This is a genomic window from Paenibacillus liaoningensis (genome assembly GCF_059609455.1).
Window position 1 is genome coordinate 288,358 of record NZ_JCAALU010000009.1, and the last position, 40,678, is coordinate 329,035.

Below are 40,678 nucleotides of genomic sequence, written 5' to 3' on the forward strand. Positions count from 1 at the left end.
TGCGCCCTTTAAGCCTTTTGCGTCCAGATAGCTCGTGTAGCTGCTTGGAATGTGGCTAATGCTTCCTGCTGTCGCTACGTCGTCAGGGTCATAACCGACCGTTGCATCGAGTACGATGGCTGCATCCGTTACGGTGCGGGTCATAGGTCCGCCTACGTCCTGCGACAGGGCGAGCGGAATGATGCCGTCGCGGCTGGAGAGGCCGATTGTTGGGCGAATGCCGACCAGACTGTTATAGGTCGATGGGATGCGGATGGAGCCGCCTGTATCGGTGCCCATGCCGATGACGCCGAAGTTTGCTGCAATGGCAGCGCCTGTGCCGCCGCTGGAGCCGCCGGGGTAGTGGTCAAGCGCATAAGGGTTCAAGGTTTGGCCGCCTAAGGAGCTGCTCGTTGTAATGCCGAATGCAAACTCATGCAAGTTGGCTTTGGCTAAAATAATGGCGCCAGCTGCCTTAAGCTTGGCAACCTGATCGGCATCCTCAGAAGGAATGGAATCCTTTAGGCACAGACAGCCTGCCGTCGTAGGCATATCATTCGTGTCATAGTTGTCCTTCACGATGACGGGAATGCCGTGCAGCGGGCCGCGAATGCCAGAGGCTGCGCGTTCTTTATCCAGCTCCTCGGCCATTTCGAGCGCCTTTGGATTGATCGTCAAAATCGCGTTCAGCTTAATGCCTTGGTCATCGTATTTCTCGATGCGATCCAAATATTGCTGAACCAGCTCTTTGTAGGTGAGCTTGCCTTGGGCGACAGCCTGCTGAATGCTGGCAATCGTCGCTTCCGGCAGCAGGAATGGCATGCTGTAATTATAAATGCGATAGGCAAGTGCATAGGCGCCCGCATAAGTCAGCGATTGGTTTGGTGCAAAATGGGATTGGTTCACGCCAAGCATCAGCTTCGCTTCCATAACTGCTCCTACTGATGAAGCATAGGATGCTTTATCCGGCACATCTTTATATGGCTCGGCAGCTGGGGACAAATGCAGTCCCTTTGCAATCATAACTGCAGCATCCTTGCGAGTGATGGTCGCCCCTTTCGCCGCAGCTGTAAACGTAGCGTCTCCGCCTGCGAGCTTGGCGCTTTGATCAAACAGTTTTTTTAGCTCCGCAGCTGGGATGAGCTTATCAGGGGAAATGCTGGCATCCCCCAGCTTAAGCTCTATCGCTTTCGTAGCTTCTCCTTGATAGACAGCTGCTGCCGCAGCAGCGGTAGAGGCTGTTAGAGGCCCTGTGAGCAGCAATGCGCCGGCAAGCAAAGCAGCACTGTGTTTTTTCCATGATGAAAGAAGATTTGGCATCTTTAAACTCCCTCTCTAATATGTAATGTAACCTAACATTAATAAAAGAGTATAGTAGGGGGCGTAGAGAGCGCAAGTCTTGAAAACCATCCAAGTAAGCGATTGAATAAGTATATTTCTAACTATATCGACGATTTAATCTCGTTATCTCATTATGTTAATAATAATGACATTATTTATAACTAAGAACCTATTCGCGTTATGTCTATGTTACATTTGCCGGGCATGAAATGAACACTAGCTAATGCCGTCTTCAAGCAGCGGCCCTGTCGGTGTGCCCGATCCATTTGGTGTACTCGGTGCGTTTGGAGCCGGATCGAGTTGTGGTGCTGGTGCTTGATCGGTGCCCCCTGCTTTCCCCGTGCCAATATGAATGACAGTAGGCTGGGCACGGTAAGTGTCGCGCGAAATGCGTTCCTTAATTGGAGGTTTGCCATTTTCCAGCGTCACTCTGAATGTGTCGACGACATAGCCGTTTCGTCCTGGAGCAATCACCTTGCGTGTGCCAGCTGGCAGCGCAGGGTCTTGAAGCTGCTGCACCTCTGGAGACAAAGTGCCGACGGTAACCGATTCAATGCGGTATTGGACATCCTCGGACATTTTTCCGAACAGTTTGATTGTCAGCTTGCGGCCCGCAGATGTTGCGCGAATGACGATGTACTTGTCCGTTGAATTGCGAAATCGAAAGTTTATGGCGCCGTCGGCATAGGTAGCGTCTTGTCCAACGGGCAAATAAGAGACGGGCAGCGAGTGGTTGCGTCTTTCGACAATTTCAAGGCCTGCGCGCAGTGCGGCGTTGTAAAGTGTGCTGGACACTTGGCAGATGCCGCCGCCGATACCGGGAACAAGCTTGCCGTTCAAGATGACGGGAGCTTCCCGAAAGCCGTATTTTTCCTCAACCCTGCGAATGACTTTGCTGTAATCAAAAATTTCGCCCGGAGCCAGCAGCCAGTTGTCGAGAGCCGCCGCCGTTGAGGCGACATTATAGGCGCGGCCCTCGGCGCTTGCAGCAAAGTCGGTCGTGAATGACATCAGTTTGCGCTCAACCCCTTGCGCCTTAAGCTGCTCGAGCGTGACGGAAGGAGACAGGGTAAGGATAGGAAGCTCAGTGTTATATGCCGCTTGCTCCGCAGGGGATTTAGCATCGGCGGCGAGCCAAAGCCAGCTCTTCACGTCAGCGGATAGTCGGCTCATTTCAATACGGTATGCTTCTGCTTCCGGCTCATAAAAAATTTCATCCTGGTCCGTAATAATACGAGCAGCGTCCTTGGGCTCATTTTGCTCCAGCCAGCCCCACTGCTGGCGAATAAGCTTTTCGAACAAAGCTTGATCAAACGTCTGCGCAAGCTCAAAGTTTCGCGGAAAATGATAGCGGTATTTCACTGCTTCCCATAACTCTCCTTTGCCAAGCTGCTGCAAAGCCCTGCGCACCTCGGAGGTATCGGCCTTGTAGCCAAACGCTTCGGCCTTCCACGTGCGCCTGTCCGAGCCGGCATTGCCGGTAGCGACCGTCAGTTCACGCGCTCCAAGCGCCTGCTCATAGTCATTCAGCAGTTTAATCGCTTCTGGAATAGGCAGCCCGCCAATATTCAGCCCTCCCGCCGTTACGCCTGCCGGCACGGTGCGCTGCTCGGCATAATACGTGAGTCCACCTGAGCTGACGGACGCTGCAAGCAGCAGGGCAAATACAAAAATGCTGATGAGATGCAATTTTTTCAATGGGACAATCCCCCTTCCTTCGGGTCAAGCAAAAATGACTTCGTCGTCCTTCTGGGACGAGCGAAGAGCTTTGCCCTAGAATTCTAAGCGGATAAAAGATGAAACTTTTAAATTCTTAGAATTCAAGGTGAAACGGCTTTCGCCGTCCTTTGGCGGCGCAGCTCGTTTCACTCCGAGAAATATAAGCCCATTTATAAGTGCGTAACTTATAAATTCTTATATTTCAAAAGTGACTCTGTTATGTATATGCAAGCAGCTAGAATGAATATGAGAATTGTGAAAAATGAGGAAAGAAACCGTCGAAAAGAAAGGATTTACCACGTCATTGTCGAATTACTAATGCTGACTAAAAACAGGATGTGATAACGTGATTGAAATGCAAGACATTTGGAAGACTTACGTCGACGGTACTCATGCACTGCGAGGGGTGTCCGTACGCATAGATCGCAATGAATTTGTGTATTTGGTAGGGCCTTCCGGGGCAGGGAAATCAACCTTCATGAAGCTGATCTATCGCGAGGAAGTGCCTACGAAAGGGCAGCTTTCTGTAAATGGTTTTAATATAGGCAAGCTGAAGCCGCGCAAAATTCCATTTGTACGGCGGAACATAGGCGTTATTTTTCAAGATTTTAGATTGCTTCCGAAGCTGACCGTGTTTGAAAATGTCGCTTTTGCGATGGAGGTTATCGAAGCTCCCAAGCGGATTATCAAAAAAAGGACGATGGAGGTTCTCGATCTCGTCGGCCTCAAGCATAAGCATGCCAGCCTGCCGGCCCAGCTTTCAGGGGGAGAGCAGCAGCGTGTGTCGATTGCCCGGGCAATAGTGAATAACCCGTCGGTTATTGTAGCGGACGAGCCTACCGGCAATTTGGACCCGGAGACGTCCATGGAAATTATGGCTTTGCTGGAGGAAATCAACTTTCGCGGCTCGACCATCGTCATGGCGACGCATAACCGCGATATTGTAAACAGCTTGCGCAAGCGTGTCATCGCAATCGAGAATGGCTTGGTCGTTCGGGATGAGGCAAGAGGGGAGTACGGTTATGAAATTTAGAACCCTGCTCCGCCACCTTAGAGAAGGCTGTAAAAATATTATTCGCAACGGCTGGATGTCGTTTGCTTCCATCAGCTCGATTTTTATTTCGTTGTTTTTGCTCGGGGCTTTTATGCTGCTGGCGCTGAATGTCAACAATTTTGCCTCCTCGGTGGAGAGCAAGGTGGAAATTCGCGTATTTCTGCAGCTGGATATAGACAAGGCGAAGATGGATGAGGTCGAGAATAAAATCCGCCTCATTCCTGAGGTGAAGAAGGTTACGCTGGTTACGAAGGAACAGGGGCTCGAGGAGCTTCGTAAAAACTTGAGCGACGAAGGCTTGCTTGACGGTTATGACGATGCGAGTAATCCGCTCCCGGACTCTTTTACCGTAGAAGTATTCAATCCCCAGTCTGTCAGCAATGCAGCTGCGCAGATCGAAGCACTTAACACAGGCGATGAAACAGCGCCTATTACGAGCGTGAAATATGGGGAAGGCAAAATCGAAACGCTGTTCAAAATTACGAATGCGGTACGTACCATTGGCCTCGTGATCGTGCTTGCGCTTACTGTAACCGCTATGTTCCTCATTTCCAACACGATTAAAGTGACGATTGTTGCTAGACGCCGGGAAATTGGCATTATGAAATTGGTAGGCGCGACGAATGCGTTTATCCGCTGGCCGTTTTTTATTGAAGGTGCGCTTATTGGCATGATTGCTTCGATATTGACCACAGTTGTGCTGCTCATCAGCTACGCACAATTTGTTACATTGACGCAGGAGGGACTGGGGCTGATGATGCTTAGTCTCGTATCGGTTCAGGAAGTAGGACTTCAAATTAGCGGTGTATTGATTGGACTTGGCACCTTGATCGGCATATGGGGCAGTACGATATCCATTCGAAAATATTTGAAAGTGTAGGTGGAAGCGTCGGTGAAGAGAAGAAATCTAATCGTTCTTATGGTGATAATGACGGTATTGCTTGTACAGCCACTGAGCAGCAGTGCCGCATCGCTGGACAGCATTAATAAGCAGCTTTCGGATGCCAAGAAGGCCATTGACAAGGCGCAGAAGGAAGCTGATGCAACAGAGCAGCAAAAGACGGAAGTATCGACACTCAAATCTGATGTACAAGCTTCTATCAAAGCCGTATTGGCACAGCTGGATGCTGTTGTAGTCAATATGAATAATACGCAAGCAAAGGTTGATCAAACGGAGTCGGAGCTGCAACAGGCAGGCGCGGAGCTGGTAGAAGCGGAAGGCCGTGTCAAAACACGCGACATTCTGATTCAGCAGCGTCTGCGGCTTATGTACGAGAACGGCTCGGTGTCGTATCTTGACGTCTTGCTGAATGCAAGCAGCTTTTCCGATTTTATCGACCGCTTCGATTCGCTCCAGCTGATTTTAAGCCAAGATCGCAGCATTTTAGAGCAAAACAAGGTTGATCAGGCTTTGGTTGAGGAGAAAAAAGCGGAGGTCGAGCACAAGCTTGAAGAAGTCAAAACGATGTACACCAAGCTGCAAAACTACCAAAGCGATCTAGCGAAAAAAGAAGCCGAGAAAAACAAGCTCGTTGCTGAATATGATCATCAGCTTGAGGATCTCGAAGATATAAGCGCAGAGCAGGAAGCGCTAATGATTGAATTTGCACAGAAGGTATCCGAGCTGGAAGCCGAGAAGGTGGCGAAGCTGGAAGCGGAAAGAATCGCGAGGGAAAAAGCTGCTGCAGCTGCGGCGGCGGCTGCGGGTAAGGGCAATGGCAGCAGCGGAGGCGGAAGCGGCGGTACGGTCTATACGGGCGGTAAGCTGGGCATGCCTATTTTTGACTCTTATCGTGTCAGCTCGGGCTATGGCTATCGGATTCACCCGATTACGGGTGCCAAGAAGCTCCATACCGGCATCGATTTTGCAGCTCCGCAGGGAACGGCTATTCATGCAGCGGAAAGCGGCGTTGTTATTATGGCGCAGCGCTGGAGCGGTTATGGCAATGCCGTCATTATCGACCATGGCGGCGGCATGTGGACGCTGTATGGCCATATTCGCGAAGGCGGCATTAAAGTAAGCAAAGGCGACAGTGTTACAAAAGGCCAAAAAATTGCCGAGGTTGGCAGTACGGGCAATTCCACCGGACCGCATTTGCATTTTGAGGTGCGTATTAACGGGACAACAACCGATCCAAGCAGCTATTTAAAATAGGACGATCAGCAACAAGCGGCAGCCTTCGGGCTGCCCTTGTTCGAAATACAAGCAATTATACATGACTTTATAATAAGTCAGCTTCTATTTCTGCTTCTGCGTGAAACGAGCGTTGCCGTCAAAGGATGGCAGCGCCGTTTACGCTTGAAATATAAGCATTTATAAGTTACCCACTTATAATGGGCTTATATTTCAACGCGAAACGGAAGCTTGGCCGCCAGAGGACGGCGACAGCCGTTTACGCTTGAAATATAGAGAAAGGATATTCTAACGCTATCCATTCTCTATATTTCTCGGAATGAAAAATATGGAATGAGCAGGTCGCTGGTCGGACGCAAATAAATGGACAGAACTTGTCATATACTAGGGCGTGTCCTCCAAGCGGGAAGGCATGAACCGAAGTAGGTTCTATTTAATGCTGTGGTCAAACGAGAAGGTGGTGTCCTGAATATGCAGTTTAGAGGCCGTACAGTCATTGCTTTTGTAATGATTACGATGCTCGCTTCTGTTCTGGTCACGCTTGTAGTGGCTCGCGATCTTGTCGTGAGCAGCTACCAGGCGTCAGGCTCCGCTCCGGCAGCTGCCGAAACTAGCGGGCAACATGATCTGAATGAAGCCGAGATTGACAAAATGAATGCGGTGCTTGATTTGATTGAAACCAAATATGTGAAGAAGACGGATCGTGAAGAGCTGGTAGACGGCGCAGTCAAAGGCATGCTGGAATCGCTGGATGATCCTTACTCCGTTTATATGGAGAAGACGTCAGCGCAGCATTTTTCCGAATCCATCGAAGGATCTTTCACAGGTATTGGTGCGGAAGTGACGCTGCAAAACGGCAAGCTCGTCGTCGTATCCCCGATCAAAGGCTCTCCTGCCGAACGGGCGGGACTGCTGGCGAAGGATGTCGTCATTTCGGTCAATGGAGAGAAGCTGGAGGGTCTTGGGCTGAATGAGGCCGTAGACAAAATTCGTGGCCCGAAAGGGACGAAGGCCAAGCTGCAGATCCAGCGGGTGGGCACAAGCGAATCGATCCAGCTGATTTTAATACGGGATGATATTGATGTGGAAACCGTATATGCCCATTTGTCCGATGACCGGATTGGCGTCATTGAAATCCGTCAGTTTTCGCTCAATACGGCCGAACGCTTCAAGGAAGAGCTTGCCCGTCTGGAGCAGGAAGCGAAGCAGCAGGCAGCAGGGCAGGCTCAGGTACAGTCTGGTGCCCAGGTCAGCGAAGGAGCAGGCGATAAGGGACGGCAAGGGCTTAAGGGCCTCGTAATTGACGTCCGCAATAACCCTGGCGGCGTATTGCCGGTCGTTGTAGAAATTGCCGAGCAGTTTATTGCGAAGGGCAGTGCGATTGTTCAGGTGGAGGATCGCGACGGCAAGCGGGAGAAGACATTGTCCAAGGGCAGCCGCAAAGCTTATCCGGTCGCCGTAGTCATGAACAAAGGCAGCGCCAGCGCCTCGGAAATATTGGCTGGTGCGCTGGGCGAGGAAGCCGGTGCGATACTGGTCGGCGAGACGACGTTCGGCAAAGGAACGGTACAGGTGAGCTACAATAAAGCGCTGGGCGATGGCAGTCTTGTGAAAATGACGATTGCCAAGTGGCTGACGCCAGAAGGCATCTGGATTCATGAGAAGGGCGTTGAGCCGACCGTGGCCGTAGCCCCGCCTTCGCTTTACACCGTTGCGCGGCTGACGATAACCGAAACGCTGAAGCGCGATATGAACAATGAGCAAATTCGCAGTGCGCAAATTATGCTTAAAGGGCTTGGGTATGAGCCGAAGCGCGATGATGGTTATTTCAATGAGGAAACCGTGCAAGCCGTTAAGCAATTTCAGCGAAACTCAAGTCTTCCGGTGACGGGAGAACTGGACAAGTCAACAGCCGCAGCATTGGAGAAGGCGGTTATTGCATGGATTAAAGACAAGAACAACGATGTGCAGCTTCGGGAAGCGATTGAACGGGTAGGCAGGAAATAACGCCTCGTTGTCGAATCCATTACAAGGTTGACTCTGTCTTCGGAGTCAGCCTTTTCTTTTGAATCGGCAGCAGGTGTGAGACGGGAAAATGCCGCAAAGGCGGCTTGAGGAATAAGTTGGTAAAAATGAAGGAGTGTATGCGGTGAATCAGGCTCTTGCTTTGTTGCAGCAATTCCAGCTGGCGTTGCTTCAACTGCTGGTACAACCTTTTTATTATGTGGCTATTTTATTTATTTTGCTCCAATACACAAAGCAGATTAAGCTTGAACGGCAATTGTTCGCCGTCAAGCTGCATATATGGCCCCGGCTGCTTGGCCGGGCAATCGTCACAGGCTTGCTGGTAGGACTAGCTGTATCCCTTGTAGGCGCGTTTATTGGCGTTGCAGTTACCCAGCAATCAGTGATGTGGTTATGGGGCGTCTCAGCGCTGCTCATGCTGTTTCGCATCCGTTATTTATGCTTCGCTTATGCTGCCGGCGTACTTGGCCTGCTGCAGTGGATCGTTGGGTTTACGCCGCTGGCTTCGGGCGAAGGCATAGCCAGTCAAGCTGCAGCTTCTCTCGCCGCCATGGATATGACGGGGTTGTTCATGCTGGTAGCTCTGCTGCACTTGGCAGAGGCGCTGCTTGTGCGAAATCAGGGCGGCAAGCTGGCGACGCCACTGTTCCTCTCGGGCAAGAGAGGGAAAATTGTCGGCGGCTACATGCTGCAAAGCTTTTGGCCGGTGCCTTTGCTGCTGCTCGTTCCTGTTGGTGGAGGTGCAGGCACTGGCGCTGCAACAGCAGCCTTGCCGTGGACGCCGCTGCTCGGCGCAGACTGGTCGCAGGGCTGGACGATTGCCGCGCTGCCGATGATTATCGGCTTTAGCGAATTGACACGCTCGATGCTGCCTGAGGAGAAGGCCAGACACGCCGCGAAAGGCTTGCTGCTTTACAGCGTCGCACTCGCAGCAGCAGCTTTGCTGGCTTGGTGGCTGCCCGTGCTGCTGCCAATTGCCGCGCTCTGCTCGCTGCTGCTCCATGAAGCGATCATTTGGCGCAGCCGCAGGCTGGAAAATGCCAGCAGCCCGCTATTCGTCCATGACCAGCGCGGCTTGCGCTTGCTAGGCATTTTGCCGCAAACGCCGGCTGAGGCCCTGGGGCTTCAAGCTGGAGAAATTATTTCCAAGGTTAATGGTGTTCGCGTGCATTCGAAGGCTGATCTGCATGCCGCGCTGCATCTCAACTCGGCTTTCTGCAAGCTGGAAGTGCTGAACTATGCGGGTGAAGTAAAGTTTGTGCAGCGCGCGCGTTATGAAAATGAGCATCATCAGCTCGGAGTTATTTTGGCGCCAGACGAGGATGCAAATTTCTATGCGGCCTCAGGCCCTGCCTCGCTGATTGACTTGTTGAAGCACAAGCGTACGGCGCATCGCCGGGGTTCATCTAAAGTGTCGGCTTCTGAAAATAATGCTACGTCTGGCGAAAAAACGCCAGTATAGCACAAGCTTCAGTACTACCGTTCTAAATGGCTTTTGTCTAGGCTTGCTTGACAGGCTAATAGCAAATATTGTTCCAAAAGCGTGGTGACAGATTTTTCGATTCTGTCCCTACGCTTTTTATTTGGCCTCATGTAGGGAAATTTAGCTGGTTGCATCGGAGAATGCTTAGAGCTATAATAAACGGGAACACATATTCTTATAAAAGAGTAGATTTGCCTGAATGAAATGGAATTACTTGTAACAGCATGAACAAATTGAGGCTTGCTGCTTCTTTTGCACGATATTGACTATAATGATAGATAGCTGAGGAACGAAGAAGGAGTGGATGGCTGAAGTGAGTAATCTTGCACCGCAAGCCCGTAACTTTGAGATTAAGTCCGACTATACGCCGCAAGGCGACCAGCCGCGTGCTATTAAGCAGCTGGTTGAAGGCGTTGAAGCAGGACAGAGATTTCAAACGCTGCTTGGGGCGACTGGAACGGGAAAGACCTATACGATTGCCAATATGATTGCGCAGGTGAATCGGCCTACGCTCGTTATTGCGCATAACAAGACGCTCGCAGCGCAGCTGTGCAGCGAATTTAAGTCTTTTTTCCCCGATAATGCAGTTGAGTATTTCGTCAGCTATTACGATTATTTTCAGCCGGAAGCTTATATTCCTTCAACCGATACGTATATTGAGAAGGATTCGAGCATCAATGAAGAGATTGATAAGCTGCGCCACTCTTCGACCAGCTCGCTGTTCGAACGCAGAGACGTTATTGTTGTAGCCAGCGTTTCCTGTATCTATGGCTTAGGTTCGCCGAAGGAGTACGGCAGCATGCTGCTGTCGCTGCGCGTAGGGATGGAGAAGCCCCGCGATGCGATTTTGCATAAGCTGGTCGATATTCAATATCAGCGCAACGATATTAACTTTATTCGCGGGACATTCCGTGTCCGCGGCGATATTATAGAGATTTTTCCCGTTGCCAATAATGAGCGGGCGATTAGAATTGAACTGTTCGGCGACGAGATTGAACGGATTACGGAAATTGACGTATTGACCGGCGAGATCGTGGGCGAGCGTGAGCATGTAGCGATTTTTCCAGCGTCTCACTTTGTAACTCATGAGGAGACGATGAAGCTTGCGCTCGTTAATATTGAGCGAGAGCTGGAGGAGCGGCTTGCTGAGCTTAAGGAAGCGGGAAAGCTGCTGGAGGCGCAGCGGCTTGAGCAGCGTACGCGCTATGATATTGAGATGATGAGCGAGATGGGTTTTTGCTCAGGCATCGAGAACTATTCGGGTCCATTGACGTTCCGGGAACGGGGAGCAACGCCTTATACGCTCTTCGATTATTTTCCGGATGACATGCTCATTGTGATTGATGAGTCGCATGTATCGCTGCCGCAGATTCGCGCCATGTACAATGGCGACCGGGCTAGGAAGGAAATGCTCGTCAATCACGGTTTCCGGCTGCCATCGGCGATGGACAATCGGCCGCTTAAGTTTGAGGAGTTTGAGGCGAAGGCTAAGCAGACGATTTATGTCTCTGCTACACCGGGGCCTTTTGAACTGGAGCAATGCCCGACAATGGTAGAGCAAATTATTCGCCCTACCGGCCTGCTTGATCCGATCATTGAGCTTCGGCCAACGAAGGGGCAGATCGATGATTTGCTGGGCGAAATTCGCGATCGGGTAGCGAAGGATGAACGGGTATTGGTGACGACGCTGACGAAGAAGATGGCGGAGGATCTAACCGATTATTTTAAGGAAATTGGCGTGAAGGTGCGTTATTTGCACTCGGATATTAAGACGCTGGAGCGGATTGCGATATTGCGCGATCTAAGGCTTGGCGTGTTCCACGTGCTGGTGGGCATTAACCTGCTTCGGGAAGGACTTGATTTGCCCGAAGTATCGCTGGTAGCGATTTTGGATGCGGATAAGGAAGGCTTCCTGCGCTCAGACCGCTCGCTCATTCAAACGATTGGACGCGCGGCACGCAACAGCGAAGGCCGGGTTATCATGTACGGCGATAAGGTGACGGATTCTATGGGCCGTGCGATGAAGGAAACGGAACGTCGGCGGACGATTCAAGAAGCTTTTAACGAGAAGCATGGCATTACGCCGCAGACGATTCGCAAGAAAGTATTGGAAGTGATTGAAGCGACCAAGGTTGCCGAGCAGAAGGCCGATTATTTGGCGGATGCCGGATCTGGCAAGATGTCGAAGAAAGACCGTCAGTCGATGATTAATAGATTGGAAGTTGAAATGAAGGATGCGGCGAAAAACCTGCAATTTGAGCGGGCAGCCGAGCTTCGGGACGCGTTGCTGGAACTGCGTGCAGGATTGTAGAAGCGAAGCAAGAGGATGGATAGGATAGAGGAGGAAATAAGATTGGGTAGCGACAAAATTGTAGTCAAAGGCGCTCGTGCACACAATTTGAAAAATATTGATGTCACCATTCCGCGCGACAAGTTTGTTGTATTAACGGGATTGAGCGGCTCAGGCAAATCGTCCCTTGCATTTGATACGATTTACGCCGAAGGACAGCGCCGTTATGTGGAGTCCTTATCTGCCTATGCCAGACAGTTTCTCGGCCAGATGGAGAAGCCCGATGTGGATTCCATTGAAGGCTTGTCTCCGGCCATTTCGATTGACCAGAAGACGACTAGCCGCAATCCTCGTTCGACTGTAGGTACGGTAACGGAAATTTACGATTATCTACGCTTGCTGTTCGCGCGGATTGGCAAGCCGCATTGTCCGGAGCATGGGATCGAGATTACTTCGCAGACCGTAGGACAAATGGTTGACCGTATTATGGAATATCCCGAGAAGACGAAGCTGCAAATTTTGGCTCCACTCGTATCCGGCCGCAAGGGCGAGCATACGAAGCTGTTTGCCGATATTCAGAAGCAGGGCTTTGTCCGTGTTCGTGTAAATGGCGAGCTGCGCGAGCTCAGTGAGAAGATCGAGCTGGAGAAAAATAAAAAACATAGCATTGAGGTCGTTGTCGACCGCATCGTTGTGAAGGCAGACGTCCACAGCCGCTTGGCTGATTCAATAGAAACGGCGCTTAAATTAGCTGATGGCCGGGTGCTCGTTGACGTAATGGAGAAAGAAGAGCTGTTGTTCAGCTCAAACCTGGCTTGTCCAGTATGCGGCTTTAGCGTAGAGGAGCTCGCGCCGCGGATGTTTTCGTTCAACAGCCCGTTCGGTGCTTGTCCGGATTGCGACGGTTTAGGCGCGAAGATGATCGTCGATCCAGATTTGCTCGTTCCCGATACGAGCAAATCCATTAAAGATGCAGCATTTCTTGCCTGGGCCGGAAGCACATCCAATTATTATCCGCAGTTTTTAAGCTCGGTTTGCGAGCATTATGACATTCCACAGGATGTGCCCGTTTCTGAGCTCAGCGACGAGCAAATGAATAAGCTGCTTTATGGTACGGGCGGAGAACGCGTTCGCTTCCTATATGAAAACGATTTTGGTCATCGTAAAGAGGCTTATGTGCCGTTTGAAGGTATCGTTAACAATTTGGAGCGGCGCTACCGCGAGACGGCGTCTGATTCCATGCGGGAATATATCGAAGCTTATATGAGTGCCAAGCCATGTGGCGGCTGCAAAGGCCAGCGGCTGCGCAAGGAAACACTAGCTGTAACGATTGCCTCCCAGAACATCGCTCACGTCACTTCACTTTCTATTGGCGATTCGCAGCGTTTCTTCGAAGGATTGGTATTAACGGAGAAGGAACAAACGATTGCCAATCTGATTTTGAAGGAGATCAACAGCCGGCTGGGCTTCCTTGTCAATGTCGGGCTTGAATATTTGGCAATGAACCGTGCGGCTGGGACGTTGTCCGGCGGTGAAGCGCAGCGAATTCGATTGGCAACGCAGATCGGTTCGAGCCTGATGGGCGTTCTCTATATTTTGGATGAGCCGAGTATCGGACTTCATCAGCGGGACAATGATCGGCTGATTGAGACGCTTGTGCACATGCGGGATATCGGCAATACCCTTATTGTTGTAGAGCATGATGAGGATACGATGCTGGCGGCTGACTACATTATCGACATTGGCCCTGGTGCGGGCATTCATGGCGGTACCGTTATCGCCGAAGGAACACCAGCGGAGATTATGCACAATGAGCATTCGTTGACAGGCCAATATTTGAGCGGGCGCAAGTTTATTGAGGTACCGCTGGAGCGCCGCGCTGCGGGCGATAAGTGGCTGGAAGTTCGCGGTGCGAAGGAAAATAATTTGCGCGGGGTCAATGTGAAAATTCCGCTTGGCATTTTTACGGCGGTTACTGGCGTATCTGGTTCGGGCAAATCGACCTTCGTCAATGAAATCGTATATAAGACGCTTGCTCGTGATTTGAACCGAGCGAGAACACGTCCAGGACAATATAAGGAAATGCGCGGTATCGAGCATTTGGAGAAGGTCATCGACATTGACCAATCGCCGATTGGCAGAACGCCGCGCTCGAACCCCGCTACGTATACAGGCATGTTTGATGACGTTCGCGACCTTTATGCCTCGACTAATGAGTCCAAGGTACGGGGCTATAAGAAGGGCAGATTCAGCTTTAATGTGAAGGGCGGCCGCTGCGAGGCTTGCCGTGGAGATGGCATTATCAAGATTGAAATGCATTTCCTGCCTGACGTGTACGTTCCTTGTGAAATTTGCAAAGGCAAGCGTTACAATCGCGAAACGCTGGAAGTGAAATATAAAGGCAAGAGCATTGCTGATGTTCTCGAAATGACGATTGAGGATGGCTGCAAGTTTTTTGAAAATATTCCGAGAATCCAGCGCAAATTGCAGACGCTGCTTGATGTAGGCTTAGGCTATATGCGCCTGGGACAACCTGCAACTACATTGTCTGGCGGTGAAGCACAGCGTGTTAAGCTGGCTTCCGAGCTGTATCGCCGGAGTACGGGCAAAACGATGTACATTTTGGATGAGCCGACGACAGGCTTGCATGCTGATGATATTGACCGTCTGCTAATGGTGTTGCACCGCCTTGTTGATTCGGGTGAATCGGTACTCGTCATTGAGCATAATCTGGATGTTATTAAGACAGCTGATTATTTGATCGATTTGGGCCCGGAAGGCGGAAGCGGCGGCGGAATGATCGTGGCAACGGGAACGCCTGAGGAAGTGGCCAAGGTAGACAAGTCCTATACAGGAAAATACCTGAAGCCTATTATGGAGCGTGACCGGGAACGGACTATTCAGCGGCGCGAGACGGAATCTTCCGTTGCTGCAGCATCTAATTAAGCTTAGTATTATGAGGCTAGCCAACCGATGGGGGCTAGCCTTTTTTCTATGTTTGATTTTTCCTCTAGCTACATTTCATGACGGCCGCAGGTTATAAGGTTGGACAAAGCTGGACACCGTATAAGGAGATAGCAGCAAAGCCTCCTGCTAGCGGTTAGTCAGGATGCGGCGTACTTCATGGACAAACGTGACAAAGTTGTTACGAAAACAGATTCGGACTTGCGTCAGACGCATGGAAAAGATAACATATAGGTTAGGATAGGATGAGTATGGCCAAATGGATTTTTTAAAATATAGGAAAGGATATGATGTTTCCATCCTTTCTCTATATTTCTCGGAATGAAACGCGCCGCGCCGTCAGAGGACGACGAAAGCCGTTTCACCTTGGTTTGGAAGACTGGTCCTAAAGCAAGTGGAATGGAGCAAAAGCTTAACTGTGGGAGGGGTCATTCAAATGTTTTTGGCAGAAGAAGCAGCACAAACGACCAGCAACATTAACACGTTTGACTGGTTCATGCTTGCGTTTACAATTTTGTTATTGATCGGCTTTGTCCGGTTGGTCAAAGAGCGCAAGAAGAACATTTTTGCGATTGGTTTCACAGCTGTATCTTTGGGATTGTTTTTGTTTATTGATTACATCATGATCGCCAAAGTATGGTTGGCATAAGGAAAAACAAAAAAAGTTCGTCCAAGTTGAATCCAACCTGGGCGGACTTTTTTTGTTGCCTACTTGACAATATACCAGTGATCCGATAGGATTTAAATCAAAACTGACTGACGAGTCAATCAATGGAGGCGATGCTTTATCGGAACCGTAGATCGGAATACGGCGAACAATGCGGAGCGCAAACACCAGATTATGGAGTCCGCACTGAAGCGTTTTGCCCTTTATGGTTACCATTCGACGAAAGTTTCGGATATTGTAGCGGATGCAGGGGTTGCACAAGGCACTTTCTATTGGTATTTCAAAAGCAAAGAAGCGATAGCTATAGAAATTGTACAGGATGGTCGGGAGCGGCTGCTAACGGTTATTGGACAAGGCTACCGTAAAAATGCTGGTTCGGTGCAGGACATGGTTTCGGCCTCCGAGCATTTGCTGACTGAGCTGTTCCATTTTGCTAAGGAAAATCGTTATTTAATGAGCATGCTGCTGGATGGCACGGGATTCAGCGAAGTCGTTAGACAAGAAATAACGGTTACTCAAATGGCGATGGAACAATCTTTTGTACTCAATATTGAACGTGCCACTGAGCTGGGCATGCTGCCGGCTACCATTGATGCCAAGCTGCGAGCAGCATTTCTGATGAGCCTTATTGAAGGCGTATTGTCTCGTTGGCTGTTTCGCAGCACGCCGGAAAGCGATGCTATCGCGGTGAAATCTGCGGAATTGCTGGCTGCAGAAACGGCGCGCTTTGAATTTTTCGGATTATTAGGCATTTAGCTGCATTTCCCTGAGAAAGCCGGACACATTAATAAGCAACAATATAAATATTAGAGAAGCTATGAAGGAGAGAGTGGAAGATGAGGATTCAAATGAAAAAAACAACATTATGGATGATGACAGCTATTTTGCTGCTAACGGTTATTGTGGCGGGCTGCGGTTCGAAGAACAGCAACAGCGGCAATGCGGGTTCGGCATCGCCAACAGCGGAAGCAGGAGCAACTGCTTCTTCTAATTTGCTGGAGCAGGTGAAACAGGCTGGTGTACTTAAGGTGGGGTTAATGGGAACCTATGCCCCGTATAACTTTTTGAACGAAAACAAGGAAATGGATGGCTTCGACGCGGATATTGCCAAAGAAATTGCGAAGCGCCTTGGCGTTAAAGCCGAGTTTGTCGCACAGGAGTTTTCCGGCATGATTGCCGGTCTGCAGGCGAAGAAATTTGATGTCGTCATTAGCCAAATGACGATTACTGACGAGCGCAAGGAGCAGATGGATTTTACCGAACCGTATATTACGAACTCTGTCAAAATTATCGTTGCCGAGAAAAACGATACAATTACGAAGCTGGCTGATTTTAAAGGCAAAAACATTGGCGTAGGCCTTGGTACGAACGACGAAACGTATCTTCGCAAAACGGTGCTGCCTGAAGTCGGCAACTTCACCATCAAAACCTATGACGATGTCATTACGTCGCTGCAGGATTTGAATGCAGGCCGTATCGATGCGACGATCAACAATATGTATGCTCTGAAGCCGATCGTCGAGAAAAATGGCTTTAAAATCAAAGCGGTTGGCGATCCAATCAAATCGGACAATGCAGGCATTGCAGTGCGCAAAGACAATCCTGAATTCCGCGACGCGCTGAATGAAGCTTTGAAGGCGATGAAAGCAGACGGCACGTATAAAACTATTTTTGTAAAATGGTTCGGCGAGGAGCCAGCGGCTGAATAAGCCCGGCTCTCGTCAACATTTTTCGCTCATATGAAGGGAACCTTCACGATATGAATCTCGTTTTTGAAAATTTCTTTTTCCTGCTTAAGGGCGCTTATTATACGCTGCTGCTGACGATGATGTCGATGTTTTTTGGCCTTATTATCGGCGGAGTAGTAGCGATTGCCCGTTTGAAAGGCAACAAACCGGTTCAATGGCTGGCTCGGGGGTACGTCTCGATTATTCGGGGCACCCCGGTGCTTATCCAAATTTTTGTCGTTTATTATGGGCTGGTTGATTACGGCATTGTATTCGGGCCGCTTACGGCGGCAACACTAGCGCTAAGCATTAATGTGGGTGCGTATTTATCGGAGACGTTCCGCGGGGCGATTGTGTCCATTCCAAAAGGACAGATGGAGGCCGCTTATGCAACGGGCATGACCTCATGGCAGGCGCTGTACCGGATCGTGCTTCCGCAGGCGGCAAGGGTGGCTATTCCGCCAATGGGCAATACGTTTATCGGAATGCTCAAGGAGACCTCGCTCGTTTCATTTATTACTGTAACCGAGCTGCTGCGCCAGGCGAATTTGCTTATCGCGCAGTATTACGTCAATATGCCGTTTTATATCGGAATTGGAGTCATGTATTGGGTGATGAGCACCGCTTTTTCAGCTATTTTGGAAGCTATTGAGAAGCGCTTGTCCAAAGCTTATTAAAAATATAAGAAATGATAAGTTTCACTCTTATAATGGGCTTATATTTCATCGCGAAACGGAAGCTTTTCCGCCAGAGTACGGCGACAGCCGTTTACGCTTGGGTTGGGGCGTGAGAAATACAATGATTACGACAGAAAAATTAACGAAGTCCTTTCAAGGCACCGAGGTGCTGAAGGGGATTAATCTTCAAGTCAACGCTGGGGAGATCATTGTGCTGCTCGGGCCAAGCGGTTCGGGAAAAAGCACACTGCTTCGCTGCCTGAATGGGCTGGAGACGCTGAGCGGAGGCAGTATTGAGATGAACGGTGTTCACCTGAATACACAAATGAAGCCACGCGAGCGCACGCAGAATGTCCGAACCATTCGCCGCCATAGCGGGATGGTCTTTCAGCAGTTTAACTTGTACCCGCACAAAACGGCGCTAGGCAACGTCATTGAATCACTGCTCATCGTGAAAAAGCTGCCCAAAAGCGAAGCCATCGCTATCGGCAAAAAAATGCTGGAGCGCGTCGGGTTGGAAGGCAAGCTGGATGAATATCCGTCCAGGCTGTCTGGCGGGCAGCAGCAGCGGGTAGCGATTGCCCGGGCGCTCGCGATGGAGCCGGACGTTTTATTGTTTGACGAGCCGACATCGGCGCTTGATCCGGAATTGGTCGGCGAGGTGCTCGATGTCATGCAGCAGCTGGCGCGCGAAGGGATGACGATGCTGGTGGTGACGCATGAAATGGCTTTCGCTCGCCATGTCGCGAACCGGGTTGTGTTTATGGATGACGGGCAAATTGTCGAGGAGGCTGCGCCGGAGATATTTTTCGACCATCCAGCTACCGAACGGGCCCGACGATTTCTAAATAAGCTGGGCCAGCACAGAGGGGTGCAGCAAGAGCAGCAATAACGAACAACAGAACATTATAAAATAAGTTTCACATAACGAAGCGACCTAGGCAATACACGAACTTCAGAGTTAAAGTAGGAGGCATGGCCTTCGATTCTTACGAAAGAAAGAGGGTACACCGCAATGAAGGTTACAACAACATGGACAGGCAAACGTGCATTTACATCTGTAGGGCCATCTGGCTACAGCGTTGGAATGGATGCAACCGCAGCATATGGCGGCGACGGACAAGGAGCTACACCGATGGAGCTGCTGCTGGCGGGCCTCGCGGGCTGCATCGGCATCGATATTACGATGATTATGGATGCGTTCCTCGGTTCAATCACCAGCATCGAGATTGATGCGGAAGGCACGCGCAAAGAGGAGATGCCGAAAGGCTTTACGGCTATCGATCTGATTTTCAAAGTAAACGGCGATGTGCCGGATTACCGGATTTGGAAAGCGATTGAGCTCGGCAAGGAAAAATATTGCGCCGTCTCGGATTCGCTGAAAGCGGACATTCGTTACCGATTAGTGCTCAACGGAGTAGAAATGACGCGGGGATAAGCTAATCTCAGCGAACACAAAAAAAGAGTCGTGATCCGATGCTGCCGTGGACGGTTCGGGTTACGGCTCTTTTCTTATACAGAGAGGCTATTTAGCTAGAGATGCAACGAAAATTCTCATGGAAATAAACAGGGATAGTGAGAGGATTAGGATCAATCCAAGCAGCAAACAGCATACTAAAAGCAGTGGGTTCATCATGACAAGGGCTTCTAAGGATAGCTTCCCAGAATTAATAAGAAACGCGCCTCCTGACGAGGATAGGATAACGATTAGCATCACAATAGAGCTGCCATTGGTTCCATTATAGTAAATGGAGGGGATCAGCAGGGACAGGTAAATAGACCCGATGGACAGCGCTGCGAATAAGGTCAGTATATGAACCGAAAAGGATAGATCGCTAAATAAGAAATAATAAAGTACATTAAACAATAATAGACCTAACAATACGGTGGTTATAATCGAAAAGCTCACAATATATCGGCTTCCAACGATTTGTTTCTTGGATAGCGGTGAAGCTGCAACAAAGGTGTGCCATCCCGCTTTCTCATCCTCTTGGAATACAGGTATGGCGAGAGTGCAGAAATAGATTGGGATAAATACGTTCAAAGCAATTACGCCAGTGGAGCCAAGTAAGTAAATGGCCAAAATAGCCAAAATACATAAAAGGATAAAGGGAATGATTTTCACTTTGCTTTTCAGCACCAATAAATCTTTAATTATTAAGCCTTTCAATGGAGTTCTCTCCTTTTATATATGATCTCATCATGTCTTCAAGGCTCCCATTCTGGGTGGCGTTTGAAATTTTTTCAGAAAAAACCACGTTTCCTTTGTGTAAAAAGATTAATTTATTCGCTATACGTTCAACATCCGAGAGGATGTGTGAGGATAGGAGGACGCTACTGTTATTTGCGGTGACATAGTCATTCAGAACATCTAAAATTTCAATCCTCATTATAGGGTCCAGCCCGCTTGTAGCTTCATCTAAAAGCAATAATTTAGGATGATGTGACAAGGCGACAGAAAAATTCAGCTTCACCTTCATTCCCTTGGAAAACTGATTTATTTTTGTGTTTACGGGTAAATGGAACATTTCCAAATAATTATAGTAAGCCTGTTGATTCCATTGCTCATAGATACTGGACATCACGTAGTTAAATTGTTTGGGTGTTAACAATCCATGTAAATAATTTTCATCGAAAACAACGCCCAGCCTATTTTTAATGTACGATTCATGACCTTCATAATTTTTTCCGAATACTAAGATTTCCCCTTTTTCGGGAGTCAGCAGATTAAGCAGCAATTTCATTAGCGTTGTTTTTCCTGCTCCATTTTCTCCAATCAAGCCCATGATATCCCCAGTCAGCAATTCCAGATTTACATTCTTTAAAGAGAAATCTGAATAGCTCTTGTTAAGCCCGTTCACCATTAGTATTTTTTCCAATCCCAGCCCTCCACATGTTGTACAATAAATTATTAAGTCAATTAATTTTCTGCTATAAGTCCTTATATGTAAGCTGAATTCTGGTCTGCTCAGTAGACTGGTAAGTTTATGACCACTCTTGCTTAAGGTAAGGACCTAATCCCTTTTTAGTTCCATTTTATTTATCCATTTACTGAGATGGTAATTATAATCAATTCGACAAACAGACCTGAAAATCCTTATTTTCAGACAAAGAAATCTCCCCTGAATAGAGGAGACCTAAATAGTAATCTTTTTCCTTGGCTGTTTTGGGAAGGTAGTACTGGTATAATGAATGACTTGATCTGATTGAAGCTGATACTTAGGAGTAGGTTAGGCCGTTTTCTAAAACTGCAACATCGATGATACCCGCGAATTGGCCCTGTTCATTCGTAATAACGATACAATCGCTGCGCAGCTCGGGGTGACGATCAATAGCTTTATTTTTCAATGAGGAGATGCTGCCCAGATTAAAGTCTGTGTCAGTGGATGAGGCGACGGTGGAGAGAAAGCGGGTATTCATGAGCTTGGTGATGTCCGTCTGGTAATAGCCAAGGAAGCTGCTAGATAATTGGAGAAAAAAACGGTCGCGCATTACGAGCCCAACAGGCTCTGCCAGCGAATTGCAGACAACTGCGCAAGGTGCTTCCGGGTAGCTGCGAAAAAGCTGGAGCGCTTCATAGCAGCTTTGGCTTGTACTGACCTGAGGGACGAACGAAGAAGAAGCAGAAGTATAGCCAGTCATGCGGATCACCTATCCTCTGTTTTAGTGGGGGGTGCACTTATAGAGTACGTTAGCAGGATTAACGCGGAGAGTGTTATTTATTAGCGGAATGTAAAGATTACAAGCCCTCGTCCACAGTCTTATTGCAAAAAAACGGCCACATCCTCATCGGATGCAGCCGCCCTCCTTCAATCTATACCCACCACATTTCGCCTAGTGGTTCTTTAATCAGCACTTGCTGCAGGTTTTGCACCGCTTTCGTGAAGCCTTCATCAACGGACATCAGGCCGTCCTCATGCTCAATGCTCACGACATAGTCGTAGCCGACTAGACGAAGCGCGCTAATAATATCTGCCCATACTTTCAGGTCATGCCCGAAGCCGACGGTGCGGAATTGCCAAGCGCGATCCAGCATCAGCGAATACGATTGCATATCCGTTACGCCGTGATGGTTGACGTTGATTGGATCAATCGTCGTATCCTTCGCGTGGAAATGGTGAATCGCGCCAGCGCGACCCAAAATTTGCACTGCTTGAACCGGATCAATCCCTTGCCACCACATGTGGCTCGGATCCAAGTTGGCGCCGATAACCGGGCCAACCGCTTCACGCAGGCGAAGCAGCGTTGCCGGGCTGTGAACGGAGAAGCCGCCGTGCAGCTCAAGTCCGATTTTCACACCATGCTCGACAGCAAGCGCTCCGATTTCAGTCCAATAAGGGATAACTTTGTGCTCCCACTGCCAAGCCAAAATTTCTTGAAAATCATTTGGCCAAGGTGCAACCGGCCAGTTCGGATATTTAGCATCCTCGTGGTCGCCTGGGCAGCCGGAAAATGTATTGACGACAGGAACGCCCAAACGTCCTGCGAGTTCGATCGTTTTGCGAATGGTCGCATCATCTGCAGCAGCAAGATGCTTCTGCGGGTGCAGCGGATTGCCGTGGCAGCTCAGGGCGCTGATAATCAGGCCGCGTGATTCTACCGCATGCTTAAACGCTTTCAACTTTTCCTCATCAGCAAGCAGGACATCAGGATCACAGTGGGCTGTGCCAGGGTAACCGCCAGTGCCGATTTCAATAGCATCCAGTCCTTTGGCAGCTATGTAATCGAGCGCTTCTTCAAATGACTTCTGTGCGAAAAGCACGCTGAATACTCCTAATTTCATGTGCAATCATTCCTCCTATTTATAAGAAAAGCTAATTCTCATTATACCATTGCCCGATTGCCGATATCTAATGAAAAGTGCAAATTTGACATAATCGCATATAAACAAAACAAAAGGTTACCAAAAGCCTTCTCGTTCGTACAAGTTATAGATAAGGCTTGACAGTTTTTTCTGAGCATAAGCTATAATTTTGAATAGAAACTGCCGAAAACTATGGAGAAGCCCAACAAGAGCGGGAGGAAGTAAGCGATGGCAAGTGTCATGTTAGTGGATGATGATCCAGATATACGCGAGCTTATGCACGCGCAGCTTAGCAGTGAGGGATTTCAGACGATTCAGGCAAGCCATGGCAAAGAGGCCATTCGGCTGCTGAGAAAGCAAAAAGCAGACTTAGTTGTGCTTGATGTCATGATGCCCGTCATGGATGGCTGGGAGCTATGTAAATTTGTAAAGGAAGAATACCCAAATATCCCTGTGCTGATGGTAACAGCAAAGCGTGAAATTAATCAGAAAATCAAAGCGTTTGGCCTGGGAACTGATGATTATATGGTGAAGCCTTTCGAGCCCTATGAGCTAGTGCTGCGTGTTCGGGCATTGTTGAAACGCTACCGAATTGAAGCGTCAATGCGGCTGCAGTTGGGCGATTTTGTGCTGGATCGGCATACGTTTGAGGTGATGCAGGGGCAGGCACGGGTGGCGCTGCCGCTGAAGGAATTTGAGCTGCTGTTCAAGCTGGCGGGCAACCCGGGTAAAATTTTCACGCGCAACGAGCTGATCAGCCAAATTTGGGGTCCGCAGTTTTTCGGCGATGAGCGGACAGTGGATGTACATATTAAGCGATTGCGCGAACGTTTTGCAGAAATGGATGCGCCGTTTACGATTGTAACTAAGCGTGGGCTTGGCTATAGGCTTGAAATGGTGGATGCATGCTAAGAACGTTATATGTCAGGGTTATTATTAGTTTTATAACGGCGGTGCTGGTCGGTCTGGTCAGCGCCTTCTTTATTACGATTACGCTGTTTAAGGACCAGGTGATCACGGAAGTGAAGAAGGAGGTTTTAGGATACGGACAATCTATCGCGACTATATATGAGCAATATGGCATAGACGAAGGGAAGCGGATTGTAACGATATTGCAGCCTACTCCGTCCTATACATTCATGGTTATGGATGAGAAGGGCTGGTTGAATGAGGAGGGGAAGCTATTTGCAGAATACGGTATTACTCCTGGAGACAGCATTTCAAAATCTGTCATAGGCGGCGAGCCGTTCGTGAATATTGGATTTGGCTTCACTGCAGGGAGTGGCCTTGTGCTCGGGATGCCATTTACATGGGATCATAAATCTTACGGACTGTTCGTGCACCAGCAGTCGAGCCAGGTGGCTATTTTCAACCAGATGCTGTTCGTAGCGCTTGCTGTTGTGCTTGGGGTAGGCGGCCTGTGTATTTTTGTGGCAGCCATCTATTTGGTGCGTCCGCTTAAGGAAATGAAGCAGGCGGTGGAACGAATGGCGAGTGGGCGTTTCGACATTCAGCTAAAGTCAGGCAAGCGTACGGATGAGCTAGGGCAGCTGGCACAAAGCTTTAGCGGCATGGCAAAGGAGATCCAGCAGATGGATGAACTGCGTGGGCAGTTTGTCAGCAGCGTCTCGCATGAAATCCAATCGCCGCTGACGTCAATTGCCGGATTTTCACGGATGCTTATGCTGGATGCGGTGGAGGATCCCGAGCAGAAGCAGCGTTATTTGCAAATTATTTATACAGAAAGCCAGCGTCTGTCGCGTCTTAGTGATAATTTGCTAAAACTGGCGGAACTGGATTCAGCCGTGCCTGCTTTTGATCCGGTGACCTACGATCTTGATGAGCAGCTGCGGCAAGTTATTGTCGCCTGCGAACCGCTGTGGTCGGAAAAGTCGCTTGAAATGATATTGGAGCTGCCCCATGTGAAAATTAATGCCGATGAGGATCAGCTGAGCCAGGTATGGATCAATGTCATCGGCAACGCGATCAAATTTGCTCCGGAAGGCGGTTATATTCGAATTGAGATGAGCCTTGATACAGACTCCGTTAAAGTATCCGTATCGGATAATGGCAGCGGGTTTCCTGACGAAGACGGCTATAGGTTGTTTGAACGATTTTATAAGGCAGACAAATCCCGCAGCAAAAAGCTGGGTGGCAGCGGTCTTGGCCTATCCATCGCCCAAAAAATCGTCAATTTGCATCAAGGCGTCATCCGTATTACGAACCGGGCGGAAGGCGGGGCACGCGTAGATGTGACGCTGCCGAGCATGGCAGCCAAGAAGCGGATTCCCTGACAGGCTGAAGGCGCCGCCCGCTTCCTCTCAGATGATGGGCTAACGATAAGATCATCCCTTGAACGCCTATCATTTCACTTCTGCGAAGGCGAACGCTGCAAAAAAAATGGTCGCTTGCATCATTTTTTTTGCATGGTTCACGTTATGTTCATACAGAAAGTTTAACGTTGAGGTATACACGCGAGTAGGAGGGGTTCTGGTTGAATGGTTTAATCCGCTTTTCGATGAATAAAGTGGCTGCAATGGTTATATTGATTGCCCTGCTTGTAGGAGGGGGGCTATACGCAACGGCGACTCTGAAAATGGAGACGATCCCCGATATCTCTTTTCCAGTTGTCATGATTCAAACGACATATCCGGCACCGCCAATGGATGTGATGGATGAGGTGACGAAGCCGATTGAGGATAAAATCGCGAACATACAAGGGCTGGATACACTCAGCTCCACGTCTAGCGATAATGTTTCCAGCATCGTTGTCCAGTTCAAGCAAGGCTACGATGTAAAGGAGAAAAAGACGGAGCTGGAAAGCATGCTGCAGGAAGTAGTGCTTCCGGGTGGCGCGAGTACGCCAAAAGTTCTGACCTTCGGCTTTTCCTCCCAGCCTGCTTATTACTTAACGCTTTATGCCGGGGAGGGCATGTCGCAAACCGAGCTTAACAAGCTTTATGAGGATAGCATCGAGCCATCGCTGGAAGGCGTTAATGGCATTGACCATGTCAATTCGATCGGGGTCAGTTCAACCTCGCTTGATATTTTACTGGATGCAGATGCTTTATCCGTCTTCAACTTGTCTGCGATAGAGGTTACGAATGCCATTCAATCTGCTCTGACGGATGGTGCAGTCGGTTCTGTAGAGCTGGACGGCAAATCGCAGATGGCGCGGGTGACTGGCGATTTGAACAGCATTTACGGCCTCCGCAATTTGGAGTTTGCGACGAGTACAGGCCAAACGGTGCTGCTTCAGGATTTGGGAGATGTCCAGGCTGTAAACGAATCAAAGTTTATTGCCCGCTTCAACGATCAGCCTGCGCTGGGCATTCGTCTCTACAAGATGAGCGAAGCCAATGCGGTTGATTTCTCCAATGAAGTCAACGCGGTGCTTACCGATTGGGAGACCAAGCAGCCAGCGATTACATTCCAAAAAATCTACGATGGCGCCGATGAGGTTAGAAAATCGATCAGCGGCATTTTGAAGGAAGGCTTAATCGGGGTTGCGCTTGCCTCGCTTATGATTCTGCTGTTCCTTCGCAATATTCGGATGACGATGATCGTTCTCGTCTCGATTCCGCTCTCGATTTTAATCACCTTGATTATGATGTCGAGCATGAATATTACGCTGAACATAATGACGCTTGGCGGCATGTTCATCGCCATTGGGCGAATTGTGGACGATAGTATCGTCGTCATTGAGAACATATACAGCAATCTGGAAAAAGCGCAGGAGCGCGGCGAATCCGTCATCATTATGGCGACCCGCCAAGTTTCCATGGCGATTACGTCCTCGACGCTCGTTACGGCAGGCGTGTTCCTGCCGCTCGCTGTCGTTGGCGGCATCGTTGGACAGATGTTCCGGCCGTTCGCGCTGACTGTATCTTGTGCCCTGCTTGCTTCACTGCTCGTGGCACTAACGGTCATTCCAATGATGACAAAGCTGCTCGTACTTCGCAGCCGCAAGCAGATTAAGCAGAATGAGCATGCGCATGACGGCAAAGTAACGCGTCTATATGAGCGTATTCTAGTATGGTGCTTGTCTAATCGGATCAAAACCTTGCTGATGTCGCTTGTTATGCTTATCGTGACAATGGCGATTACGATACCGAATTTGGCGGTTAACTTTCTGCCTTCTAGCGGTCCGGAGAAGCTTGTGTTCTTCCAGGTGAAATACCCATATGAAACGTCGCTGGAAAGCAATGACATGCAGTCACAAGAGATTGAGAAGATGCTGCTGGATGCCAAAGACAGCCAAGGCGGCAGCCTGTTCACCTTCGTGGAGTCCTTGGTCGGATATGCAGACAGTGACGATACCGTTCCTTATACAACCTCGCTTACCGCTGAGATCAGCGAAGCAGAGGATGCGACGCTAGTCTTGAACAACTATGTAGAAATAATTAAAAACCAGCTGCCCCAAGGCACAGAAGTAACGGGCCAGATGGCAAGCGGCGGTGGAGGCCTTAGCGGCGGAACCTTCTCTTATGTGCTGAAAGGTGACGATCAGCAGCTGCTTGAGCAGGGGGCTGCGCTCATCAAGGATAAAATGAAAGAGTTCCCTGAGCTTACCAAAATCACCGATACGCTTAGCGACGCCAAAACGGAAATCAGCATTTCCGTTTCCCAGACGAAGGCTAGAGAGCTTGGACTTAATCCTGCTGGGGTCAGAGATTCCGTACGGATGTGGCTTGCAGAGCAGCGTCTCGGAGATGTTCGCTTTGATAATGTTTTGTATTCCACGGTGGTTAAGCTTCGCGATGAAGATAAAGGCTCGCTTGAGAAGCTTGGCAGAATGCCGATTTTATCGCCAACGGCAGGCATCGTTTATTTGCAAGAGGTTGCTAAAGTAGAGGAAGTACAGGCTCCTGCTGCTTTGAGCCGGGAATCGCGCTCGCAAGTCGTGAAAATGTCGGCTACCATCGATGCAGCGAACCAGACCGAGGTCAGCACAAGAGTGGCGGCAGCGCTGGATGCGATTGAGCTTCCAACGGGTGTATCTACCGAGATACAAGGCGTGTCGGAAGACATCGCCGAAAGCTTCACGCAGCTGTTTATGGCTATGGCTGTATCTATCGCTATCGTTTATTTTATACTCGTTCTGTGCTTCGGCAATGCCAGCACGCCATTTGCAATTCTATTCTCGCTTCCGCTCGCCATTATTGGCGGTTTGCTCGGCCTGCTGGTTACGAATGAATCGATTAATATTACATCGCTCATCGGGTTTATGATGCTGATCGGCATCGTCGTGACCAACGCGATCGTATTGCTCGACCGAGCGCAGCAGCTGCGGCATGAAGGCTTCTCCGTCCGCCATGCACTGGTTGAAGCGGGCAGAGTCCGGTTGCGTCCGATTATTATGACGGCAGGCGCAACGATAGTAGCGATGATACCGCTGGCAATGGGCGCTGGTGAAGGCGTACTTATTTCTAAAGGACTTGCGGTCGTTGTTATCGGCGGCTTGATCACTTCTACACTGCTCACGCTTGTGGTTGTACCCGTCGTATATGAGATGCTTGAAGCGATTACGGGCAAACTGTTCCGCAAAGGGAAAGGCCAATCTGCACCAGTAGATTTCAATAAGCCTGCTAATTTGGAAGGTTAACCATTTAGCACATAAATGATTAAGAGGGTTAACAATATAGAGGGGAGCTGGAACATATGTTTTTTCGTTTGATCAAGCAGGAGCGGCGAAGCAAAGCCGCACTCGCAACCGTGTTTGCGGTGGCTTTAATGGCTGCCGGATGCTCGAGCGCGGCACCTGCTGCAGAGGAGACAGTAGTAGAGCAGCAAGTGACAGTCATTAAAACTGAGGCGGCAGCCAAGCACAGCATGGGAAATCCGCGCGAGCAGGTCGCTGAGGTAAGCGCCTCGGTACGTCTGGATATCCCGACAATGGCTTCTGGCAAAATCGCCCGCGTGCTGAAGAACAATGGCGACACGGTTAAAAAAGGAGAAGCCATCATTCGATTGGAGTCGAATCTCGCAGAGCTGGACCGCAAGCGCGCGGAAACCAGCTTGACGGCAGCAGAGCAATCATTGGTAAAGGCTAAGCAGGATATAGCTTCAAGCCGTTCCACTTTGCTGAATAATATTGCTAGCCTGGAGACGCAGTACATTCAAGCTAGTGCCGGTGACGATCAAAATTTGATTGATGCCGCACGCCGCAATCTGGAGTCGGCCAAGCAGCAGCTTTCCGATCTGGATAATGGCAGCTCGCTTTCCGGCTTGCAGTCCCAAATCGATGCGGCGAGATTAGCCGTCGAGCAGGCGGATATTCAGCTGGACAGCTATCAAATTACCGCTCCAGCGGACGGTACGATTACTGATTTTTCCGTGAGCGAGGGCATGACGATTAATGCAGGTACGGTAGTAGCTGTGGTGCAAAATGTGAAGCAAATCTCAATTAAAACCGAGCTGAGCGAACCAGCTGCCGAGCTTGCACGAGGCAAGAAAGAGCTCGTTTACTACAATGCCGATAACCCTTCGGTGAAGAAAAAGGCGAAAGTGGTCTACCTCGCTTCGGTACCTAATGCCAAAACGAGAATGTACGCGCTTGAGCTTACAACGGAAAATACGGATGGCTCGCTAAAACCAGGCGGACGCGTTCAAGTGGAGCTGACAACCGTTGCAGAGGAAGAGGTTATTGCCGTTCCTTCGCTGAGCATTGTGCGTGAAGGCAGCGAAACTTTCGTCATGCTGTCCAATGCGGGTACAGCCGAGAAGCGGGCAGTTAAACTGGGCCGCGTCAATGGCGTCTATCAGGAAGTATTGGAAGGATTGAAAGCAGGCGAGACCGTTGTCGTCTCCGGCCAGCATACGCTGAGCGACGGGCAGAAGATTGAGAACGAAGAGGCTGCGAAGCAGTCAGAGAGCAAGTAAATATTTTAATAAGCCGTAATTTAAAATAGTTATTCATCCCGTATTTGGAGTCTTGCTCCTCATAATGCGGGATGTTTTGCTATAAAAGCATATTGTTCAGGGGGATACAAAATGCGTATAAATATGTCAATCAAAATACTATTAAGTTTGATTATGATATTTTCCTCGGTGCCGGCACTAGGCATGGCGGAAGCTCCGGCAACGGAGAAACAAAGATTAAGGCATATGATTGATTTTGATTATTGGGTTTTTGGTGACTCGGTTAATTTAACAACTTATAAAATAAGCTACGATACAGGCTTGGTTAAACGTGCGGATTATAGGTTTACTGATGAATCTTTACTTCCGCAAGTAGGTGATGGGTATTTACACAACGGAATAGCCAGTGTTGTAGAGAATACTCCTTCAGGTCTTAAAGGTTATGGTTTGGTTGATTTGATAAATAAATCAAAGCAAAGGGTAGTAATCATTTATGAGTTTGATTATGCAATGCTTACTTTAAGGAAGATCAACGAGTTTTCATTGAAACAAGATCAAGAAGCTTATTTGAATTCAGGTATTGGTTTATACTCCATTAAGTCAAAAGGTTCGAATTCGAAATATTACTCATTAGCCGATAATCAACCTGTTTTTACGGGAGGAGTCATGATAGGAGGCTATCAGGTTGGGAATACCGACTATAGCGTGAATCCTCTTCCTGAAGGCAGAGATTATATGGTTTATTGTTCGGATTCGAAGCTTAATGATTGTCATCAAATACTATTTGGTGGGGAAAAGGGCAAGAAAATAAAAGTTATAGCAAATAAGGCCAAGTATCATGCTACTGAAAAAATACGTTCTCGTACATTTACAGCAGGAGATGCAAAAGTAACGCTGGAAGAAAATCGAAAGTTCAGCCCCCCTAAATGGAAAGTAACAGCCGTTAAAAACGGTCAAACTAACGTTTTCTTTGAAGGTTACGCATCCGATATTAAGGCATTCGCTTCGCCTCATGAAAAAAATCTGCTTTTAACGGTGGAAACCAACAAAGGAAAAAAGGTGGAGTCCTCAGTTGTTTATATGATTAGCCTGGATAAATTCCAATTGGTTAAAAAATATAAATCGCCTTATAACAAAGAAATGACGGGGGTAACTTGGGTTTCCGACAATCTATATGTTAGTGAATACAGTCTAGGTATAATTTCTGATTATCCAATGTACTTCACCAGTTTTTCAAGTCTTTCGAGTATAAAAGCTAAATATGATCCTTATTTAGATGAATTTATGTATTCGGGCTGGACAACTTTTAGTTATGACGATTTTTTCATAGTCGCTGTTCCTGTAGTAATTAAAGCAGGTAGTACTGTGCTTGAGTCGAAAGACCAAAATGCTTTTTATTTGAATGAGAAGTATTATGTCCCCTTGAAAGAGTTTTCCGAAGCCTTCCATATTGATTATTCTGTGGGCAAAGAAAATATAACCTTTTCTAGAAATGAACGTCGTGCATCACTCTTAATGAAGGATAGTGATGTAATTAAAAGAGGTAATAATATTTTTCTTCCATTAGGGACATGGAATGAATATCTTGGTTTAGTGGTGACTGAAACAAAAGGACCTTCTTATACCCAATTTTTAAATAAAATGAATATGGAGGTTACCCTAGTAGATAAAGAAATAGAAAAAGGCGATGGTATGAGTGAAGATGTAAATCTTATTGAAGAGAACGTCCGTATGCTGAAGCGTGACTATCCTGAAGCTCCCTTTGAAGAATCAGATGAAGTGGAAATTAGTCGTTATAGAGCTAAAGTAACGTTAGAGCATAATAAACGATTAAACATTGAGGGCTACAATTTTCATTATAAGGATCAAATAATAATGATTGAAGTATATACTACTGACTTGAAAAAGCTTCTCGCGAAAATTCCTGTAGATGTGGGTTGGGGAAAAATTGATATGCATATACCGGCTCAGTTTATTGAAGATAGTGCTACGATTGTCATACCGTATAAAGAGAATCAATATGAAGCCAAAACCGTTCACTATCAACCATTCGATAAGGAAGTATTCTAAAAAGCATCGTTTCTTAAAAAAATCATAAAATAGCGCTTTTGCAGCATTTTGCTTATGATTCTATTATTTTGTCAACAATGTATGGTGGAATAGCTGGCGGCGGTTTGTTACACTAGTAGCAACAGATTGCTAACTATTGAGGAGAATGTGCGGTACTATGAAAGCAAATATAACGCGTCAAGATGTAGAGTTGCTTGCTCCGGCAGGCGACTGGGAATGTATGCGGGCGGCGGTTGCGAACGGTGCGGATGCTGTCTTTTTTGGTGTGGAAAAATTCAATGCGCGTGCGAGAGCGAATAATTTCCGCAGCGAGGAGCTGCCTGAGATTATGGCCTTTTTGCACAGCTATGGCGTGCAGGGCTTTTTGACTTTTAATATTCTAGTGTTTGAGGACGAGCTTCGCGATGCTCAGACGCTCATTGAAATGTGTATAGATGCAGGTGTGGATGCGGTTATCGTGCAGGATTTGGGACTAGTGAAGCTCATTCGCGAGCTTTCCCCGGATTTTCCGATTCATGGCTCGACGCAGATGACGATTACTTCTCCGGAAGCGGTGGAATTTACGAAGCCGTTTAATATGGAGCGCGTCGTTCTCGGCCGCGAAAATAACTTAAAGCAAATCAAAACGATCGGCGAACAAGCGAAGCTTCCGATGGAAGTATTCGTGCATGGCGCATTATGCGTATCGTATTCCGGTCAGTGTCTAACGTCGGAAATGTGGGGCGGACGCTCGGCGAACCGCGGCGAATGCGCGCAGGCGTGCCGTCTGCCTTATGATCTGATGGTCGATGGCAAGCATCAGCCGATGGGCGATATTTCGTATTTGCTGTCACCGAAGGATTTGGCGGCGATCGATCTCGTGCCTGAGCTGATTGAAGCAGGCGTCGTTTCCTTCAAAATCGAAGGACGTCTCAAAAGCCCGGAATACGTAGCCAATGTGGTCAGCAAATACCGCAAGGCGATTGATAAATATTTTGACGGCGACCTGTCCAAGCCATCGGTAGAGGAAGTTCGCGAATTGCAGCAAAGCTTCTCGCGCGGCTTCACACATGGCTTCCTGTCGGGCACGAACAATAAAATGCTCGTCGAAGGCACGTTCCCAAAAAGCCGGGGTGTCTTCATTGGCCGTGTCGAGCGGATTCTCCGCGATGCGGTAACGGTGCGTCTGGAAGCTCCGCTTAAGCGTGGCGATGGCATCGTCTTCGACGCTGGCGATCCGACGAAGAAGGAAGAGGGCGGCCGCGTCTACGACATTCGCCGCCAAGGCGTGAAGATTGAAGGCGAAGCGCAGGAAGGCACGCTGCTGGAGCTCGTTCCAGGGCGCAGCGATGTTGATTTGCGCAAGGTGCATGTGGGCGACCGCGTCTGGAAGACGAATGACCCGGCGCTGGATAAGCGTCTGCGTGCGACCTATGAGACGGAAAAGCCCTACCGCGTTTTCCCGCTTCATGTTTCGGTAACAGGCAAGCTTGGCGAGCCGCTGCGGACGATATGGACAGATATGCAAAAAGGAACGACGGTAGAAGTAGTATCCGAACTGATGCTGGAGCAGGCGCAAAAGCGTCCGATGGATGCCGAGCTGCTTAATGATCAACTGGGCCGTCTAGGCGGAACGGTTTATCAGCTCGATCATTTGGAAGTTCTGCTTGAGGGCGAACTTATTGTGCCCGTGCGCGAGCTTAACCGGATGCGCCGCGAAGCGGTGGAGCATTTGGCTGGAGAACGTCCGAAGCCGCCCGTCTATGTGAAAAATAACATCGACCCGCTGGCCTATACCGCGGATCAAGAAGCTGTTCCAGCAGCTGTCTCCGGCTATTCGCACGAAGGCGATCTTGCGCCGCGCCTGACGGCTCTATGCCGCGGCTTGCCGCAAGTCGAAGCGGCAATCGCCGCCGATGTCGATATGATTTATGCTGATTTTGAATTTATTAAGCAGTTTCCGGCAGCTGTAGAGCTGGCGCGTGCGGCTGGCAAGCCGATCGCCCTGGCAACCCCGCGCATTCATATGCCGGGTGAAAACGGCTACCATGCTAACATTTTGAAGCTTAAGCCAGATGCTGTGCTTGTCCGTAATACGGGTGCGCTTTATTATTATTTGCGCGCTAAGGCCGAAAACCCAGATCAGCCATTCCCTAAGCTGATTGGCGACTTCTCGCTTAATGTGGCTAATCACAAGACAGTGAAGCTTTTTGAAGAAGTTGGCCTCGATATGATTACGCCGTCTTACGACCTGAACATTCAGCAAATGATGGACATGCTGAACAAGGCTAATACAGCGAAGCTGGAAGTCGTAATCCAGCAGCATTTGCCAATGTTCCATACGGAGCACTGCGTCTATTGCACCTTCATGAGTGAAGGCACCAACTTCACGAACTGTGGACGCCCATGTGAAGATTCGCGCGCTTCCTTGCAGGATCGTATTGGCATGTCCCATCCGGTTCGCGTAGACGAAGGCTGCCGCAATACGGTGTACAATGCGATTGAGCAATCAGGCGCTGAATATATTAAGCAATTTTTGGAGCTGGGCATTCCATCGTTCCGCGTCGAGTTTTTGGAAGAAACGCCGGAGCGGGTGACGGAAGTATTGTCCCTTTACCGCGATGCGCTCGATGGCCGTATTACGGGCACTAAAGTATGGCGTACGCTGAAAGCAACGAACCAAATCGGCGTAACGCGCGGACAATTGGTGAAGTAAGAAAGCAGCAAGAGGGGGGAGCCGGCATTGCGGGAAACGCAGTGCCGGCTCTTTTTTGAAGGAGATGACCAGATCACTCTCAAGGGCGAATTTTGAGCTTATCGAAGTTGTTTGACACCGCCATGCGGCTCGCTTAGCATAGGAAGAAGCAGGCTGCAATTTAGAGCCGTATTTACTGAAATAACTGAAGCGCTCATAACGACAAGAGACTGCGACGAAAGAAAGTACCGCTAATTTGTTGGCAAAACTCCCAAAACCGTGGAGATTTTGTCAACAAAAGCGGTACTAATTTCCTCGTAGCTCCTAAGTGAGTCGCATAACGGATAGGGATAAGCGGGGTAATGTTGAGGATGGACGTACAATGGTATGCAGGTTGGAGACATGTATTTAAGCTGGACCCGGAGCGCAGCATCTCGGATGAGGAGCTGGATGCAATTTGCATGTCGGGTACAGACGCTGTATTAGTAGGAGGCTCTAGTGGCGTAACATTTGAAAATACAGTAGATTTAATGGCGCGCATTCGCCGTTATGCGGTAGATTGCGCGCTGGAGGTATCGACGATGGATGCGGCGGTTCCCGGCTTTGATGGCTATTTCGTGCCGCTCGTATTGAACACGAGCCAGGCAGAGTGGATTAATGGCCGCCAGACAGAAGGGCTGCAAGCATTCGGCTCTTTCATTCCTTGGGAGGAAACGGCGGCGCAAGGTTATATTATATTGAATGAAGAAGCGACCGCGGCCAAGCTGACAGGCGCGAATGCCGACTTGGACGAGGAGCAGCTGCTTGCGCATGTGCAAATGGCAGACCGGCTCATGCGCCTACCCGTCATTTATATCGAATACAGCGGACGTTACGGCGACATGGCACTCGTTCACAAAGCGTATGATACGATCGCGCAGGCCCAGCTATTTTATGGTGGGGGCATCGACAGCGCAGAGAAGGCGAGCGAGGCGGCATCGGCTTGCGATACCGTCGTCGTCGGCAATATTATTTATGCAGATTTGGAGGCAGCACTGGCTACTGTGCCTGCCGTTCACAACACGATTCGCAAGCATACAAGAAACGAAGCCTAGCTTTTATAAAAACAACCGTCTATTTAGGGATTTATTTGCATCGGTAAATTGACACTTCACGGCCCGTTGTCTACACTGTTGATAGGCGAACAAATGCGAACAAAGGAGAACGACCATGTTTAATTTTATAAGCATCGACGAGGCGGTACAGAAGCTTAACCCACCGCAGCGCGAAGCGGTAAAAGCAACCGATGGGCCGCTATTGATTATGGCGGGAGCGGGCAGCGGCAAAACCCGCGTATTAACCCATCGGATAGCTTATTTAATTGAGAAGAAGCGCGTAGCGCCTTGGAGCATTTTGGCGATTACCTTTACGAATAAGGCATCGCGTGAAATGCGTGACAGAGTTAGCGCACTGATTGGCCCGTCGGGCAACGATATTTGGGTATCAACGTTCCACTCGATGTGCGTGCGGATTTTGCGCAAGGACATTGACCGGATTGGCTTTACTTCGAATTTTACGATTTTGGATTCAGGCGATCAGCTGTCGGTTATTCGCAATTGCATGAAGGATCTGAATATCGACACGAAGAAATTCGAGCCGAAGGCTGTTCAAGCGTCCATTAGCGCCGCGAAGAATGAGCTGCTAACGCCGGAGCGGTATGAGCAGAAGGCGGGGGACTATTTTCAGGATATCGTCATTAAGGTGTATAAGTCCTATCAGAAGCGGCTCAAAAGCAACAACTCGCTCGATTTCGACGATTTGATTATGAAGACGATTCAACTGTTCCAGGAAGTGCCGGAGGTGCTGGATTTTTACCAGAACAAATTCCGTTACCTCCATGTCGATGAGTATCAGGATACGAACCGTGCGCAATATATGCTGTGCCGCATGCTCGCAGACAAGCATCACAATATTTGCGTCGTCGGCGATAGCGACCAGTCGATTTACCGTTGGCGCGGAGCGGACATTACGAATATTTTGAATTTCGAGGGCGATTATCCCGAAGCGCAGACGATTATGCTGGAGCAGAACTATCGTTCTACGGCCAATATTTTGAATGCGGCGAATGCGGTCATCAGCCTCAACACCGGACGCAAGCCGAAGAACCTTTGGACCGACCAAGGTGCCGGAGACGAAATTACGGTGTATCAGGCGGATTCTGAGCATGACGAGGGTTATTTTGTAACAGGCGAAATTCGCAAAAATAAAAATAGCGGACGCAAATTTGCAGATCACGCCATTTTGTATCGGACCAACGCTCAGTCGCGGGTCATAGAGGAAATTTTGATCAAGTCGGATATTCCTTATCAAATCGTTGGCGGCATCAAGTTCTACGATCGCAAAGAGATTAAAGATTTGCTCGCTTATTTGCGGCTGATTTCCAACCCGGATGACGATATTAGCCTTGCACGCGTCATTAATGTGCCGAAGCGCGGCATTGGCGATACGACGGTAGGCAAGCTGGCCGAGGAGGCAGCGCGGAGCGGCACTTCGATTTTCAACGTTTTGGGCAATTTACAGGGGCTGGATATCAATGCCCGTACGCAAGCGCTGCTTGGAGAGTTCTATATAATGATCAGCAACCTTGCCGGCATGGTTGAATATTTGTCGGTGACGGAGCTGACGGAGAAGGTGCTGGAGATGACCCAGTACAAGCTGGAGCTTCAGCGCGAGAAAACATTGGAATCGACGGCACGGGTCGAAAATATTGACGAGTTCCTGTCCGTTACGATGGACTTTGAGAATCGCAACGAAGACAAGACGCTCGTATCCTTCCTGACCGATCTCGCTCTCATTGCGGATATTGATTCCATGGATAAACAGGATGAGCAGGGCAATGCTGCCCCAAGTGACGCTGTTGTACTGATGACGATGCATAGCGCCAAAGGCTTGGAGTTCCCAGTTGTCTTTATTATTGGCATGGAGGAGAGCATCTTCCCGCACAGCCGCGCCTTAAGCGACAATGATGAGCTGGAGGAGGAGCGCCGACTTGCCTATGTAGGCATAACCCGGGCAGAGAAGCAGCTGTTTATGACTTCGGCCCGGATGCGCACCTTATTCGGACGGACCGCATCGAATATGCCTTCACGCTTTCTGGATGAAGTGCCGAGCGAGCTCAAAAAGGATGCTTCCGCTTCGGGCGGTTTTGGCCGCAGTGGAGGAGGCAGCAGGTACGGCGCTGGAAGCTCGACTGGCTTCGGCTCAGGCGGACGTACGGCTCCTTCGCGTCCGGCGGCAAATGGCGGGCTTGGCTCTGGCGGCCGATCTCTTGGCACGAGCACAAGCAGCGGCGTTCGAGTAAGCACGCCGCAAGCAGCCGGTGCAGGTGCAGCGGGCGCAGCTGGTGATGCAGGCGCGAAGCAGTTCGCTGCCGGCGACCGGGTAGCCCACGGCAAATGGGGCGAAGGCGTTATCGTTTCCGTGAAAGGAACAGGCAATGATATGGAGCTTCAGATCGCTTTTCCCGCTCCGACAGGGGTGAAACGCCTGCTTGCAGGCTTTGCGCCAATAACGAAAGTTTAGCTCATTATTGAAAGGGGACATTTGCTGTGGAAATGAACCAAGCGGAAACAGCTGCAGCTTCGCCTGCCCAAACCGAACGAATGATTACGCTAATTGATGAAATTACCGCACATAACTACCAGTATTACACGCTGGATCAGCCGTCCATTGACGATGCTGATTATGACAAGCTTTATGATGAGCTGGTCGCATTGGAGAAGGAGACGGGAACCGTGCTTCCTGATTCGCCAACGCAGCGTGTTGGGGGAGAACTGCTTAAGGGCTTTGAGCCGCATCGTCACCGGGCCAAGCTGTGGAGCTTGGACAAGGCGCAAAACATTGAAGGGCTGCATGCCTGGAACCAGCGGATGCTGCGGGCGGTAAACGATTATAATACGAAAAATCCAGATGTTGATCCGCTCCCAGACCCAAGCTATGTTATTGAGCTGAAGTTCGATGGATTGACGCTGAACTTGACCTATGAGGATGGACAACTGATTCAGGCGGCTACGCGGGGCAATGGAGCGATAGGCGAAGGGATTCTGGCACAGGTGAAGACGATTCGTTCTGTCCCGCTCACGATTCCTTATCGGGAGGGTTTGATTGAGGTGCAAGGCGAGGGTATTATGCAGCTGTCGGTGCTGGAGAAGTACAATCAGACGGCTGCTGAGCCGCTCAAAAACGCGCGCAATGCAGCTGCTGGCGCCCTGCGCAACTTAAATCCGAAGACGACGGCTGAGCGGAAGCTGAGCGCTTTTTTCTACAATATAGGCTATTCGGAAGAGCTGGCATTCACCACCCATCAGGAAATGCAGCAGTTTTTGCGGGACAACCGGTTTAAAGTAAATCCGTATGCAGTCTACTTTGATACGATTGAAGAGGTGGCGGCGGAACTGGAGCGTTTGGCAGAGGGCCGTACCGATCTCGATTATTTAATAGATGGAGCTGTGGTCAAGCTCACGGATATCCGCACTCGTGAAGCGCTCGGCTATACAGACAAGTTTCCGCGCTGGGCGGTTGCATTTAAGTTCGAAGCGGAAGAAGCGGCAACTATATTGCAATCCGTTTCTTGGGAAGTTGGCCGTACTGGCAAAATAACGCCTGTCGCACGCGTCGAAGCCGTTGAGCTTGCCGGAGTGACGGTGCAAAACTGCACGCTCAACAATATAGGCGATATTGAACGGAAAAATCTTAAGTTTGCGCTTGGTACGTTCGTAACCATTCGCCGCTCCAACGATGTCATACCGGAAATACTCGGCAAAACCGATGAAATAGATGGCCAGGAAATCGTCTTTCCAGAGCAGTGTCCTTCTTGTGGCACGGAGCTTGAGCAGCGCGGCGCGCATTTGTTTTGCAACAACCGCTTAGGCTGTGGTCCGCAAATGATCGGTCGTATTACGCATTTTGCCTCGCGCGATGCGATGGATATTGATACATTCAGCGTTATGACGGCTGAACAGCTGTTTACAGAGTGCAAGGTGCATGACCCTGCTGATCTGTATGCGCTGGAGTATGACGATCTGATTAAGCTTGAACGGTTCGGCGAGCGGAAGGCGCGCAAGCTGCTTGATGCGTTCGAGAAGTCCAAGAGCAGGGATTTGACGGCATTTCTATATGCGCTCGGCATTCCGAATACAGGGAAGTCCACCACGCGGACGCTAGCAGATCATTATGGCAGCCTGGATGCTGTTATGGCCGCTTCGGCGGAAGAGCTGGTGGAGCTGCCTGATATCGGAGGTATTGTAGCGGAGAGTATTGTAAGCTTCTTTGCCGATCCGGTAATGGCTGACAGCATCGCCCGTATGCGGGCTGCAGGTGTAAGCGCGGAAGCGGAGCATAAAGCCGTTGTACGGGAAGATAGTGTATTCAGCGGCAAAACGGTGGTCATTACAGGGACATTATCCGGCATGAGCCGCGACGAAGCTGCAAAGAAGCTCGAAGCATGCGGAGCGAAAGTATCCGGCAGCGTGTCGAAGAAGACGGATTATGTCATTGCGGGCGAAAATGCAGGCAGCAAGCTCACGAAAGCGAAGGAGCTCGGTGTTACCGTTATTGAAGATGAAGCCGAATTGCAGCGTTTATTAGAAGGAAACGAAGCGTAATAGACCGAAAAGTGCCGCCACGCCTGGGTTTTGGGACGTGCGCGGCGCTTTTTATCGTTATAAGGGCTAAGGATTTAAAGGTGGATTAATAAAAAATGAAAAGTTTTTTGCGAAAGTAGTTGCATTTCGAAAATGGACATGGTATATTACTTCTTGTCGCTTCGGAGACATCGCGTTACACAGCAGAAATATTGAGAAATAAACAATAAAATAAGCTGTTGACACTGTCGAAGAATGGTGATAACATATACAACTGTCACTACAAAATGTGACAAACAAGTTCCTTGAAAACTGAACAAATGGATCACGTCAAAATCCAAACAATGTTTTAAATAGCTAGTTAAGTAATGAGCAAGTCAAACAACACCTAAATGGAGAGTTTGATCCTGGCTCAGGACGAACGCTGGCGGCGTGCCTAATACATGCAAGTCGAGCGGACTTGATGGAGTGCTTGCGCTCCTGATAGTTAGCGGCGGACGGGTGAGTAACACGTAGGTAACCTGCCCGTAAGACTGGGATAACATTCGGAAACGAATGCTAATACCGGATACACAACTTGGTCGCATG

The 40,678-nt window shown here is 49.2% G+C and carries 28 protein-coding genes and 1 rRNA gene (1 of these 29 cut by a window edge); 23 read left to right on the top strand and 6 right to left on the bottom strand.

What is annotated here, in order from left to right:
* Both AC6B99_RS15690 and AC6B99_RS15695 read right to left on the bottom strand, forming a co-directional pair.
* Positions 1-1,299, bottom strand: the 5' portion of a protein-coding gene (locus AC6B99_RS15690; protein ID WP_496663698.1) for an amidase family protein. It extends 654 nt beyond the left edge of the window; the window shows 1,299 of its 1,953 coding nt (coding positions 1-1,299); it begins with the start codon at positions 1,297-1,299; the stop codon falls past the left edge of the window.
* A gap of 237 nt (positions 1,300-1,536) precedes the next feature.
* Entirely contained in the window at positions 1,537-3,018 is a 1,482-nt protein-coding gene (locus tag AC6B99_RS15695; RefSeq protein WP_496663699.1) for a VanW family protein, read from the bottom strand.
* 367 nt (positions 3,019-3,385) lie between these two features.
* Between AC6B99_RS15695 and ftsE the strand changes: the two genes are divergently transcribed.
* The 13 genes from ftsE to AC6B99_RS15760 all read left to right on the top strand — a co-directional run bounded on the left by ftsE (position 3,386) and on the right by AC6B99_RS15760 (position 19,498).
* Positions 3,386-4,072, top strand: coding sequence for a cell division ATP-binding protein FtsE (gene ftsE, locus AC6B99_RS15700; RefSeq protein WP_046229739.1), 687 nt, complete (start codon positions 3,386-3,388; stop codon positions 4,070-4,072).
* Positions 4,062-4,973 (top strand): permease-like cell division protein FtsX, encoded by a 912-nt coding sequence (gene ftsX / locus AC6B99_RS15705; protein WP_496663700.1) that lies wholly within the window; start codon positions 4,062-4,064, stop codon positions 4,971-4,973. The genes ftsE and ftsX overlap by 11 nt, the downstream gene beginning before the upstream one ends.
* Before the next feature lie 12 nt (positions 4,974-4,985).
* Positions 4,986-6,248, top strand: coding sequence for a murein hydrolase activator EnvC family protein (locus tag AC6B99_RS15710; RefSeq protein ID WP_063892575.1), 1,263 nt, complete (start codon positions 4,986-4,988; stop codon positions 6,246-6,248).
* A gap of 450 nt (positions 6,249-6,698) precedes the next feature.
* On the top strand, positions 6,699-8,234 hold the full coding sequence (locus AC6B99_RS15715; RefSeq protein ID WP_056036967.1) for a S41 family peptidase: 1,536 nt from the start codon (positions 6,699-6,701) through the stop codon (positions 8,232-8,234).
* Between the two features lie 142 nt (positions 8,235-8,376).
* Positions 8,377-9,714, top strand: a complete 1,338-nt coding sequence (locus tag AC6B99_RS15720) for a PDZ domain-containing protein (protein ID WP_496663701.1) — start codon at positions 8,377-8,379, stop codon at positions 9,712-9,714.
* A 334-nt stretch (positions 9,715-10,048) separates the two neighbouring features.
* Complete coding sequence (gene uvrB / locus AC6B99_RS15725; RefSeq protein WP_056037112.1) at positions 10,049-12,046, top strand: excinuclease ABC subunit UvrB; 1,998 nt, start codon at positions 10,049-10,051, stop codon at positions 12,044-12,046.
* Between the two features lie 42 nt (positions 12,047-12,088).
* Positions 12,089-14,971, top strand: coding sequence for an excinuclease ABC subunit UvrA (uvrA, locus tag AC6B99_RS15730; protein ID WP_056036969.1), 2,883 nt, complete (start codon positions 12,089-12,091; stop codon positions 14,969-14,971).
* Between the two features lie 454 nt (positions 14,972-15,425).
* Positions 15,426-15,638, top strand: a complete 213-nt coding sequence (locus AC6B99_RS15735) for a hypothetical protein (RefSeq protein ID WP_056036971.1) — start codon at positions 15,426-15,428, stop codon at positions 15,636-15,638.
* 192 nt (positions 15,639-15,830) lie between these two features.
* Positions 15,831-16,412 carry a TetR/AcrR family transcriptional regulator gene (locus AC6B99_RS15740; RefSeq protein WP_496663702.1) on the top strand — a complete coding sequence of 194 codons (582 nt, stop codon included), beginning with the start codon at positions 15,831-15,833 and terminating at the stop codon, positions 16,410-16,412.
* 80 nt (positions 16,413-16,492) lie between these two features.
* Positions 16,493-17,365, top strand: a complete 873-nt coding sequence (locus AC6B99_RS15745) for a transporter substrate-binding domain-containing protein (protein ID WP_494860772.1) — start codon at positions 16,493-16,495, stop codon at positions 17,363-17,365.
* A 50-nt stretch (positions 17,366-17,415) separates the two neighbouring features.
* Entirely contained in the window at positions 17,416-18,060 is a 645-nt protein-coding gene (locus AC6B99_RS15750; protein WP_056036976.1) for an amino acid ABC transporter permease, read from the top strand.
* A 121-nt stretch (positions 18,061-18,181) separates the two neighbouring features.
* Positions 18,182-18,952, top strand: a complete 771-nt coding sequence (locus AC6B99_RS15755; protein ID WP_494882409.1) for an ATP-binding cassette domain-containing protein — start codon at positions 18,182-18,184, stop codon at positions 18,950-18,952.
* Between the two features lie 123 nt (positions 18,953-19,075).
* Complete coding sequence (locus AC6B99_RS15760; protein WP_046229750.1) at positions 19,076-19,498, top strand: OsmC family protein; 423 nt, start codon at positions 19,076-19,078, stop codon at positions 19,496-19,498.
* An 87-nt stretch (positions 19,499-19,585) separates the two neighbouring features.
* On the opposite strand, the gene AC6B99_RS15765 is transcribed toward AC6B99_RS15760, so the two are convergent.
* The 4 genes from AC6B99_RS15765 to AC6B99_RS15780 all read right to left on the bottom strand — a co-directional run bounded on the left by AC6B99_RS15765 (position 19,586) and on the right by AC6B99_RS15780 (position 22,843).
* The gene (locus AC6B99_RS15765; RefSeq protein ID WP_496663703.1) at positions 19,586-20,230 is read right to left on the bottom strand and encodes an ABC-2 transporter permease; all 645 of its coding nucleotides are present in this window, start codon (positions 20,228-20,230) and stop codon (positions 19,586-19,588) included.
* A complete protein-coding gene (locus AC6B99_RS15770; RefSeq protein ID WP_496663704.1) occupies positions 20,211-20,939 on the bottom strand; it encodes an ABC transporter ATP-binding protein in 729 nt (242 codons plus the stop codon). Before AC6B99_RS15770 ends, AC6B99_RS15765 begins: the two co-directional genes overlap by 20 nt.
* A 340-nt stretch (positions 20,940-21,279) precedes the next feature.
* The gene (locus AC6B99_RS15775) at positions 21,280-21,702 is read right to left on the bottom strand and encodes a CBS domain-containing protein (RefSeq protein WP_056036988.1); all 423 of its coding nucleotides are present in this window, start codon (positions 21,700-21,702) and stop codon (positions 21,280-21,282) included.
* A 172-nt stretch (positions 21,703-21,874) separates the two neighbouring features.
* Positions 21,875-22,843: a sugar phosphate isomerase/epimerase family protein gene (locus AC6B99_RS15780; protein WP_056036991.1), complete on the bottom strand. Its 969-nt coding sequence runs from the start codon at positions 22,841-22,843 to the stop codon at positions 21,875-21,877.
* A 249-nt stretch (positions 22,844-23,092) separates the two neighbouring features.
* Between AC6B99_RS15780 and AC6B99_RS15785 the strand changes: the two genes are divergently transcribed.
* From AC6B99_RS15785 to AC6B99_RS15830, 10 genes are all read left to right on the top strand, one after another.
* Positions 23,093-23,776 (top strand): response regulator transcription factor, encoded by a 684-nt coding sequence (locus AC6B99_RS15785; protein WP_056036993.1) that lies wholly within the window; start codon positions 23,093-23,095, stop codon positions 23,774-23,776.
* The gene (locus AC6B99_RS15790; RefSeq protein ID WP_496663705.1) at positions 23,770-25,158 is read left to right on the top strand and encodes a HAMP domain-containing sensor histidine kinase; all 1,389 of its coding nucleotides are present in this window, start codon (positions 23,770-23,772) and stop codon (positions 25,156-25,158) included. The genes AC6B99_RS15785 and AC6B99_RS15790 overlap by 7 nt, the downstream gene beginning before the upstream one ends.
* Before the next feature lie 200 nt (positions 25,159-25,358).
* Positions 25,359-28,469: an efflux RND transporter permease subunit gene (locus AC6B99_RS15795; RefSeq protein ID WP_494882247.1), complete on the top strand. Its 3,111-nt coding sequence runs from the start codon at positions 25,359-25,361 to the stop codon at positions 28,467-28,469.
* Between the two features lie 56 nt (positions 28,470-28,525).
* Positions 28,526-29,746 carry an efflux RND transporter periplasmic adaptor subunit gene (locus tag AC6B99_RS15800; RefSeq protein ID WP_494882245.1) on the top strand — a complete coding sequence of 407 codons (1,221 nt, stop codon included), beginning with the start codon at positions 28,526-28,528 and terminating at the stop codon, positions 29,744-29,746.
* Positions 29,747-29,857: 111 nt separating this feature from the next.
* A complete protein-coding gene (locus tag AC6B99_RS15805; RefSeq protein ID WP_494882243.1) occupies positions 29,858-31,795 on the top strand; it encodes a hypothetical protein in 1,938 nt (645 codons plus the stop codon).
* Positions 31,796-31,952: 157 nt separating this feature from the next.
* A complete protein-coding gene (locus tag AC6B99_RS15810) occupies positions 31,953-34,490 on the top strand; it encodes a U32 family peptidase (RefSeq protein ID WP_494882241.1) in 2,538 nt (845 codons plus the stop codon).
* Between the two features lie 350 nt (positions 34,491-34,840).
* Complete coding sequence (gene pcrB / locus AC6B99_RS15815) at positions 34,841-35,563, top strand: heptaprenylglyceryl phosphate synthase (protein ID WP_099518277.1); 723 nt, start codon at positions 34,841-34,843, stop codon at positions 35,561-35,563.
* A 115-nt stretch (positions 35,564-35,678) separates the two neighbouring features.
* Positions 35,679-38,030 (top strand): DNA helicase PcrA, encoded by a 2,352-nt coding sequence (gene pcrA, locus AC6B99_RS15820; protein ID WP_494882239.1) that lies wholly within the window; start codon positions 35,679-35,681, stop codon positions 38,028-38,030.
* A 32-nt stretch (positions 38,031-38,062) separates the two neighbouring features.
* On the top strand, positions 38,063-40,111 hold the full coding sequence (gene ligA / locus AC6B99_RS15825; protein WP_494861506.1) for an NAD-dependent DNA ligase LigA: 2,049 nt from the start codon (positions 38,063-38,065) through the stop codon (positions 40,109-40,111).
* 368 nt (positions 40,112-40,479) lie between these two features.
* A 16S ribosomal RNA gene (locus AC6B99_RS15830) occupies positions 40,480-40,678 on the top strand; the annotation flags it as partial.

Coding starts and splice junctions, on each gene's coding strand:
- ftsX (WP_496663700.1), top strand. CDS start 4,062: ATGAAATTTAGAACCCTGCTCCGCCACCTTAGAGAAGGCTGTAAAAAT.
- AC6B99_RS15715 (WP_056036967.1), top strand. CDS start 6,699: ATGCAGTTTAGAGGCCGTACAGTCATTGCTTTTGTAATGATTACGATG.
- AC6B99_RS15735 (WP_056036971.1), top strand. CDS start 15,426: ATGTTTTTGGCAGAAGAAGCAGCACAAACGACCAGCAACATTAACACG.
- AC6B99_RS15740 (WP_496663702.1), top strand. CDS start 15,831: ATGGAGTCCGCACTGAAGCGTTTTGCCCTTTATGGTTACCATTCGACG.
- AC6B99_RS15745 (WP_494860772.1), top strand. CDS start 16,493: ATGAGGATTCAAATGAAAAAAACAACATTATGGATGATGACAGCTATT.
- AC6B99_RS15750 (WP_056036976.1), top strand. CDS start 17,416: ATGAATCTCGTTTTTGAAAATTTCTTTTTCCTGCTTAAGGGCGCTTAT.
- AC6B99_RS15755 (WP_494882409.1), top strand. CDS start 18,182: ATGATTACGACAGAAAAATTAACGAAGTCCTTTCAAGGCACCGAGGTG.
- AC6B99_RS15760 (WP_046229750.1), top strand. CDS start 19,076: ATGAAGGTTACAACAACATGGACAGGCAAACGTGCATTTACATCTGTA.
- AC6B99_RS15775 (WP_056036988.1), bottom strand. CDS start 21,702: ATGACTGGCTATACTTCTGCTTCTTCTTCGTTCGTCCCTCAGGTCAGT.
- AC6B99_RS15780 (WP_056036991.1), bottom strand. CDS start 22,843: ATGAAATTAGGAGTATTCAGCGTGCTTTTCGCACAGAAGTCATTTGAA.
- AC6B99_RS15785 (WP_056036993.1), top strand. CDS start 23,093: ATGGCAAGTGTCATGTTAGTGGATGATGATCCAGATATACGCGAGCTT.
- AC6B99_RS15790 (WP_496663705.1), top strand. CDS start 23,770: ATGCTAAGAACGTTATATGTCAGGGTTATTATTAGTTTTATAACGGCG.
- AC6B99_RS15800 (WP_494882245.1), top strand. CDS start 28,526: ATGTTTTTTCGTTTGATCAAGCAGGAGCGGCGAAGCAAAGCCGCACTC.
- AC6B99_RS15805 (WP_494882243.1), top strand. CDS start 29,858: ATGCGTATAAATATGTCAATCAAAATACTATTAAGTTTGATTATGATA.
- AC6B99_RS15810 (WP_494882241.1), top strand. CDS start 31,953: ATGAAAGCAAATATAACGCGTCAAGATGTAGAGTTGCTTGCTCCGGCA.
- pcrB (WP_099518277.1), top strand. CDS start 34,841: ATGGACGTACAATGGTATGCAGGTTGGAGACATGTATTTAAGCTGGAC.
- pcrA (WP_494882239.1), top strand. CDS start 35,679: ATGTTTAATTTTATAAGCATCGACGAGGCGGTACAGAAGCTTAACCCA.
- ligA (WP_494861506.1), top strand. CDS start 38,063: ATGAACCAAGCGGAAACAGCTGCAGCTTCGCCTGCCCAAACCGAACGA.